General features: G+C 70.0%; 54 protein-coding genes (2 of these 54 cut by a window edge). 23 read left to right on the plus strand and 31 right to left on the minus strand.

Features of this window, described 5'->3' with window-relative positions; genetic code table 11:
- The 7 genes from KBX71_RS03440 to KBX71_RS03470 all read right to left on the minus strand — a co-directional run.
- A protein-coding gene (locus KBX71_RS03440) for an alpha/beta hydrolase-fold protein (protein WP_210816474.1) crosses the window boundary here: on the minus strand, positions 1–241 show its start. 1,334 nt of this gene lie to the left of the window's left edge; 241 of the gene's 1,575 nt are visible here — the first part of the coding sequence; it begins with the start codon at positions 239–241; its stop codon lies beyond the left edge, outside the window.
- Positions 242–570: 329 nt separating this feature from the next.
- A complete protein-coding gene (locus tag KBX71_RS03445; protein WP_210816475.1) occupies positions 571–2,088 on the minus strand; it encodes an aldehyde dehydrogenase family protein in 1,518 nt (505 codons plus the stop codon).
- Positions 2,085–3,293, minus strand: coding sequence for a fumarylacetoacetate hydrolase family protein (locus KBX71_RS03450; protein ID WP_210816476.1), 1,209 nt, complete (start codon positions 3,291–3,293; stop codon positions 2,085–2,087). The genes KBX71_RS03445 and KBX71_RS03450 overlap by 4 nt, the downstream gene beginning before the upstream one ends.
- Positions 3,290–4,471, minus strand: a complete 1,182-nt coding sequence (locus KBX71_RS03455; protein ID WP_210816477.1) for a mandelate racemase/muconate lactonizing enzyme family protein — start codon at positions 4,469–4,471, stop codon at positions 3,290–3,292. The genes KBX71_RS03450 and KBX71_RS03455 overlap by 4 nt, the downstream gene beginning before the upstream one ends.
- A gap of 8 nt (positions 4,472–4,479) precedes the next feature.
- Complete coding sequence (locus KBX71_RS03460; protein ID WP_210816478.1) at positions 4,480–5,310, minus strand: carbohydrate ABC transporter permease; 831 nt, start codon at positions 5,308–5,310, stop codon at positions 4,480–4,482.
- Complete coding sequence (locus tag KBX71_RS03465; protein ID WP_210816479.1) at positions 5,307–6,260, minus strand: carbohydrate ABC transporter permease; 954 nt, start codon at positions 6,258–6,260, stop codon at positions 5,307–5,309. Before KBX71_RS03465 ends, KBX71_RS03460 begins: the two co-directional genes overlap by 4 nt.
- A 77-nt stretch (positions 6,261–6,337) precedes the next feature.
- Positions 6,338–7,585: a sugar ABC transporter substrate-binding protein gene (locus KBX71_RS03470; protein WP_210816480.1), complete on the minus strand. Its 1,248-nt coding sequence runs from the start codon at positions 7,583–7,585 to the stop codon at positions 6,338–6,340.
- Positions 7,586–7,747: 162 nt separating this feature from the next.
- Between KBX71_RS03470 and KBX71_RS03475 the strand changes: the two genes are divergently transcribed.
- On the plus strand, positions 7,748–8,539 hold the full coding sequence (locus KBX71_RS03475; RefSeq protein WP_210816481.1) for an IclR family transcriptional regulator: 792 nt from the start codon (positions 7,748–7,750) through the stop codon (positions 8,537–8,539).
- A gap of 16 nt (positions 8,540–8,555) precedes the next feature.
- Here KBX71_RS03475 and KBX71_RS03480 read toward each other — a convergent pair whose 3' ends face one another.
- Complete coding sequence (locus tag KBX71_RS03480; RefSeq protein WP_210816482.1) at positions 8,556–8,870, minus strand: chorismate mutase; 315 nt, start codon at positions 8,868–8,870, stop codon at positions 8,556–8,558.
- Positions 8,871–8,922: 52 nt separating this feature from the next.
- The gene (locus tag KBX71_RS03485) at positions 8,923–9,540 is read right to left on the minus strand and encodes a TetR/AcrR family transcriptional regulator (protein WP_307846946.1); all 618 of its coding nucleotides are present in this window, start codon (positions 9,538–9,540) and stop codon (positions 8,923–8,925) included.
- 81 nt (positions 9,541–9,621) lie between these two features.
- Between KBX71_RS03485 and KBX71_RS03490 the strand changes: the two genes are divergently transcribed.
- Entirely contained in the window at positions 9,622–10,050 is a 429-nt protein-coding gene (locus KBX71_RS03490) for a hypothetical protein (RefSeq protein WP_210816483.1), read from the plus strand.
- Positions 10,051–10,061: 11 nt separating this feature from the next.
- A complete protein-coding gene (locus KBX71_RS03495; protein ID WP_210816484.1) occupies positions 10,062–10,472 on the plus strand; it encodes a hypothetical protein in 411 nt (136 codons plus the stop codon).
- A 139-nt stretch (positions 10,473–10,611) separates the two neighbouring features.
- On the opposite strand, the gene KBX71_RS03500 is transcribed toward KBX71_RS03495, so the two are convergent.
- The 5 genes from KBX71_RS03500 to KBX71_RS03520 form a co-directional block, all read right to left on the minus strand.
- The gene (locus KBX71_RS03500) at positions 10,612–11,616 is read right to left on the minus strand and encodes a hypothetical protein (RefSeq protein ID WP_210816485.1); all 1,005 of its coding nucleotides are present in this window, start codon (positions 11,614–11,616) and stop codon (positions 10,612–10,614) included.
- A gap of 99 nt (positions 11,617–11,715) precedes the next feature.
- The gene (locus KBX71_RS03505) at positions 11,716–12,603 is read right to left on the minus strand and encodes a helix-turn-helix transcriptional regulator (RefSeq protein ID WP_210816486.1); all 888 of its coding nucleotides are present in this window, start codon (positions 12,601–12,603) and stop codon (positions 11,716–11,718) included.
- 95 nt (positions 12,604–12,698) lie between these two features.
- Positions 12,699–13,289 (minus strand): TetR/AcrR family transcriptional regulator, encoded by a 591-nt coding sequence (locus KBX71_RS03510; RefSeq protein ID WP_210816487.1) that lies wholly within the window; start codon positions 13,287–13,289, stop codon positions 12,699–12,701.
- The gene (locus KBX71_RS03515) at positions 13,282–14,118 is read right to left on the minus strand and encodes an alpha/beta fold hydrolase (protein WP_210816488.1); all 837 of its coding nucleotides are present in this window, start codon (positions 14,116–14,118) and stop codon (positions 13,282–13,284) included. The genes KBX71_RS03510 and KBX71_RS03515 overlap by 8 nt, the downstream gene beginning before the upstream one ends.
- 76 nt (positions 14,119–14,194) lie before the next feature.
- Positions 14,195–14,974 carry a hypothetical protein gene (locus KBX71_RS03520; protein ID WP_124819311.1) on the minus strand — a complete coding sequence of 260 codons (780 nt, stop codon included), beginning with the start codon at positions 14,972–14,974 and terminating at the stop codon, positions 14,195–14,197.
- A gap of 53 nt (positions 14,975–15,027) precedes the next feature.
- Between KBX71_RS03520 and KBX71_RS03525 the strand changes: the two genes are divergently transcribed.
- Positions 15,028–15,630, plus strand: a complete 603-nt coding sequence (locus KBX71_RS03525; RefSeq protein WP_210816489.1) for a bifunctional 2-polyprenyl-6-hydroxyphenol methylase/3-demethylubiquinol 3-O-methyltransferase UbiG — start codon at positions 15,028–15,030, stop codon at positions 15,628–15,630.
- 94 nt (positions 15,631–15,724) lie between these two features.
- Here KBX71_RS03525 and wrbA read toward each other — a convergent pair whose 3' ends face one another.
- From wrbA to KBX71_RS03540, 3 genes are all read right to left on the minus strand, one after another.
- Positions 15,725–16,333, minus strand: coding sequence for an NAD(P)H:quinone oxidoreductase (wrbA, locus tag KBX71_RS03530; protein ID WP_374102571.1), 609 nt, complete (start codon positions 16,331–16,333; stop codon positions 15,725–15,727).
- Positions 16,334–16,537: 204 nt separating this feature from the next.
- Complete coding sequence (locus KBX71_RS03535; RefSeq protein WP_210816491.1) at positions 16,538–16,870, minus strand: carboxymuconolactone decarboxylase family protein; 333 nt, start codon at positions 16,868–16,870, stop codon at positions 16,538–16,540.
- Positions 16,871–16,926: 56 nt separating this feature from the next.
- The gene (locus tag KBX71_RS03540) at positions 16,927–17,319 is read right to left on the minus strand and encodes a nuclear transport factor 2 family protein (protein WP_210816492.1); all 393 of its coding nucleotides are present in this window, start codon (positions 17,317–17,319) and stop codon (positions 16,927–16,929) included.
- Positions 17,320–17,666: 347 nt separating this feature from the next.
- On the opposite strand from KBX71_RS03540, the gene KBX71_RS03545 reads away from it, so the two are divergent.
- Positions 17,667–19,430: an alpha/beta hydrolase-fold protein gene (locus KBX71_RS03545; RefSeq protein WP_210816493.1), complete on the plus strand. Its 1,764-nt coding sequence runs from the start codon at positions 17,667–17,669 to the stop codon at positions 19,428–19,430.
- A 64-nt stretch (positions 19,431–19,494) separates the two neighbouring features.
- Here KBX71_RS03545 and KBX71_RS03550 read toward each other — a convergent pair whose 3' ends face one another.
- Positions 19,495–20,208, minus strand: a complete 714-nt coding sequence (locus KBX71_RS03550; RefSeq protein ID WP_210816494.1) for an alpha/beta fold hydrolase — start codon at positions 20,206–20,208, stop codon at positions 19,495–19,497.
- Between the two features lie 109 nt (positions 20,209–20,317).
- Here KBX71_RS03550 and KBX71_RS03555 point away from each other — a divergent pair, with 109 nt between their 5' ends.
- The 4 genes from KBX71_RS03555 to KBX71_RS03570 all read left to right on the plus strand — a co-directional run bounded on the left by KBX71_RS03555 (position 20,318) and on the right by KBX71_RS03570 (position 23,585).
- The gene (locus KBX71_RS03555; protein WP_210816495.1) at positions 20,318–20,983 is read left to right on the plus strand and encodes a DNA alkylation repair protein; all 666 of its coding nucleotides are present in this window, start codon (positions 20,318–20,320) and stop codon (positions 20,981–20,983) included.
- 73 nt (positions 20,984–21,056) lie between these two features.
- On the plus strand, positions 21,057–22,295 hold the full coding sequence (locus KBX71_RS03560; RefSeq protein ID WP_210816496.1) for an MFS transporter: 1,239 nt from the start codon (positions 21,057–21,059) through the stop codon (positions 22,293–22,295).
- A 227-nt stretch (positions 22,296–22,522) separates the two neighbouring features.
- Positions 22,523–23,254 (plus strand): hypothetical protein, encoded by a 732-nt coding sequence (locus KBX71_RS03565; RefSeq protein WP_210816497.1) that lies wholly within the window; start codon positions 22,523–22,525, stop codon positions 23,252–23,254.
- A gap of 46 nt (positions 23,255–23,300) precedes the next feature.
- Positions 23,301–23,585, plus strand: coding sequence for a hypothetical protein (locus tag KBX71_RS03570; protein WP_210816498.1), 285 nt, complete (start codon positions 23,301–23,303; stop codon positions 23,583–23,585).
- Between the two features lie 100 nt (positions 23,586–23,685).
- Here KBX71_RS03570 and murQ read toward each other — a convergent pair whose 3' ends face one another.
- Positions 23,686–24,579 carry an N-acetylmuramic acid 6-phosphate etherase gene (gene murQ, locus KBX71_RS03575; protein ID WP_210816499.1) on the minus strand — a complete coding sequence of 298 codons (894 nt, stop codon included), beginning with the start codon at positions 24,577–24,579 and terminating at the stop codon, positions 23,686–23,688.
- A gap of 254 nt (positions 24,580–24,833) precedes the next feature.
- On the opposite strand from murQ, the gene KBX71_RS03580 reads away from it, so the two are divergent.
- The 4 genes from KBX71_RS03580 to KBX71_RS34210 all read left to right on the plus strand — a co-directional run bounded on the left by KBX71_RS03580 (position 24,834) and on the right by KBX71_RS34210 (position 30,742).
- Positions 24,834–26,393 carry a sodium:solute symporter gene (locus tag KBX71_RS03580; protein WP_210816500.1) on the plus strand — a complete coding sequence of 520 codons (1,560 nt, stop codon included), beginning with the start codon at positions 24,834–24,836 and terminating at the stop codon, positions 26,391–26,393.
- Positions 26,394–26,404: 11 nt separating this feature from the next.
- Positions 26,405–27,589: an anhydro-N-acetylmuramic acid kinase gene (locus tag KBX71_RS03585; RefSeq protein WP_210816501.1), complete on the plus strand. Its 1,185-nt coding sequence runs from the start codon at positions 26,405–26,407 to the stop codon at positions 27,587–27,589.
- 25 nt (positions 27,590–27,614) lie between these two features.
- Positions 27,615–30,482, plus strand: coding sequence for an FAD-binding and (Fe-S)-binding domain-containing protein (locus tag KBX71_RS03590; RefSeq protein WP_210816502.1), 2,868 nt, complete (start codon positions 27,615–27,617; stop codon positions 30,480–30,482).
- Positions 30,483–30,610: 128 nt separating this feature from the next.
- Complete coding sequence (locus tag KBX71_RS34210; RefSeq protein ID WP_256441944.1) at positions 30,611–30,742, plus strand: hypothetical protein; 132 nt, start codon at positions 30,611–30,613, stop codon at positions 30,740–30,742.
- Positions 30,743–30,964: 222 nt separating this feature from the next.
- Here KBX71_RS34210 and KBX71_RS03595 read toward each other — a convergent pair whose 3' ends face one another.
- Entirely contained in the window at positions 30,965–32,191 is a 1,227-nt protein-coding gene (locus KBX71_RS03595; protein ID WP_247682845.1) for a transposase, read from the minus strand.
- Between the two features lie 138 nt (positions 32,192–32,329).
- Between KBX71_RS03595 and KBX71_RS03600 the strand changes: the two genes are divergently transcribed.
- A complete protein-coding gene (locus KBX71_RS03600) occupies positions 32,330–32,875 on the plus strand; it encodes an ABATE domain-containing protein (RefSeq protein WP_210816503.1) in 546 nt (181 codons plus the stop codon).
- An 88-nt stretch (positions 32,876–32,963) separates the two neighbouring features.
- On the opposite strand, the gene KBX71_RS03605 is transcribed toward KBX71_RS03600, so the two are convergent.
- From KBX71_RS03605 to KBX71_RS03635, 7 genes are all read right to left on the minus strand, one after another.
- A complete protein-coding gene (locus KBX71_RS03605; protein WP_167493109.1) occupies positions 32,964–33,110 on the minus strand; it encodes a hypothetical protein in 147 nt (48 codons plus the stop codon).
- A 132-nt stretch (positions 33,111–33,242) separates the two neighbouring features.
- Positions 33,243–33,884, minus strand: a complete 642-nt coding sequence (locus tag KBX71_RS03610) for a GNAT family N-acetyltransferase (RefSeq protein WP_210816504.1) — start codon at positions 33,882–33,884, stop codon at positions 33,243–33,245.
- Between the two features lie 141 nt (positions 33,885–34,025).
- A complete protein-coding gene (locus tag KBX71_RS03615; RefSeq protein ID WP_210816505.1) occupies positions 34,026–34,877 on the minus strand; it encodes an ABC transporter ATP-binding protein in 852 nt (283 codons plus the stop codon).
- Positions 34,874–35,863: an iron ABC transporter permease gene (locus KBX71_RS03620; protein ID WP_247682846.1), complete on the minus strand. Its 990-nt coding sequence runs from the start codon at positions 35,861–35,863 to the stop codon at positions 34,874–34,876. Before KBX71_RS03620 ends, KBX71_RS03615 begins: the two co-directional genes overlap by 4 nt.
- Before the next feature lie 110 nt (positions 35,864–35,973).
- Complete coding sequence (locus tag KBX71_RS03625) at positions 35,974–36,762, minus strand: trans-aconitate 2-methyltransferase (RefSeq protein WP_210816507.1); 789 nt, start codon at positions 36,760–36,762, stop codon at positions 35,974–35,976.
- Complete coding sequence (locus KBX71_RS03630) at positions 36,759–37,763, minus strand: ABC transporter substrate-binding protein (RefSeq protein ID WP_210816508.1); 1,005 nt, start codon at positions 37,761–37,763, stop codon at positions 36,759–36,761. Before KBX71_RS03630 ends, KBX71_RS03625 begins: the two co-directional genes overlap by 4 nt.
- A gap of 197 nt (positions 37,764–37,960) precedes the next feature.
- On the minus strand, positions 37,961–39,175 hold the full coding sequence (locus KBX71_RS03635; RefSeq protein ID WP_210816509.1) for a cellulose-binding domain-containing protein: 1,215 nt from the start codon (positions 39,173–39,175) through the stop codon (positions 37,961–37,963).
- Positions 39,176–39,617: 442 nt separating this feature from the next.
- On the opposite strand from KBX71_RS03635, the gene KBX71_RS03640 reads away from it, so the two are divergent.
- From KBX71_RS03640 to KBX71_RS03660, 5 genes are all read left to right on the plus strand, one after another.
- Entirely contained in the window at positions 39,618–41,600 is a 1,983-nt protein-coding gene (locus tag KBX71_RS03640; protein ID WP_210816510.1) for a translation factor GTPase family protein, read from the plus strand.
- Positions 41,601–41,758: 158 nt separating this feature from the next.
- Positions 41,759–42,145: a YciI family protein gene (locus KBX71_RS03645; protein WP_210816511.1), complete on the plus strand. Its 387-nt coding sequence runs from the start codon at positions 41,759–41,761 to the stop codon at positions 42,143–42,145.
- Positions 42,145–43,359, plus strand: a complete 1,215-nt coding sequence (locus KBX71_RS03650; RefSeq protein WP_210816512.1) for an RNA polymerase sigma factor — start codon at positions 42,145–42,147, stop codon at positions 43,357–43,359. Before KBX71_RS03645 ends, KBX71_RS03650 begins: the two co-directional genes overlap by 1 nt.
- Before the next feature lie 111 nt (positions 43,360–43,470).
- Positions 43,471–43,824, plus strand: a complete 354-nt coding sequence (locus KBX71_RS03655; RefSeq protein WP_210816513.1) for a VOC family protein — start codon at positions 43,471–43,473, stop codon at positions 43,822–43,824.
- Positions 43,825–44,013: 189 nt separating this feature from the next.
- Positions 44,014–46,143 (plus strand): ThuA domain-containing protein, encoded by a 2,130-nt coding sequence (locus KBX71_RS03660; protein ID WP_210816514.1) that lies wholly within the window; start codon positions 44,014–44,016, stop codon positions 46,141–46,143.
- A gap of 185 nt (positions 46,144–46,328) precedes the next feature.
- Here KBX71_RS03660 and KBX71_RS03665 read toward each other — a convergent pair whose 3' ends face one another.
- Complete coding sequence (locus KBX71_RS03665) at positions 46,329–49,037, minus strand: RICIN domain-containing protein (protein WP_210816515.1); 2,709 nt, start codon at positions 49,035–49,037, stop codon at positions 46,329–46,331.
- Between the two features lie 566 nt (positions 49,038–49,603).
- On the opposite strand from KBX71_RS03665, the gene KBX71_RS03670 reads away from it, so the two are divergent.
- Positions 49,604–50,677: a LacI family DNA-binding transcriptional regulator gene (locus tag KBX71_RS03670; RefSeq protein WP_210816516.1), complete on the plus strand. Its 1,074-nt coding sequence runs from the start codon at positions 49,604–49,606 to the stop codon at positions 50,675–50,677.
- Between the two features lie 17 nt (positions 50,678–50,694).
- On the opposite strand, the gene KBX71_RS03675 is transcribed toward KBX71_RS03670, so the two are convergent.
- On the minus strand, positions 50,695–51,171 hold the full coding sequence (locus KBX71_RS03675) for an Rrf2 family transcriptional regulator (protein ID WP_247682847.1): 477 nt from the start codon (positions 51,169–51,171) through the stop codon (positions 50,695–50,697).
- 110 nt (positions 51,172–51,281) lie between these two features.
- Here KBX71_RS03675 and KBX71_RS03680 point away from each other — a divergent pair, with 110 nt between their 5' ends.
- Entirely contained in the window at positions 51,282–51,749 is a 468-nt protein-coding gene (locus tag KBX71_RS03680; RefSeq protein WP_210816517.1) for a cupin domain-containing protein, read from the plus strand.
- 81 nt (positions 51,750–51,830) lie between these two features.
- Here KBX71_RS03680 and KBX71_RS03685 read toward each other — a convergent pair whose 3' ends face one another.
- Complete coding sequence (locus tag KBX71_RS03685) at positions 51,831–54,305, minus strand: M14 family metallopeptidase (protein WP_210816518.1); 2,475 nt, start codon at positions 54,303–54,305, stop codon at positions 51,831–51,833.
- Positions 54,306–54,670: 365 nt separating this feature from the next.
- On the opposite strand from KBX71_RS03685, the gene KBX71_RS03690 reads away from it, so the two are divergent.
- Both KBX71_RS03690 and KBX71_RS03695 read left to right on the plus strand, forming a co-directional pair.
- Complete coding sequence (locus tag KBX71_RS03690; RefSeq protein ID WP_210816519.1) at positions 54,671–54,814, plus strand: hypothetical protein; 144 nt, start codon at positions 54,671–54,673, stop codon at positions 54,812–54,814.
- On the plus strand, positions 54,811–55,338 hold the full coding sequence (locus KBX71_RS03695) for a hypothetical protein (RefSeq protein ID WP_210816520.1): 528 nt from the start codon (positions 54,811–54,813) through the stop codon (positions 55,336–55,338). The genes KBX71_RS03690 and KBX71_RS03695 overlap by 4 nt, the downstream gene beginning before the upstream one ends.
- Positions 55,339–55,402: 64 nt before the next feature.
- Here KBX71_RS03695 and KBX71_RS03700 read toward each other — a convergent pair whose 3' ends face one another.
- On the minus strand, positions 55,403–56,662 hold the 3' portion of the coding sequence (locus tag KBX71_RS03700) for a glycoside hydrolase family 6 protein (protein ID WP_210816521.1). The gene runs 96 nt beyond the window's last position; the window shows 1,260 of its 1,356 coding nt (coding positions 97–1,356); its start codon lies off the right edge, out of view; the stop codon is at positions 55,403–55,405.

The raw sequence follows: 56,662 nt of genomic DNA on the forward strand, positions 1-56,662 counted from the left end.
ACCAGTCGCCGTAGACGTGGACCTGTTGGACATCCTCGGGCGCCCGGTACCGGAAGGTGACGGTGTAGCCGGTCGGCGGCTTCTCGGTGCGGGTGACTGTCGGGCCCAGGGGTGCGGGCGGTGCGGCCGAGGCCGCCGGCGCGGCGAGCGTCCCGGCCGTGACGGTGATGGCGGCGAGCAGCGCGAGCATCAGCCGGCGTCTGCGTGCCAGCAGCAGGGGACGGGGAGGTGCGACGGGCATGTTCCTGCTCCCTCTTCGGCGTGTGGTCAGACCGCACCGAGCGGCCGACCGACCATTCGATGGTGAGGTGAAGGGATACCAGTAACGAGCGATGCAGCAATGCGAGCGCTAACATCGTTCCCTGTCGAAAACCAAACCACGAATCGCATTGACGGTCAAGGCAGGTCCGTAAGTCGAATCAAATATTGCGTGGAAAACAATTCGGGCGCGCTTCAGCGGCGCCACGACGACTGGCGCGCGAATTCTCTGTCAGGTCAATTTTGTCGAGGAATTCGCGCGCCAGTCGCAGGTGGCCCGGAAACGCACCCGGGAGAGACCGGCAGCCGCGGTTATTCGACCGCTGGCTGCAACCTCCCATCGACTCGCCGGGAAATGGCGGTGTACTCGTCGCGCAACTCCTCGGGAAGGACCCAGGCCGGGGCGTCCTGCCACGCCAGCGGGCGGAGGAACCGGCGGATCGACGTGGCACCCACCGACGTGTGCACGGCGTTTGTCGACGGCCACGGTCCGCCGTGGTGCTGGGCCCACGACACCCGTACGCCCGTGGGATAGCCGTCGAAGACGATGCGACCCGCGCGGGCGGCGAGCACGTCGACAAGCCCGCGTACGACGTCGGCGTCGTCGCCCGGTCCGCGGTGCAGCGAACCGGTCAGCGACGGCGGGACGGTGGCCAGCGCGGCGTCGAGGTCGGCGGCGTCGTCGTAGCGGACCACGATCAGAAGCGGGCCGAAGCACTCGTCGGCGATCTCGGCGGTCAGACCGGCGAGGCCGACCTCCAGGAGAGCCGGAGCCACTGTGAAGCCCGCTCCCTGCTCGACAGCGGGTCGCGCCGAGACCCGAGCGCCGGCCCGCTCGAACTCCGTGGCCCGGCTCTCGTACGCGTCACGGATGCGCTCGTTGAGCAGGACCGTGCCACCCGACGCGTCGACTCTCGCCCGCAGCGCCTCGACCAGGCGGTCACCACCCGGGTCAGACGGAATGAACGCCAGGCCGGGCTTGGTGCACAGCTGGCCGCCCGAGTTCGTGAAGGAGCCGAACAACCCCTCGGCGATCTGGTCTCCCCGGGCGGCGGCCGCGTCGGGCAGTACAACGATCGGGTTCACGCTGCTCAGTTCGGCGTACAGGGGAATCGGGTCGGGCCGTTCGTCGATGGCCGCCTGGATGGCGCGGGCGGCGTTGACCGAGCCGGTCAGGGCGGCCGCGCGGATCGCCGGGTGACGCACCAGCGAGCGACCGGCCTGCTCCCCGTACACGGTCGCGACGACACCCTCGGGCCCGCCGAGGTCGCGGACCGCCGACTCGATCGCGGCGGCGGAGGCGTGCGAGGTCAACGGGTGGGACGGGTGGGCCTTCAGGATCGTCGGACACCCGGCGGCGAGCGCCGCGGCCGTGTCACCGCCGGCGACCGAGAAGGCGAACGGGAAGTTGCTGGCCCCGAAGACGGCGACCGGCCCGAGGGGGACGAGCATCCGCCGCAGGTCCGGGCCGCGACCGAGTGGCGTGTCGGCGGCGTGGTCGATGGTCGCCTCGACGTACGCCCCGTCGCGCAGCACCTCGCCGAACATCCGGAACTGCAGCGCCGCCCGGGTGAGTTCCCCGTCGAGTCGCGCGTGGCTCAGCCCGGTCTCCGCCTCGGCGGCGGCGACCAGGTCCACCCGACGGGACTCCAGCGACGCGGCGATGGCGTCCAGCAGCTCCGCGCGGCCGAACCTCCCGCGCGCGGCCAGCCACTGCGCCGCCGGGGACGTCTGACCGGCGATCACCTCCAGCCGAGACTCGTCGGTCTCGGTAAGCTCCGTCTCGCGACGCTTACCGTCGCGCGGATCGACAGTGATGACCACGTTCACAGCAGTCCTCTCCTCACCAGATTGCCCATGAGATCGCGGACGCCGAAGTGCCAGGGCTCGCACTCCTCCGCGTGCCGCACCCGGTTGGCCAGGGTGCCAAGTGCCGGGCAGCTGATCCGTACCACGTCGTCGACCTTGTGGGTGAAGCCCTCACCGGGGCGGTCCCGGTCCTGGATGGGCGCGAACATCGTGCCGAGCATCAGGGCGGCGCCGTCGGGATAGTGATGGTGCGGCCCGATCAGCTGCCGGACCAGTTCCTCCGGAGCACGCGACATCTGGGTCATCTCCGAGACCGCCTCCAGGTGGAAGCCGTCCACGCCGCGAACCTCCAGGCGCACCTCGAGTTCGCGTACCTGATCCATGCCGAACCGGTCGTCGAAGAGCCGGATCAGGGGGCCGAGGGCGCAGGAGGCGTTGTTGTCCTTCGCCAGGGGAAGCAGGAGCGCCGAGCGGCCCTCGATGTCGCGCAGGTTCACGTCGTTGCCGAGGGTGGCGCCGACGATCCGGCCGCTGGACTGGACGATCAGCGTGACCTCGGGTTCCGGGTTGTTCCAGGTCGACGCGGCGAGCACCCCGACGGGAACGGCGGTGCCGACGGCGGAGAGGATCTGTCCCTTGGTGAAGATCTCGGCGTCCGGGCCGATCCCCACCTCCAGGTACTGACTCCACATGCCCTCGGCGACCAGCAGAACCTTGAGCCGATCCGCCTCGGGCGAGCCCGCCTCCAGGCTGTGCAGGTCGACACCGACGTCGGCGAGCATGCGCTGCCGAATGTCCGCCGCCAGTGCCAGGTCTCCCCGCGCCCGTTCCTCGATAACCCGTTCGATCATCGAGACCGGGAAGGTCACGCCGGCGGCCTTGAGCGCCTGGAGGTCGACCGGGGCGAGCAGCCAGGGGCGACCACGGTCGCGGGTGGCGGCCCCCGTGTTGGCCAGGATCTCCCCGAAGTCGCCCACCCTCGGCCCGTCCAGCCGGGCCACCGTCGCTGCGGGATCGGGCAGCTCACAGATGTCGCGGACGGTCGGGAACCGGTGGCTGATGTCGATGACCTCGCCGTCGCGAACGGTCACCGGCGAGGGGCCGTCGCCGGACGGGTCCCAGATCCGGCCGATGAGGACGCTGTCGGGGTCGTCCGGCAACGCCTCGGCGGCGGTACCGGCCCAGTCCGCACCCGCGGCCGACCCCCGGGGCCGTGGCACCGTCATGAGTCGCTCTCCAGGTTGAAGAAGGACCGCTCGTCGCGGGGACGGATGTCGTACACGGCGTCCTGGAACATCCGCAGCGGGTGCGGTGTGAACGGGTGCCGCTCGATCGCTGTGAGATCCACCTCGATGCCCAGGCCGACCCCGGTCGGGATGAGGATGTCACCGTCGTCGGTCAGCACCAGCCGCTCGTTGGTGATCTCGGGACGCCAGGGCACGTCGGTCGCCATGATCTCCAGGTACCGGAAGTTGGGCAGCGTCGCCCCGAGTTGCAGCGTCGCGGCCGTGCTGAGTGGACCGCTCGGGTTGTGCGGCGCGAAGCCCACGTAGCTGGTCGCGGCGAGCGTGGAGATGAAGGCCAATTCGGCGATCCCGCCGGCGTGCGTGACGTCGGGCTGGACGAAGTCGACGGCCTGGCGGGCCAGTGCCGGCGCGAAGCCCTGCCGGCCGTACCACCGCTCCCCCGCGGCGATCGGCACCGGCGACGCGCGACGGATGTCGACGAGCGCGTCGAGGTTGTCCGGTGGGCAGGGCTCCTCGAACCACACCGGGTCGAACTGGGCGATCTCGTTGGCGACCTTGATGGCGTGGCGGACGTCGAAGCGGCCGTGCCCCTCGACGAACAACTCGACATCGCGGCCCACCGCCTGACGGACGGCGTCGATCTGGGCGAGCACCCGGTCCAACTGTGCGGTGGTGATGGTCAGGTCGTAGTTCTCGAACGGGTCCCACTTGAGGCCCCGGAAGCCCGACTCCACGGTCCGGCGCGCGGCGGCCGCGTAGTCCTCGGGTGTGACGGCGCCGGAGAACCAACCATTCGCGTACGCGCGGACCCGATCGCGGGTCGCGCCGCCGAGAAGCCGGGAGACCGGTACGCCGAGCTCACGCGCCGAGATGTCCCACAGGGCCATCTCCAGCGAGCTCAACGCGGTCATGATGACCGGTCCGCCGCGCCAGTACCAGTCCCGCGCGGTCTCGTAGAGGATCTTCGAGATGCTTGTGGGATCCAGCCCCACCACCGCCTCGGCCAGCTCGGCGATGGCACCCTGGACGGCGCGTTCCTTGCCCTCCAGGGTGGCCTCACCGAGCCCGATGATGCCCTCGTCGGTGTGGACGCGCACGATCACGAGGTTCGTGCGGTAGAAGTCGACGACAAGTGTGTCGACAGAGACGATCTTCATTTTTCGGCTCAACCCTTCACCGCACCGGCGGTCATGCCGGACACCACGTACTTCTGGACCAACAGGTAGAAGGCGACGGCGGGCAGTGTGAACAGGAAGGCGACAGCCATCACCGTCTGGATCGGTGTACCCAGTTCGCCGATGAAGTTCGCGATGCCGACGGAGGCGGGTTGCAGATCGGGGTTGAAGATGAACGTCACAGCGAACACGTACTCGTTCCAGGCGTGGAAGAAGGCGATGACCGCGGTGGCCGCGATCGACGGCGCGATGAGCGGCACGTTGATGCGGGTCAGGGTGGTGAAGGGCCGGGCGCCGTCGGCGCGCGCGGCTTCCTCCAGCTCCTTCGGGATGCCGTCGATGGCGCCCTTGAGGATCAGCGCGACGATCGGCAGGACGAAGGCAGAGTTCACCAGGACGAGGCCGGTGAGCGAGTCGAGCAGTTCGAAACGGCGGAACAGCGCGAACAGCGGGACGACCATGAGCGCCTCGGGGAGCATCTGCGTGAACAGCAGCACGACGGTCAGCACGGCCTTGCCCCAGAACGAGAACCGGGACAGCGCGTAACCGAGCGGGATGCCCAGACCGACGGAGAGGACCATCGTGCCGACGGCGATGATCAGGCTGTTGAACAGCCACCCGGCCGCCTTGCCCTCGGCCAGCGCATCCACGAAGACCCCGAACTGACCGAGGTCCGGCGTGAGCCGGGGCTGATCGGCGAAGAGGTCGCTGTTGCTGGACAGCGCCGTGACGAACATCCAGTACAGCGGGAACACCGCGACACCCAGTACGACGAGCACGGCGACGATCCGTGCGGTGACACCGAAACGGAAGCGCCTCATCGGACGTCCCCCTTCTCCACGGCACGGGCGACCAGGCGGCTGCCGATGATGACGATGAGCGAGATGACGACGCCGACCATTCCGATGGCCGCCGCCGATCCGAGTTCCTTCGAGTCGAACGCCTGCGAGTAGAGGTCGATGACGAGCGTCTCGGTGGCTCCGACCGGCCCGCCCTTGGTCATCAGCCAGATCAGCTCGAACCGCCGCAGCGACCAGATCGTCATCAGCAGCGCCAGCAGGCCCACTGTCGGCCTGATGACCTGCCAGGTGACGGCCCGGAAGGTGGCCCATCGTCCCGCGCCGTCCACTGTCGCGGCCTCGTTGAGATCCTGGGGAACGGACTGCAGTGCGGAGAGCAGCACCACGGACGTGAACGGGAACAGCTGCCAGATGGTCGTCGCGAGCACCGCCGGAAGCGCGTAGCGCGAGCTGTCCAGGATGGCGCCGCCGGGCACACCGAGTCCCACGGCGTCGAGGAAGCGGTTCACGATGCCGTACTGCGCGTTGAGCATCCAGGTGGCGATGAGCGCGACCGCGATGCCCGGAGCGGCCCAGGGGACGGTCACCAGCGCCCGAGCCACGCCACGGCCCCGAAACTTCTTGTTGAGCAGGAGCGCGACGCCGAGTCCGGCGCCGATCGCGACGACCACACAGGTGATCACGTAGACGACGGTGATCAGCAGGGTGCGATGGAATTCCGGGTCGCCGAATATCCGGTTGAAGTTGTCGAGCCCGACCCACTCGCTGCGGGTGGGGTTGAGCAGCCTCGTCCTGGTGAAGCTGAGGTACACCTCCTGGACGAGGGGTACCGCCTGGAAGACGAGGATGAACAGGGCCGCGGGGGCCAGGAACAGGTACGGCGTCCACTTGCTGCCCAACGGGCTGGGCCGACGCCGGGGCCGGCGTGGGGGTGTTGTCTTCGGTACTCCGGTCTGCTCGACCACAGTCATCGGGTTTGATCCTTCCGGGGGGAAGGACGCTGCCGGCGCACGAACCGTCGCGCCGGCAGCGTCGCCGTGTCGAGCTGTCAGCGGACCAGTTCGGTCGCCTGCTGCTGGGCACGATCCAGCGCCGACTTGAGGTCGGCCTTGCCCTGCAGTGCCGCGACCACGTTCTGCACGACCACCTTGCGGATGTCCGGCGTCTTGGCCTCGAATCCCAGCACGATCTGCGGCAGGCTGGTCTCGGTGAGTCCGTCGAAGACGGGGAGGAACGGGGTCGCCTTGAGGGACTCCGCGCTGCGCTGCGTGGTGGTGGCGACGCTGCTCGCGCCGAGGATCTCCTGCAGCTTGACCTGGTTCTGCGGCTCCAGCGCCCACTTGATGAAGGTGCCGGCCTCGTCCTTGCCCTCGCTCGCCTCGTTGATCACGATCGGTGCGAGGATCGCGCCCTGCTTGCGGACCGGGAACGGGATGGGCGCGACGTTGAAGTTGAGCTTCGCGTTCTGGCCGCGCGTGGCGGTCACGTAGCCGCCGTTGTTGAGTTCCATCCCGACCTTGCCCTCGGCGAACATCCGCCGGAACGTCGCCGCGTCGGCGCCGCGCGGGATCACGTTCGCGTCGTACAGGTCCTTGAACGCCTGCAGGCCCTTGAGGTTCTCGGGCGAGTTGATCGTCAGGTTCTTACCGTCGGACCACGCGCCACCGAAGCCGTAGACGTAGTTGAAGATGTCCTGCCAGACGCCGGCCTCCTCGGCCTCCGTCTGGCGGAACGCCAAGCCGAAGACGTCACCCTTGGTCAGCGACTTCGCGGTGGAGGTGAACTGCTCGTAGGTGGTCGGCGGCGTCGGGATCAGGTCCGCGTTGTAGAACATCGCGTAGTTCGACGCCTCGAAGATGACGCCGTGCCGGACACCGTCGTGGACCATGAACTGGTCCGGCTGCTTGAGCAGGTCGTACTTGCCGGCGTCGATCACCTTGTCCAGCGGCGCGACGAGGCCGGCGTCCGAGGCCGCCTCGAACTCGGGCATGTCGAAGCGGACGAGGTCGGGGCCCTTGCCGCTGCCCATCTGAGTGAGCACGGTCTGGCCGAAGGTCGGGTACGGCACCGCGGCGGCGGACACCTGGACCTTGGTCTGGCTCTGATTGAACTCGTCGAGCCACTTCGTCAGAAGGGGCCCGCGGCCCGGGTCGCCGAAGGTCGAGGCGGCGAAGGTCAGTTTGGTGACGCCGTCGCCGGAGTCACCGTCGGAACCGCAACCGGTCAAGAGAGTGGCGACCAGGCCGAGGGCACATGTCGCCCTGGCGATGCCGAAACGAGCGCGCTGATTACCCATCGTTACTCCACTGTTACAAGTTGGTGTCGAGCGGATGAAATTGCAACGATCGTAGCGCCATGTGCAACGGTGTCAAGTGGCGATTGCGTATCGCGTCATCTATATTGCATAATGTGCAATGAGAGCGGCGGCGCTGCCCGTCGCGCGAGGGGAGACACAGCCTTGGCGCAATCGATTCGCCGCGCGATCGACCTCATCCGTCGATCCGCGGAGCACCCGCTGTCCCTTACGGAGGCTGCGGACGTGCTCGGCGTCCACAAGTCCACAGCCCTGCGCATCCTGCAGACACTGGAGTCCGCGCGCTTCGTCCGCCGGACCGGCGCGGGCACCTACGTGCTCGGCAGCGGCCTGATCGAGCTGTCCGAGCTCGCGCTCGGCTCGATGGACCTCCGCCAGCCCGCCGCCGCCCACCTGCGTGCGCTACAACGCGAGACCGGCCACACCGTACACCTGGCGCAGCTGACCGGCGACGAGATCATCTATATCGACAAGGTGGACAGTCCGGCGTTCGACGCGGTCAAGCTTCCGTCCCGGGTGGGACGCGCGGTGTCCATCTACGCGAGCGCCGTGGGCAAGACCATCCTGGCCTACCTTCCCCGGCAGGAACGCGACCGCCTGCTCTCCCACGTCGTCTTCGAGAAATTCACCGACACCACCTTCGCCGACCACGACGCCCTGGAAGCCGAACTCGCCCGCATCCACGACTGCGGCTGGGCCATGGACAACGGCGAGCACGACGCCTACGTGATGTGCGTGGCCGCGCCGATCAGGGATTCCCGAGGACAGGTCATCGCCGCGGCCTCGATAACAGCGATCGAGGTCATCGCCAACCTCGACCAGCTGAAGAGCAACCTTCCGCTGCTCCTGGACACCGCCAACAAGATCTCGTACGAACTCGGCTACGCGCCGCCCGCCCTGGCGAGCCCGGACGGTGCGAGCCGCTCCACGACCTGACCGTGCACGCGGGCGATCACCGCGTTCTCGGCGCCGACCCGCCGGTGACGCGGTGGTGCTCGTCGGTCTCCATGCCGATGAATGCCTGGATCATGCCCCGGTAGATCCGCTCGATCAGGTCCGGGTCGGCGCCGGCCTCGCCAGCCAGCGCGCGGACCCGGGCCACCACCTGCGCCACCCGATCGGGCGCACGGACCGCCTGGGCGTCACTCTTGAGCGGGGCGGCCTGCCGGACCAGCGCCTCCCGCCGGGCAAGCAGCCCGACCAGTTCCCGATCCAGCTCGTCGATCCGAGCGCGGATCTCGGTCAACGTCGCCGCGGTCTCTTCCACGCCGGAAATCGTCGCACGGTGGCAACATGATCAGGCGAACATCCACGCGTGCTCAGCGCAGCAGCGCCATCCGGTCGATGATGGACTCGCGCAGCCCCGGTGGCCACGGGAACAACGGCGTGGCCACCTGGAGTTCGGCGAACCCGTGCAGCCCGACCCAGAGCGCCGTCGCGTCGCCGAAGGGGTCCGCGCTGGCCGATCGTCCCGCCGCGACGCAGTCGGCGAGCGTACGCCGGAAGATCTCGAAGGCTCCCATGCCGAGCACGGCGAGTTCGTCCGCCATGGCCGGCGCCCGCTCAAGGGCCTGTCCGGCATCCCAGACGGCGCCGAACATCACCCGGTACTGATGCGGACGGCGTTCGGCGAAGGTCAGGTAGGCCGCGCAGATCGCGCGCAGGCGCTCGACCGGATCCACGTCATCCGGTGCGCCCAGTGCCTGCTCCAAGATGCCGAACGCGCGTTGCGCGACCGCCAGGAGGATCGAGTCCAGGTCCGGAAAGTGCGGATAGATCGACGGCGCGGAGATGCCGGCCTGGCGGGCGATCCCCCGCAGGGTCACGTTCTGTGGCGTGCCGTCCTCCAGGAGCGTCATCGCGGCGTCGACGATCTCGTCGCGCAGTTGGGCGCCCTCGCCGCGCTTGTTGCGGGCCCGCGTTCTCGGTGTGGTCACCCCTTGACTTTACAGACGTTAGGTCAGCGCGTAAGTTAACGCCTGTAAGTTCACATCCGTTTCCTAGAGATGGGGACCCCCATGACCGCCGCGACCGCTGCCCGAATCGACATCGCCGCCCCCACCAACCGCGCCGACCTCGTCGGCCGTGGGCTGGCGGCCCTCGCCTCCCTCGCCACCGGCGTCGCGTTCGTCAACGGCGTCCTGCTGACCGTCAACGCCAACGACGACCGCCTGTTCATCGAAGGCTGGCGAGTTTCCAGCTTCGGCATCTTCGCCGCGCTCTTCGCCCTGCTCGCGGTCAGGCCGCGTCAAGCGGCCGGCGTCTGGGAGATCGTGCTCGCCGGCAAGGCCGCTCTCGTGGTGTTCGGCGCGCTGATCGGAGACGTCCCGGAGGCACGCCTGTCGGCCATCATCGACTTCGGACTCGTCGCCGTCGTCGCGGCGGCCTACGTGCTGTGCCGCGGCTGGTTGGCCTGGCGTCCCGCGACCACCAACCCGACCCGATGACGGAGACGACAATGCCCTCCACCTCGCATCCCCGCACCCAGGAGGACCGCGCTACCCGGCGCGCGGACCGGACCACCATCATCTCGATCTGGTCGGTCCCGGTCCTGGTCATCGGCCAGTTCGCCATGCTGGCCATCGTCCCGGTCACCCTTGCGCTGATCGTCAGCCTGCGGCACGCCCACCTCCGCGGACTACGCCGCTGGACGGCCGCTCTCGCCGCCGCCTACGCCACACCGCTGATCCTCTGGGCCATCGGGCCCGAACGCGCCCCGAGCCTGTCCAAGGACATGCACCCGGCCTTCGCCGCACTGATCGTCGTAGCCGCGCTGGCCGCGGCCACGGCCTTCCACCTCGGCCGCCGACGCCCGAGCACGACCGAAGGGTCGTCGAGCGAGCGGTCGGACTTCCCGGCCGCGCCGTGACCGAGCCGCTGCTCCCCCGCGCGGGCAGGAGCGTCGGATCGCCCGTCGCCGTCATCCGACGGTGGCGGGCGATCCGAGTGTTCACTATCGAGGGAACGGCCCCACTGCTTGGCGGGCAGACCTCCTGGAGGGTGACGGGTCAGCGGAGCGGCAGGGTGGCCAGCGCCAGGTTGGGGTCGACGCCGGTGGTGTACGCGGCACTGAGCACGTAGACGGTACGGCCGCGCACGGCCACCGCTGTCGGGTTCTGCAACCCGTCGGCGGCCGTCAGCAGCGTTCGGGAACGGCCGGCCGCGTCGATGCTCACCACAGTGTTCGGTCCGTTCAGTGCGGCGATGACCTGTCGGTCACCCGCACCGACGAACGCGAAGTCGTCGATGCCGACCAGGCCGGTCGCCGCCACCCGGACCGGCCCGGGTCGGCCGTGCCGCAGCGGAATGCGCAGCAGCGTGCCGCGGTCGAGGTTGGTCGCCCAGACCGCGTCGGCGCGTACCTTGATGCCGTTGGCGCCCAGGAAGCCGGCCGCGGCCAGCTCGGGTGCCGAGGACCAGACCTCGGCACGGCCGCCTTCCAGCGGAACTGTCGAGATCGTGCCGAGCACGGAGTCGGTGAGGTAGAACCTCTTCGCCTCGGCGTCGAAGGCCAGGCCATTGGGGAGCCCATCGGCTGGCAGAGCCGAGATGCGGTGCGGCGCCCGGCCGGGGCGTAGCCGGTACAGACCCGTGCTGGCGGCATCGCCGCTCGCGTAGAGGAAGTAGAGGGTGCCGTCACTCATGCGGACGATGCCCGTGGCCAGCGCGAACGCGAGCACCGGCGTGTTGACGCCGCCATCGGCGGGGGCCGGCAGGGTCGCCAGGATCCGCGTCCCGCCGGACGGAGTGACCGCGGCGACCTGTCGGGCCGCCGCGAAGGTGACGTAGGCGGTGCCGTCCGGGCCGACCGCGACGTTCTCTGGCATCTGCCCCTTCGTCAGGTCGAAGTGGACAGCGATCCGCGAGGGCACCGGCACGGCCGAAGCCCAGTGTTGCTCGACGGTGCGGGCCGCTGCGGTCGCGGCAGGTGCGGCACTCGACGGCACGACCGCCACGACGCCGATCCCCGCTGCGGCGACAGCGACTGCGAGGGTCATCGTTCTCTTACGCATTTCTGTCCCTACTCACGGTGTTGTCGATGGGCTCGAAAAGGGCGCGACGGGTCCGGCGCTCCTCGCGGAGCACCTCGTGTCGAGCCGATGGGGAAGTTGCTACTCGCGCCTGACGAGGGGCTGCGGAGCGCCGGCACGGGTGGTGACCGCGCCGTGCACGAGCAACGTCATCGCGGCGTGAGATGCCGAGCCGGGTTCGGTGGTGGCGACCACCACGGTCTGGCCGTCCTCGGTACGCAGGGTCTGCTGTGTCACGTCCATCGCGCCGACCAGCGGATGACGCATCTGGTAGACCGCGTCGCCGCCGGCCTTCACCCGGTGGTCGGCCCACATGGCGGCGAACTCCGGACTCCGTACCGTCAGCTCACCGACCAGCGCGGCCATCAGCGGATCGTCCGGGTGCTGCCCGGAAGCCATCCGCAGCGTCGCCACCACCGCGCGGGCCTTGGTGGGCCAGTCCGCGTAGAGGTCACGGGTGTGCGCGTCCAGGAACACCAGCCGTGCCATGTTCGGGTGCTGGTTCGGCCGCTCCGGGATCTCCGGAGTCAGGTGGCCGGCGAACAGGGCATGACCGGCGGTGTTCCAGGCCAGCACGTCGGCGCGGCGACCGAGCACCACCACTGGTACGTCACCAAGCGTCGCGACGAGCTGGCGTACCGCCGGGCTCACCCGCTCCGGGGCAGGGCGACGTACGGCGGGCCGGCGGCGGGTCCCGGCCGCCAGCTCGCCCAGATGGCGGCGCTCCGCGTCGTCGAGCCGCAGCGCTCGGGCAAGCGCGTCGAGCACCCCGGGTGAGGCGTTCACGGCCTGCCCCTGCTCCAACCGCGAGTAGTACGAAACGCTCACCCCGGCCAGCAGGGCCAACTCCTCCCGGCGCAGCCCTCGAACCCGGCGCCGCTCACCGTGTGTCGCCACGCCGGTGTCCTCCGGCCGCAGCTGGGAGCGCCGGGCCTGGAGGAAATCGCCGAGCTGTCCTCTCGCGTTCATGACTCGAAGTATTGCGAGCCCGGCCCGCCCCAACCACTCCCTGCCAGGGGTATGCACCGCATGCCGAGGCAGCCCGTACGCGAGGCGACCCGGCGTCAGCTGGCGGCGGCGCTGCCCGTGATGGCGCCGGCGCGAAGGCCATGGTCGACGAAGTTGATCAGCCAGGTGAAGCTCTCGTCGACGGACGCGTCGATCTGGAACCCGCCGGCCGCCTCCAGGGTCGCGAACCCGTGCAGAACGCTGCGCAGCGTCCGCATGGCGTGGATCTCCTGGTCGGGTTCCAGCCCGTACCCGCTCAGCATGGCCGCCCAGGAGGCGAGCACTCGCTCGCTGGCCGGGACGAACGGGTCGTCGGGGCCGGTCGGACGGGCGGTGTTGGCTGCGGCGTACCGGCCGGGGTGTTCCCGCACGTAGGTTCGCATCGCCCGGGCGCCGGCGGCGAGGGCATCGCTGCCGGACCGGCCCTGGATGGCGTCGCGGATGGCATCGCCGGCCTCGGTCATCGCCAGGATGGCGATCCGGTGCGCCAGGTCGGCCTGGCTGGTGACGTGCTTGTAGAGCGAGGGGGTCTTGATCCCGAGCCGTTCGGCGAGCAGGCCCATGCTGAGGTTGTCGAAGCCGACCTCGTCGACGAGCGCGGCTGCGGCTTCGGTGACCGATGCCGGGGTGAGCCGGGCCTTAGGCACTGGTCAGCGTCCGGGCGAGGAACGGCAGGGCCAGGGTGAGGACCTCGTCGGGCGTCTGGACGTGCGGGTAGTGGCCCGCGCCCTCGATGACAGCCAGCTCGCCGAGCCCTCGCGGCAGGTCGGCGATGACGCGTTCGCCCTCGGCCCGCGGGTCGGCCCAGTCGGGGTCGGCGCTGCCCTGGATCACCAGGACCGGGCAGGTGACGTTGGGCAGTTGCCGACCGGCGTCGGCCGGGCTGGTCTTGGCCATGGCCTGGAGAACCTTCATCCGGCCGGGCTCACTCATCTTGGCCTCGATGCGGGCCAGCTCGCTGTCCCAGTCGGCGGGCTTGGTGGGGATCGCCACGTCGAGGTACTTGCGCCAGTTCGCCAGGCTGCCCCGCATGAGCACCTGCGCCAGTTGGAGATAGCCGGCCCGGAAGCGCTTCACCCGCATCAGCCCAGCCAGGTCGAAGGACTGTGCTCGGGTGAACGGCGCCAGCTCGATGACGCCGGCGATCAGCTCGGGTGCGGTGGCCGCCGCGACGGTCGCGGCACCGCCGCTGATCGACTGGCCGATGATCACGGCCGGGCCGCCGAGGTGGCGCACGACGGCGACGAGGTCACCCGCGATATCGGTGCGGCTGTAGCCGTCCCAGCCGAGGCTGGAGTCGCCGCAGCCGCGGATGTCGACGTTGGCGACCCGGTATCCGGCCGCTACCAGGGCCGGAGCGACGAACCGGTAGGAGTGCCGGCTGTCGCCCATGCCGTGCGCCAGGACGACAAGCGGGCCCTGCCCGGTGACCTCGTAGGCGATGGTGTTGCCGGCAATGCCCAGGTTTTCGATCATGACGCCCTCCAGTGCGGCTAACAGAATTAGCTAAAGGCTAACCGCATTAGCCTGAAAAGGGCAAGCGCCGCCGCCGCTAATTGCCCCCACCTAGGCCGAGCTGGGGATAGAGGGCGTCGGGGGCGGCGACCGCTCCGGGCGGCCGAGCGACAGTGACTGTCGCACCGAAGTCGCTGTAGCGCAGGGACGCGTTCGGCAGCCCGCTGGCCTCCGGCATCAGGAAGCTGACCAGCCGCCCCTCGGCGTCCAGCGATGCGCGGAAGGCGTGCCTGCGCGCGCTGTCCGGAAAGACGCCACCGGGACCGGGGCGGAAGCTGATCCCGTTACCGGGGACAATCCGGGTCGCGTCGATCGTCCCGGAGATCTGCTGGCCGTCCGCTCGTGCGGTGACGATCGCGTCGATGAGGCGGGCCGAGCCGCCGGAGTCGTTCTTGCCCGGTGCGAAGCTCAGGGCGAAGTCTGACGGCATCCGGGCCGGGTCGAGGACCATCCAGCCGTCGCCGACGCCGCGCAGCAGCCCGGTCTTCAGGTAGACCTCATCATCGATCATCCGGATCTCGATGACCCCACCCGGCGCCGAAACCCTTGCGGTCAAACGCCTGTGGACGCTGTCGGTGTGCGACAGCGTCGTGATCTGGCTGGCGATGTCGACGTCGCTGCGATAGCTCGTCTGATTGACGAACGCGGTGCCCGCCCGCAGCAGGCCGACCGCCTCGGCCGTCGTGGTGGCATCGGCGCTGGCGGCCGACACCGGGGCAGATTCCGGTCTGGGTTCGCGCTTCGTTGGCGCACCAACCGAGCAGCCCAGCAGGAGCAGGCCCGCAGAAATGCCGGCCAGCGTGGCTCGACGTGTCATGGCCGTCACGGTAGGCCGCCCGAGCAAGGTCTGATGACCCATATAGTGCCGCGATGGAAACGGACACTGTGCGACAGGCTTACACGTCCGTCGCGAAGCTCTACATCGAGCTGTTCGGCACGAGCCAGCAGGTGGACACCGACGACCTCGCCCTCATCAGACGACACCTGGGCAGCCGGCCCGGCCGGGTGCTCGATCTGGGGTGCGGGCCCGGCCACCTCACCGGCTACCTTCGTGAGCTGGGTGTCGACGCCGTGGGGATCGACCTGGTCCCCGAGTTCATCGCGCACGCGCGGGCGTCCCACCCGGGCGTCGAGTTCCACCTCGGTTCGATGGAACACCTCGACGTCGCCGAAGGCTCCATCGACGGCATCCTGGCCTGGTACTCGTTGATCCATCTTCCGCCGCCGGAGCTCGACGGCATGCTCAAGGAGTTCCGGCGAGTGCTGGTCCCGGCCGGGCGGCTGGTCCTGGGCGTCTTCGACGCCGAGGAGGTCGGCGCCTTCGACCACAAGGTCCTGACCGCCTACCGCTGGCCGCCCGACGAGATCTCCGAACGGCTCGGCCGGGCCGGCTTCCGGGAGGTCGAACGCCTGCGGCGGCCCGGCACCGACGAGCATCGGCCACTTGCCGCCATCGCGGCGATCGCGGTGTGAGGACGCCGAGGGCCGGCCTCCCGCGGCGGGAGGCCGGCCCTCGGCCAGCTGAACACCCGCGTCGACGCGGGCGTCCGCTACGGCGGCAGCGCGCTCAGGCGCTGAGCTTCCCGGCGATCTTGACGACCCGCTCGGCCATGTGGTCGAGGGCGGCGAACTGGGCGTCACCCAGCGGGGCGTCGTTGCCTCCGCCGGTCACGTGCGAGACGCCGTACGGGTTGCCGTCGGCGAACTTCAGCGGGTCGGTGTAACCCGGGGCGACGACCAGACCGCCGAAGTGGTGGACGGTGTTGTAGAGCGCCAGAAGGGTCGACTCCTGGCCGCCGTGCGCGGTCATCGATGCGGTGAAGCCGGCGTACACCTTGTCGGCGAGCAGCCCCTGCGCCCACTGCGGGCCGAGCGTGTCGATGAACTGCTTGAGCTGGCTGGCCACGTTGCCGTACCGGGTGGGCGTGCCGAACAGCACAGCGTCCGCCCAGACGACGTCGTCGGCGGTCGCCTTCGGCTCGCTCTTCGTGGCGTCGAAGTGCTGACTCCAGGCGGCGTTGGAGGCGATGGCCTCCGCCGGGGCGAGCTCCGGAACCTGACGCAGCCGCACCTCGGCGCCGGCCTTCTCGCCAGCCTCGGCGAGGCGCTTGGCCATGGCGTGGAGGGTTCCGGTGGACGAGTAGTAGATGACGGAGAGCTTGGTCATCGGAGGCATCCTTCCCAAAGTAGTTGCCGCTGATAAATTTGCGGTCGCAACAATCTCGACAGTAGCAGCCACCTCGCGGCACCCCAACATCCTGACCACGCCCACCCGCGTGACGGCGCACACCAGGAGACGGGCGCGCGGCTGCGGTCGGTCAGGTCTCCTACCCCGCTGGCTGGGGCGTCGCCGCTCGCTCGGCAGTGCACCGACCGGTGGTCAGTCCTCCTGGTTGGGGAAGACCTGCTTGGCCACAGTCATCGCGGACACCGCCCTGGGCCAGCCGCTGTAGAAGGCCAGGTGGGTGATCACCTCGATCAGCTCCGCCTCGGTGAGGCCGTTGCGCTTGGCGAAGGCGAGGTGGAAGGCGAGCTGTTCGGTGTTGCCGCTGCTCACCAGGGCGGCGACGGTGACCAGGCTTCGGTCCCGCTTCGCCAGCTCGGCGCGCTCCCAGATCTGCCCGAACAACACGTTGTCGGTGTAGTCGACGAGAGTGGGCGCGAAGTCGCCGAACATCTTCTGCGCGTTGGATGGTTCCTTCTTCTCGGCCATGGGTTCTCCTTGGTGGGTCATCCGGAGCGATGCGAGTCGTCGGCGGGTTCCTCGGGTCACGATCCGTCGGGCGAATCGGCCGGCTGCTGTCCCGGCCAGAACGGCCACTCCTCGAATGACCGGCACCGTCCGTCGTCGGCGAACCGCATGACCCACAGGTCGCGGTACTCCTGGTCGACCGGGTCGCCGTAGCGGACCTCCTGGCGCGACACGGCGGTGTCGCCGTCGACCGCGACGATCTCCGTGGTCAACTGGAACACCTCGTCGGGACCCTTGCGCTGCTTCTCCCACATCCGAGCGATGGCCGGCAGGCCGACGACAGGCGTCCAGTACGGCCCCTGCTGGTAGCTCGCGTCCTCGGTGAAGAGCGTGACCAGCGCGTCAGTGCCCGGGGTCCGCCACAGCCGCTCGTAGGTGGCGAGCCACTCCTCGACGTGCTTCCTGTCCATGGCCCTCACCTTGCCATCCGAGCGGCGGCCAGCTGGGAAATCCCGCAGGCTGCGGGTGGCACACCCAGCGCGGCGCTTGCCGGCCTCGGCTCCGGGCACCCTTGACATCGAAAGCCGTGGCCAGCCACACTCCCGGTGCTAATTCGATTTAGCCGCCATCGAAGCCCCCAACCCCCCGCACCGAACCAGACCCGCGACGAGCTACCACCACTAAGGAGTCTTCGCGCATGAGGGAAACGACCGGAAGACGCAGGCTCCGGCTTGCGATCTCGATTCTCGCGTTCACGGCGCTCGGTGCGGGGGCTGTCGTCCCCGCGCCGGCTGCCGCAGCCGGCAGGCCCCCGATCGTGCAGGGCGCGACCGTCAAGGCGGACCGCCACTCACCGACCGGGTACACAGTCACGTTCACCTACCGCAATCCGCACGCCACCCAGGTCCGCCTGGCCGGGGACCTGACCCTGCTCGACGTCGACACCGGCACCACGCGCTATCAGCCGGAAGAGTGGCAGCCGGGGCGCTACCACGCCGGAGGCACCGAGTTCCTCCGGGACATGACCAGGGACCCGAAGGGAACCTGGTCGGTCTCACTCCCGCTGCACGCCGGAGGTCTCAGCTACTGGTACCGCGTCTGGGACCCGACCCAGGGCTGGGAGAACAAGCGCATCTGGGACCCCGCCTCGACGAACCCTCGGCCCCCGGGCGAGTCCTCGTTCCGGGTCAGGAACAACGACGTTCTCGATGCCGTGCACGTGCCGTACGCCAAGAAGCAGAACGACCCGGTGCTGAAGGAGCGTGCGGAGTACGAGTTGCCGATGGCCGACCGCGCGAAGCGGGGAACCGTCAGGTACGTCCCGTACACCACGATCCTGGGCGACAGCGGCCACTACCTCGGCGTCTACCTGCCGGCCAACTACGACGCCAACCGCGCGGAGCCGTACAAGGTCGCGTATCTCGCCCACGGCATCTTCGGCGACGAGACCGACTTCATGATCCCCGCGAACGTCCCGAACATCCTGGACAACATGACGGCGAAGGGCGAGATCGAGCCCACTGTGGTCGTCACCATGGGCAACCATTTCACGGGTACCAGCCTCGGCTTCGCCTCCTACAACCAGACCAACGCGGCCAACAACCTGGTCCAGACGATCCTTCCTCTCATCGAGCGCAGCTACAACGTCTCGACCGAGCGCGCGGGGCGCGCTTACGCCGGCTTCTCGTACGGCGGCATGACGGGCGGCGTCGTCATCAAGAACTACCCGACCACGTTCGCGTTCTACGGACACTTCTCCGGCAACCCGTCGCTCACCACCCAGGACTACGACACCATCGCGAACGCGGTCGGGGACGACGACCTGTCCGTCTTCCTCGGCAATGGCATCTTCGAGGGCAACCTCAACGCCCAGAACGCCATCGCTGACAACTTCCGGGCCCGGGGATACGCCGCCGCGACGACCCAGGTTCCGGGCGCGCACGACGGAATGACGGCGGGCCAGCTGTTCACGATCTTCGCCCGGGATCACCTCTGGTCGGGCGTCGACTCCGTGTCCGTGACGCCAGCGACGGTGAACCTGACGAAGGGCTGGAACTGGGAAAGACAGTTCACCGCCCAGGTCACGACCAACGAGGGTGTGAGCCCGGCGGTGACGTGGTCGGTCCAGGGAGCAACCTCTTCGGGCACCACCATCTCCGCCGACGGCCTGCTCTCGGTCGCCGCCGCGGAGACCGCGTCGTCGCTCACCGTCGTGGCGGCGTCGGTGGTCGATCCGGCCAGGTCAGGCTCGGCTCAGGTCACAGTGACGCCTCCAGGCCCGGCACGGGTCGCGGTGAAGGCGAAGGCCACGCCCGCCTCGGTCGTCAGCGGTGGCACGTTCACGCTGACCGTCGACGTACGGGCACAGTCTGCGCACCGGAAGGCTCCGAAGGTGACGGGCGAGGTCGCCGTCACCTTCGGCGGCACGACCCAGGTGGTTCCGCTCCGTGGCGGCTCGGCCGTCGTCGAACTGCCGACCGGCGGGCTGCCCGCAGGGGTGTACCCAGTGCACGTCGCCTACTCGGGTGACAGGGTCCACGCTCCCTCCGCAGCGGTCCACCAGCAGCTACGGGTTCGGTAGGCGACAGGCAGGTGGGCCGGCGACCTCTCGTCGTCGGCCCACCGCCAGCTGTCCGTCCGGACCGTCAGCTCACGCCCCGGACCGCCTCGATGATCGTCTCGGCGACCTCGCCCGGCCGGGCCACCACCATCGCGTGCGAGCCGCCGACGAGCTCGCGCTGCCCCCGGGGGTTGGCCCGCTCGGCCATGAAGCGGTGCGCGTCGGGAGGGATGTTCTTGTCAGCGTCCCCGAACACGAACCAACTGGCCAGCGATCGCCAGGCGGGGTCGCCGGTGAGCTTGTCCGCCAGGCCCTGTTCGGTGATCGGCCGCTGGGTCCGGGCCATCAGCGCGGCCAGGTTCCCAGACACGTCCGCGCAGAACTGCGCGTGGTACTGGTCCTGGCCGATCGCCACCTCGTTCCCACCGGTCGACACCGGGTACTGCACAAGCGTGTCGGCGAGGGTGCTGCCGGGGAACTTCGCGGACAGCGTCATCGCCGACTCGCCCGTGTCCGGGGCGAAGGCGTTCACGTACACGAGGGCCCGCACCGAAGTGTCGCCGGCGGCGGCCTGCGTGATCACCATGCCGCCGTACGAGTGGCCGACGAGGACGACAGGACCGCCGATCCCGCGGACCACATCCCGCACGTACGCGGCGTCGCCGGCGAGGCTCCGCAGCGGGTTCGCGACGGCCACCGAGTCGTACGCGGCGCCCAGCCGCTCGAGCACACCGTTCCAGCTCGCCGACTCGGCGAACGCGCCGTGCACGAGCACGATGGTGGGCTGTGGATCAGGCATGACAGGTGCCCCCTCACTCCGTGAAGCTGTTCACCGCCGGTCGCACTGGTACGCCTGGATACCCGTTACGCGAGTGTGAAACGTCCGACCCGATGAGCAGGAGGTTGCGATGGCTACGACGACGCTGGCCGAGGTGATGACCGAACTGGCCGCGCTGGACGACCCGAAGGCACGGGAGGTGAACGCCAGACACGGAGACGATCATGGCGTGCACCTCGGCGCGCTTCGGGCGCTCGCGAAGCGGCTGAAGACACAGCAGGACCTCGCGCGCCAGCTCTGGGCGACGGGCGATGCCTCGGCGCGGCTGCTGGCAATCCTCATCTGCCGTCCCAGGGCGTTCGAGCGGGACGAGTTGGACGTCATGGTGCGCGAGGCGCGCACCCCGAAGGTGCACGACTGGCTCGTGAACTACGTGGTGAAGAAGAGCCCGCACTCCGAAGAGTTGCGGCTGGCCTGGTTCGCCGACCCGGATCCCGTGGTCGCGAGTGCCGGCTGGGCCCTGACCACCGAACGCGTGACGAAGAGGCCCGAGGGTCTCGACCTCCCGGGGCTGCTCGATGTGATCGGGGCCGAGATGAAGGACGCGCCGGATCGCCTGCAGTGGGCGATGAACCACTGCCTGGCGCAGATCGGCATCGAGCACGCCGAGCACCGCGAACGGGCGATCGACATCGGCGAACGCCTCGAGGTGCTCAAGGACTACCCCACCTCCCCCGGCTGCACGTCTCCGTTCGCGCCCACCTGGATCGGCGAAATGGTGCGCCGAGCGGGATAGGTAGCGGGTTCTTGGTCCATCCCGTTCGGCGGGTCGACGCCGTCTGCCACACGCCCCTATAGTGAGTTCCATTATGGGACTTACTACATTCTGGCGGTGGTGGGTCGCCGGCACGACCAGCCACCTCGGCTCGGCGGTCGGCGCGCTGGCCCTACCGCTGACCGCGCTGACAGTGCTCCACGCGTCGGCCTTCGAGATGGGTCTGGTCACGGCGGCGGGCTATCTGGCGTACCTTCTGATCAGCCTGCCGGCGGGCGTGATCGTGCAGCGCCTGCCGCTGCGCGGCATGCAGGTCACCCTGGATCTGGTCCGGGCCCTCGTCATCGCGTCGGTCCCGCTGGCCTGGTGGTTCGACATGCTGACGGTGGCCCAGTTGATCGCGGTCGCCCTGGTGGTGAGCTTCGCCAATGTGCTGTTCGACGTGGCGAACCAGACGTTCCTGCCGGAGATCGTGCCAGCCGCGCAGTTGCAGGCCCGCAACAGCCTTACCTCCGGCACACATGCCGCCACCGCGCTGGGCGGGCCCTCCCTGGGTGGTTTCGCGGTGCAGGTGCTGGGTGCGGTGCCGACGCTGTTCGTGGACGCGGTCAGCTACCTGATCTCCGCCGTGTTGCTGCGGACCCTTCCGGCCCGGCGGGTGCAGCGACCGGCCGAGCGGCCACCGATGGTCACGATGATCCGTGAGGGCTGGCACTTCGTGCTCCGACACCCGATCATCAGGCCGGCCATGTGGGACGCCACCGCGACGAATTTCGTCAACGGCGCAATGCTCGCCCTGTTCCCGTTCTACCTGGTGCGCGAGCTGCACGCATCGCCGTTCATGGTTGGGCTGCTGATTGCCACCGACGGCCTCGGCACGCTCATGGGCGCGGCGTTGACGACCCGGTTCACCGATCGGTTCGGCACCGCGCGCGGCCTGATCATCGCGGCCTTCGTCGGTGTGGCCGGCGCGCTCGTCATCCCGCTGGGAACCGGCATCGCCGCGTTCCTGGCCTTCACCGTCGGAAACCTCATCTTCGCCGGCTCCACTGTGGTGCTCAGCGTGACCACCCGCACGTACCGGATGCTCGCCAGCCCACCGGAACTGCTGTCCCGGGTTATCGCCACTGTCAAGTTCGTCTCTTGGGGCGCCATCCCGGTCGGCGGCCTGCTTGCCGGGATCCTGGCCGGGCCACTCGGTGCCCGCACCACCCTGCTGATCTTCGGGGCGCTCACCGTGCTGTCCCCGATCATCTACCTGTCGACGCCGATCCGCCGGATGCGTGACCTGCCGCTCGACGCCCCGCTGAGACCCGCCGAGGCGCGGGTGTAGACCGGCCAGTCGCGCTTGTGGTCGGTCCACATCGCTCAACCGAGACATCGACAGAAGGTGTAGCCCGCGGTTTCGCGGGGCAAGAAGTCGCACATGGAGGGAACGGCAGGGTGCGAGGGGCAACAGCTCGGCCGGCGGCACCGCACCGGTGAGTCGGACCGGGCAGGCCTGGCGTCCGCGCTGCCGGCGGCCTCCCTCTGATGCGGCTGAGGCACAGCCTCCCCCCGGTGGCGCTCGGCGCGGTGGCGCTCGGCGCGGCCCTGGGTGCCAACCCCGCCCACGCCGACACGCCGTCACCGTCGCGTCTCCCACTGGTGGAGGTCGCCGCCTCGCCGGAGTCCATCAAGGTTTCGGTGGCCGACGTGGTCGATGTGCAGCTGACCGTCCCCCTGCCCCTGCCGACCGCTGTCGTCTCCCTGCCCGTGCCCCTGCCGTCGGCGGACCCGCTGCCCCTACCGTCGACGGACCCCCTGCCGTCGGCCGTTCCGCTGCCGACGCCGTCGGCCAAGCCCTCCACCGCCCGGCCACGTCGGCCGGCCGGCACCCCGTCGTCGTCGCATGCCACACCGGCACCAACCGCGTCGGCATCCCCGGACGGGCGGGGGGTCGCCTCGCGGCCATCGCTGGCACCGTCGGCGCCCGTGTCGGCGACAGTGTCCAGGAGCGGCACCCACGGCACGTCCGGCAGCCGGGCGTCGGATCAGGCGCGGGCGACGATGACCGCCGTCACCGGACAGCGGCCCAAGCCGCCCGCCCGTCCCGCACCGGGGCCACCGGCGTTCGTGCTGGCACTTGCGTCCGCACCGACCGGCGTCGGCGCCGGCGGAGCTGATCCACAGACGTCAACGGCCGAAGCGCCGCCGCCCACCACGTTGCTGCGGCCAGGGCTCACCGTCACCGCCGTCGACAGGCGCGCAACCAGCCGTCCCGTCGAGCGGGGTCCTCCCCCGCCCCAATGACTCCTGATCACCCACTCGCGTCCACGACGTTGATCAGGAGAGGTTCATGGAACTCGCAGTTATCTGGATTCCCGCCTACATCGAGCCCTCGGAGCCCGCCGTCGCGAGGTGCCTCAGCCACCTTCGCGAACACTCCTACCGATTCTCCGGAATCATGCGGGCACCATGGGAGACCGTCGAGCAGACGATGATCGACGGAGAGGTGGATGTCGTCGTCATCGCCGACTTCGCACACCTCCCGCCGGATCGGTCCCCCCGGATCGAGCTGGCCAGCTCCCCCGACGGCGACGCGGACGAGGACCGAAAGGTTCCGGACACGCAGCTCGACTGACACCACGAAGCGCCCCGTCCGCAACGGACGGGGCGCTTCGTCGATCTGGTTCCACCGTGGCCAGGCGGAAGATCATCCGGCCGAGGGCCGCCATGGTGGGTCAGGCCGCGACGGCCGCCCGGACGTCGTCGTCGGCGGCGCGCAGCCGGGCCGCGGCCTCCTCGGCGGTGCAGTTCGCCAGGAGCAGCACGATGGCCGTCTTGGCGTGCCCGTGGGCGGCCGCGAGAGCCCGCGCGGCCGTGTCGAGATCGGTGTCGGCGGCCTCGGCGACGATCCGACGCGCCCGGTCGACGAGCTTCTCGTTTGTGGCGTTCATGTCCACCATCAGGTTGCCGTAGACCTTGCCGAGCCGGGCCATCGCGGCGGTGGAGAGCATGTTGCAGACCAGCTTCTCGGCGGTGCCGGCCTTGAGCCGGGTGGAGCCGGTGAGCACCTCGGGGCCGGTGGGCACCTCGATGGCGACGTCGGCGTGCCGGCTGGTCACCGCGTTGGTGTTGCAGGCCACGGAGACGGTCGCCGCGCCGCGCGCGCGGGCGTGATCCAACCCACCGACCACGTACGGGGTACGGCCGCTGGCGGCGAGCCCGACCACCGTGTCGCGGGCGGTCAGACCGACCTCGTCGAGGTCGGCGACGGCGCGGGTCGGGTCGTCCTCCGCACCCTCGACGGCAACGCCGAAGGCTCGCGCCCCGCCGGCGAGCAGACCGACGACCCGGTCGGGCGTCGTACCGAAGGTGGGTGGGATCTCGACGGCGTCGAGCATGCCGATCCGGCCGCTGGTGCCGGCGCCCAGGTAGATCAGCCGTCCGCCCTGGCGGAGCGACGCCACGACGACGTCGACGGCGGCGGCGATGTCCGGCACGGCCCGGCGGACGGCGGCGGCGACTGTCTGGTCCTCGTCGTTCATCGCGAGAAGCAACTCGGTGGGAGACATCCGGTCGAGCTCGCTGGTCTTGTCGTTGCGGGTCTCGGTGCCGAGGGTGCTGAGGTCCACGGGGTGCTCGTTCCTCTCGCTGGTGTGCAGTCGCCGGCCAGCGGGGAGAGATGCTCCGGTCGCCCGGCGGCGGCTCGCCGTCGAGCGCGTACTCGCGGCCCGCTGCCGCAGCCAGGCCGAGGCGTAGCTGCGAACAGTCCCCGTATCAGCAGGCTGAAACCACAGCGTAACCAGCCCGGAGGGGCGGTGGCAAAAAGTTTCGCGTTACTCTCGGCTAACGTCACTTATTGACAACCCCTGGTAGGGAGCGAGCCGTGCGTCAACTCGACCTCGTCGTGATCGTGCTGTACCTCGTGGTGATCGCCTTCGTCGGACTACGCCTGTCCGGTAAACAGAAGTCCGCGAAGGACTACTTCGTGGGCGAGGGGCGACTGCCCTGGTGGACCGTCTCGTTCTCGGTGGTGGCCACCGAAACCAGCGTCCTGACCGTGATCAGCGTGCCCGGCGGCGCCTACAGCGGTCAGGGCTTCGGAAACGTCGAGCTGGCCCTGGGCTACGTCATCGGTCGGGTCGTCGTGGCCGCGGTGCTCATCCCGCTCTACAAGCGGGGTGGGTTCGTCAGCGCCTACCAGTACCTCGGTGAGCGGTTTGGCCTGAAACTGCAGGGTTTGGCGTCGGTGACGTTCGTCTTCACCCGCCTGCTCGCCGAGGGCGTACGGCTGTTCGCCTCGGCCATCCCCATCAAGCTTCTCCTCGACGAGTTCGGGCTGAATGTCGGCTACCAGGCCATCATCGTCGTTCTGACGCTCATCACTGTGGTCTACACCTACCTCGGTGGCATCAAGGCGGTCATCTGGACCGACGCCATCCAGATGGGGCTGTACCTGGGCGGGGCGATCCTGGCGATCGCGGTGCTCAGCCACGCCGTCGGCTTCGACGGCTACTCGCAGGCGCTCGACGCCGGCAAGTTCCAGCTCTTCGACACCAACTTCGCGCTCGCGCACGTCCTCACCAGCCCGTTCGCCCTGCCGACAGCGATCATCGGTGGCGCGATCTTCGCGATGGCCAGCCACGGGTCGGACCAGCTGATCGTCCAGCGCATCCTGTCCACCCGCACGCTGCGCGAGGGGCAGAAGGCGATGATCTCCTCGGGCATCTTCGTGGTGATCCAGTTCGCGGCGTTCTCCCTGGTCGGCGCGCTGCTGTGGTCGTACAACAAGGGTCAGACCTTCAAGGAACTCGGCCTGGCCAGTAGCGACAACCTCTACCCGAGCTTCATCCTGCACGCCCTGCCGGTGGGCATCTCGGGTCTGCTGGTGGCCGGCATCCTCGGCGCCGCGATGGGTTCGTTGTCCTCGGCGCTGAACTCGATGTCGAACTCCACGGTCGCCGACTTCATCCACAGCTTCTTCCGCAAGGTCCCGTCCGACGACGCGATGCTCCGGCTCGCCCGGGTGATGACCCTGGTCTGGGCGGTGCTGATGGCGATCTTCGCCTGCGCGTTCAGCTCCAGCACCGGAAACGTCTACCTGACCGGTTTGACCATTGCCGGCTACACCTACGGGGCGCTGCTCGGGGCCTTCCTGCTCGGCCGTCTCGTCAAGCGGGCCAACCAGGTCGACGCGGTGATCGCCTTCCTCGTCACCGTGGCGGTGATGACCTACATCGTCCGGTACGTCAAGATCGACGTGACGACGGCCGGGACCACCACCGCCACCGCCATCGCCGCGCAGTGGCTGGTCCCGATCGGCGTCCTGATCACCCTGGTCGTCGGCGCGGTGTCCAGCCGGTTCCACCCGGCCCCGGAAACGCCGTACGACCATGGACGCACCGACGAGGTCGACGACGCGGCGGCGCCCGCCGGCCGGGCCTGAAGGAGGACCTGATGCGCGTGATCGGCCTGATGTCCGGAACCTCCTACGACGGCATCGAAGCCGCCGCCGCCGAACTCGACCTGAGCGGCGACACAGTGCGGCTGCGACCGCTGGGGCGGCTCAGCCACCCGTACTCCGACGAGCTGCGCACGCAGATCGCCGCCGCCCTGCCGCCCGCGCCGACCACCACCGAGGCGATCTGCGTGCTGGACACCGGCATCGGCCGGGCCTTCGCCGAGGCCGGCGTGCGGGCCCTCGCCCAGCTGTGCGACGGCAACGCCGACCTGGTCGTCTCGCACGGGCAGACCATGCACCACTGGGTCGAGGCTGGCACGGTTCGGGGCACTCTCCAGCTGGGCCAGCCCGCCTGGATAGCGGAGGCCACCAGCCTTCCGGTCGTGTCCGACCTGCGCAGCCGCGACGTCGCCGCCGGCGGTCAGGGCGCTCCCCTGGTCGCCCTCTTCGACGCACTGCTGCTGGGTGGCCTACCCGGCGTCCCGGCCGCCCTGAACCTGGGCGGCATCGCCAACATCACAGTCGTCGCGCCGGACGCCGACCCGCTCGCGTTCGACACCGGCCCGGCCAACGCGCTCCTCGACGTCGCCGCGCGCCACTTCAGCGGGGGCACCGAGGAGTACGACCGGGACGGGCGCGGGGCGGCCGCCGGGCAGGTGAACCCCGACCTGCTGCGGCGGCTGCTCGACGAGCCGTACTACCGGCTGCCCGGCCCGAAGAGCACCGGGAAGGAGCTGTTCCATCTTCCCTACCTGCTCGCCGCTCTCGCCGACGCGCCCACACCGGACCCGCAGGACGTGTTGGCCACGCTCACCCGGCTGACGGCGGCCACGGTGGCCGGGGCCTGCCGCGACCACGGCGTCACCCGGCTCGTCGTCTCCGGCGGCGGGGCGCACAACCCGACGCTGATGCGCATGATCGCCGACGATCTGCCCGGCGTCCACCTGTCGTCCAGCGATGATCTGGGCGTCGCGTCGGACGCCAAGGAGGCGCTGGCCTTCGCGCTGCTGGGTTACCTGACCGTGCACGGGCTGCCCGGCGCACTGCCGTCGGGCACCGGCGCCCGGCACGCCTCCGTGCTCGGCAGCATCACCCCCGGTCGGCAGCCGCTGCGGCTGCCCGCCCCGGTCAGCACCGCTCCTGCCCGGTTGCTGGTCGTCGCGTCCCCGGTGGCCGACTGATCACCCCTCCCAGGAGGATCCGCCCATGAGCACAGTCGTACCCACACCGACCGCGGCCGGCGCTCGCGCCCGCGAGGTCGCCGCGCTGCTGCGCTCGCGCCTCGATGATCCGAGCCGGGCCAGCGCCGAGCTGCCCCGGAGGCTGGCGGCGGCACACGACGCCTCGCCGTACCTGTTCGAGCCGCAGGCAGTGGTTCGCGCCGCCTCGGCGGCCGAGGTGGGGGCGTTGATGGCCAGCGCCCGGGAGGCCGGCGTGCCGCTGACCCTGCGCGGCGGCGGCACCAGCCTCGCCGGGCAGGCCGGCGGCGCGGGAGTGCTTGTCGACGTCCGCACCGACTGGCGGCACGCCGAGGTCCTCGACGACGGCCGGCGCATCCGGCTCCAGCCGGGCCTGACGATCCGGCAGGCCAACGCTCGGCTGGCCCGCTACCGACGCCGGCTCGGCCCGGACCCGGCCAGCGAGGCCGCCTGCACGGTCGGTGGCATGGTGGCCAACAACTCCAGCGGGATGACCTGCGGCACCACCGACAACGCGTACCGCACCATGGAGTCGCTGCGCTTCGTGCTGCCGTCCGGCACCGTCGTCGACTCCGGCGCCCGCGACGCCGACGACCGGCTGCGGGCCGACGAGCCCGAGCTGCACGCCGGGCTGCTGCGGCTTCGCGACCGGGTGCGCTCGGCGCCGGGGTCACGCGCCACCATCGAGCGGCTGTTCGCGATGAAGAACACCATGGGGTACGGGCTGAACTCACTGCTCGACCACAGCACCCCGGTCGAGATGCTCGCCCACCTGATGATCGGCAGCGAGGGCACGCTCGGCTTCGTGGCCGAGGCCGTCTTCCGTACCGTCGAGATCCACGACCACGCCGCCACCGGCCTGCTGATCCTGCCCGGTCTCACCGACGCCACCGACGCGCTGCCGGCCCTGCTCGCCGCCGGCGCCCGTACCGCCGAACTGCTCGACGCCGCCGCGCTGCGGGTCAGCCAGCGTGACCCGGGCGCCAGCCCGGCCCTGCGCGGGCTGACCGTCACCGGCCACGCCGCGCTGCTTGTGGAGTTCGGCGAGGACAGCGCGGAGCGGCTCGCCGCGACGCTTGCCGACGCCCGGCCGGTGCTGGACCGGCTGCCGGCCGTCACCGGCACCGAGCTGACCCGCGACCCGCGCGAACGGGCCAACCTCTGGCACCTGCGCAAGGGCCTCTACACCGCCGTCGCCGGGGCCCGCCCGCCCGGCACCACGGCCCTGCTGGAGGACGTCGCGGTGCCGATGCCACGCCTGACCGGCACGTGCGACGGGCTGATCCGCCTGTTCGACAGGCATGGCTACCCGGACGCGGTGATCTTCGGACACGCCCGCGACGGCAACCTGCACTTCATGCTGACCCAGTCCTTCGACACCCCGGCCGAGATCGACCGCTACGCCCGGTTCACCGACGACATGGTCGACCTGGTGCTGGCGGAAGGGGGAACACTCAAGGCGGAGCACGGCACCGGCCGGGCCATGGCGCCCTTCGTCCGCCGGCAGTACGGCGACGAGTTGTACGACGTGATGCGCGAACTCAAGCGGTTGTGCGACCCGAGCGGCCTGCTCAACCCCGGTGTGCTGCTCAACGACGACCCGACAGTGCACCTGCGGCAGCTCAAGGCCGTTCCGACTGTCGACCCCGAGTTGGACGCCTGCGTCGAGTGTGGCTACTGCGAGCCGGTCTGCCCCACCGCCGACGTCACCACCACCCCCCGCCAGCGCATCGTCCTGCAACGGCAGATCGCCCTCGCCACCGCCGCCGGCGACGAGGAGCGCCGCCGGGAGCTGACCGCCGACTACGCGTACGCCGCGGTGGACAGCTGCGCCGCGGACAGCCTCTGCGTCACCGCCTGCCCGGTCGGCATCGACACCGGGGCGGCGATGAAGCGACTACGCGCCGAGCGGCACTCCCCTCGCGCCCAGCGCACCGCCCGCACCGCCGCGCGGCACTGGCAGGCCGCCGTGACGGGCGTCCGGGTGGGGCTGACCGCCGCGCACGCCGTACCGACGCCGGTGACCCGAGCCGCCACCGGGATGATCCGTGGGCTCGGCGCCACCGAACTCGTGCCAGCGTGGAGCGACGACATGCCGCGCGCCGGCGCGCCCCGCCCGGCACCCCGCAACACGCCGGACGCCCAGGCGGTGTTCTTCGCGGCCTGCGTCGGCAGCCTCTTCGCACCCGAGGACGGCTCGTCCGGCGGTTCGGCGGCGGCGTTCCTGCGCCTCTGCGAACTGGCGGGGGTGCCGCTCGTCGTACCGACCGGCACGGCGGGGCTGTGCTGCGGAACGCCGTGGCAGTCCAAGGGCTACCCCGCCGGCCACCGCGAGATGGCCGAGCGGACCCTGGCCGCGCTCTGGTCCGCCAGCGACGAGGGTCGCCTGCCCGTCGTTTGCGACGCGTCGTCGTGCACGCACGGGCTGACGCAGCTCACCGCCGCGCTGGCCGAGGAGGACCGGGCACGGTACGCCGCGTTGCGCTTCGTCGACAGCGTGACCTTCACCGCCGAGCACCTCCTGTCGGCGCTGCCGCAGCCCCGGCGACTGGGCTCGCTGGCCCTGCACCCCACCTGCTCCACAGTGCACCTGGGCGGCATCGACGACCTGCGCACGGTGGCCCAGGCGGTCGCCGACACCGTCACCGTGCCGGACAGCTGGGGGTGCTGCGCCTTCGCCGGCGACCGGGGGCTGCTGCACCCCGAGGTCACGGCCGGCGCCACCGCCGTGCAGGCCGCCGAGATCAATCAGCGCGACCACGACGCGTACGCCTCCTGCAACCGCACCTGCGAGATGGGCATGAGCCGGGCCACCGGCCAGCCGTACCGGCATGTGCTCGAGGTGCTCGTCGAGACGATCGTGCCGCCCGCGTAGCCGGTGCCGTACCCATGGTCACCCACTCGTTCGGGAGGACGTTCTTGACGTACGTCTTGAAGTCGACCCGGTCGACACGCCCGAGACTGACCCGGTAGACGAGGATGGTGCTCGGCAGCTTGCTGTTGGTGCCGTCTGTGGTACAACCCGTCGGCCCGCTCACCAACTCGTGCGAGGCGTTGTTGTTCTTCAGCGTGGCGTTGAGGTTTGCCATCGCCCCGGCCGCGAAGACCTGGCTCGCACCGGCGAAGTTGCTGTGAAGTAGACCCGCACGCTCTTGCTGGTGCGGTTCCAGACCGACGCGGCGTTGTTCTTCACGCACAGGCCCTTGCCGCTGCCCGCGCCCGTGAAGTCGTAGCAGGTCGGCTGGGTCGTACCGTAGTCGTCCGGTGAGTCGGTGAAGTCGGAGACCGAGCCCGCCTGGTGGTCGCTGTTGTAGTATTGACGTCCTCTCCGCCCTGAGAGGCGAAGATTCCGGTCTGCTATACCCCTGAAGGGGCTAGCTTCCGGTGGGTTACCGCTTCGCTGCGCGGTGCCGGCACGGATGCTGGTCTTATCTGCGCTCGACGGTCGTTGAGGTCCGCCCGTCCGGCGGCCCTGATGTTCTTGGCGGCGTTCACGTCCCGGTCGTGGTGACTGCCACACGGGCAGATCCACGTACGAACGTTCAGCGTCATCTTGTCGGTGATCCGGCCGCAGTCCGAGCACATCCGGGTGGACGGGAAGAACCTGTCCACCCGAGCGAAGATGCGCCCGTACCGGGCAGCCTTGTATTCCAGCATGGTCGTGAACTGTGTCCACCCGGCGTCGTGCACCGACTTCGCCAGCCGCGTGCGGCCAAGCCCGCTCACGCACAGGTCCTCGACGTACACCGCTTGGTTGTCGCGGATGATCGCCGTGGACAGCTTGTGCTGCCAGTCCCGCCGGGTGTCGGCCACCCGCGCATGGGCGCGGGCAACCTTCACCACGGCCTTCTTACGGCGGTTGCTGCCCTTGGTCTTGCGGGACAGGTCCTGCTGCAACCGCTTCAGCTTGCGTGCCGCGCGACGCAGGAACTTCGGCGCGGTCACCTTCGTACCGTCGGACATGACCGCGAAGTGCGTCAGGCCCAGGTCGATACCCACCTCGGACGCGGCCGACGGCAGCGGCTCGTCGGTGCTCTGCACGACAAACGACGCGAAGTACCGACCCGCCGCGTCCCGGATCACCGTCACCGACGTCGGTACAGCGGGCAGCGTCCGCGACCAGCGCACCTGCACGTCGCCGATCTTCGGCAGCCTGAGCCGTCCGTTGTCCAGCACCTTGAACCGGGCGTTGGCCGTGAACCGGATGGCCTGCCGGTTGTCCTTCCGCGACCGGAACCGAGGCGCAGCCACCGTGCGGCCCTTACGCTTGCCGGAAATTGAGGCGAAGAAGTTGCGGTACGCCGTATTCAGGTCCGCGAGGGCCTGCTGCAACACCACCGACGACACCTCACCCAGCCACGCACGCTCCGGAGTGAGTTTCGCCGCCGTGACCCGTCGGGACAGTTCCGCGTCCGTCACATACGCCAGGCCAGCCTCCCGCGCCTGCTGACGTACGCGCAGCCCATCATTGAACACCACCCGCGCACACCCGAACGCCCGCGCCAACGCCTGCTGCTGGCCAGACGTCGGATAGACGCGGAAGTTGAACCGAAGCAGCACGACCACAGTCTGCCATTGGCTCATGGCCGATCCGGGAGACATTCCGGGGCACGCTCGGGCCTTGGCGAGCCTCCGCGCGGGCTTTCAATCCGTCACCTGCTTGACCGGTGATGACATCGCTTCACTCTTGCACCGCGTCGCGTCACCGGTCAAGATGGTGACGTGACGTTCGAGTTCATCGCCGATCGGCCGGTACTGGACTTCCTTCCCACGCTCGCCGAGCGCGGCCACGCTGACGTCGAGCAGCTGATCGCGCCGAGAGATGTGGCGGACTGGGCCGTCCAAGCCGGCATCGTCGAGCGAACGCCCGCTGTGGACGACGCCGGCCTGAGGCACGCCAAGGCGCTCCGAGAGGCGATGTTCCGCCTGGTCCAAGCCCTGATCAACGGCGCCGAGGCGGCCACGTCAGACCGCGAGCTGGTCAATGGGGCAGCAGCGGGGCCGCTACCTACGCTGCGCCTTGACGTCGACGGAGTGCACCGCTGCGGCGACCTGGACGCCATCCTGACGGTCCTCGCCCGCGACTGCCTGGAGTTGCACGCCAGCGACGACCGTCTGGCCCTCCGCTGGTGCGCCGACGAGCACTGCACCCGAGCATTCGTCGACCGGTCGCGCGGCGCACGGCGGCGCTGGTGCGGCATGCGCGGCTGTGGAGACCGCGCCAAGGCCGCCGCGTACCGCCGGCGACAGCGAACCCCCGCCCCTTGAAGGCGACAGACTCACGGCCGGTGGCCGGCGGCCCGGGCGTGCTCAGGCTGCCGGCCCCCGGCCGGACCAACGACGACGTACGGAGACGTCAGGCGGTGATCACCGGCCAGGCGTAGGCGAGCAGGGCGCAGGCGGCACCCAGAAGCGCGAGCGAGACACCCCTCGTGGGCAGCGGCAGGGCAGCGAGCACGATCAGGATGACGGCGACGACGTAGAGAAATGCCTGGACCGACATGGTGCTCTCCTCGATCAGGGGTAGCGAGCGGGTGACTTCATCCGCCGAGATGCCCCCAGGCGTGATCTCGGAAACCTCCTGCTGATCACGGTTCGGCCCACAGTGGTACGTGCGGCTCGCCCGGTGCGGTGCCTAGGTCTGAAGGAGAACCGCTTCCGCGCCCACCGGTCGAAAGCCCGCCGCCTGGAAAGCGCGCACGCTGCGCGCATTGCCGGCGGCCTGCTGGGACCAGACCGGCTGGCCGTCGGGCACCAGATGTCGGGCGGCCGTCGCCAGCGCCCGTCCCAGGCCCCGGTGGCGACGCTCGTCGTCGACCTCGATCGCCGCCTCCCAACGGCCGGCCACCCCTCGCCCGAGTACGACCACCCCGCCCTCGGCGGCCCAGACGCGGACGTCGTCACGGCGTCGACGTGCCCTGACCTCGCGGGGATGATCGGCGTCGGCAAGCTCACCCAGTTGCACTGGCGGAGGCCCGGCAAGGCTGCTCGCCACGGTCAGCAGGTCGATCGTGTCCATGGCGCGCCGGGTGCGGTCGAGCAGCGCGCCCAGGAAACGCGGATTCATCGTGGCCGCCAGGGGGTCGCAGTCGACAGTGGCCAGCGTGCGACGTACCCACTGGGGGTCCTCGTCGGTGAACACCACCGAGTGCCCCGTGAAGGCGATGACCCCGGCGTCACGGCGGCTGGGCTGCGGAACCACCGTGGTCCCGCCGTCCGGCGGCGGGAAGCGCCCGTGCGCCGCCGCGTCCAGGATGTCGGCCAACGTGCGGTCCATTGTCGCCCTCTCCTCGGTCCCCGACCGCACGGCTGCCGAGAGGGACGCGCCCCCTTGCCGCCGCGCGGACCAAACAGTGTTCGGACATCCTCCCGCGTGCGGTACGGCGCTGGGCGCCCCGGTGTCCCAGCCCGCGCTTCGTCAGCCCGTCGGCGCCTGAATCGCGTGGCTGCGGTACCAGATCCGCGGTCGGCCGTCGGCGGCGATGTCGACGTCCGTACGCACCTGGTAGACCTGCTCGATCCGGCTCGTGGTGAGAACCTCGACGGGCGTGCCCGCCGCGACCACCCGGCCGCCGCACAGAAGCACCAAGCGGTCGCAGTACTGGGCGGCCAGATTGAGGTCGTGCAGGGTCACCACGACCGTGCTGGCCGACTCGGCGAGAAACCGCAGCAACTCCAGTTGATGCCGGATGTCCAGATGGTTGGTCGGCTCGTCGAGCAGCAGCAGGTCCGGTTCCTGCACCAGAGCGCGGGCCAGGTCCACCCGCTGCCGCTCACCGCCGGAGAGGCTGGACCAGCGCCGCTGCTCGAAGCCGGCCAGGCCGGCCTCGGCGAGGGCGCGCCGCGCCAGGTCCAGATCGGCGGCGCCGACCCCGGCGAGGCGTGGCCGGTACGGGGTCCGGCCCAGCAGAACCACCTCCAGTGCGGACATCTCCACATCGGTGGCCACCTGTTGGGTGACCACCGCGATCCGCCGAGCCAGCGCCCGCCGGGGTATCGCGCCCAACGCGACATCGTCGAGCAGCACCCGCCCGGAATCGGGACGGGCCAGTCCTGCCAGCAGCCGCAGCAGGCTCGACTTGCCGGAGCCGTTCGGCCCGAGCAGCCCGACCGTGACGCCCGGTTCGGCGGTGAGCGCCACCCCGGCCAGGATCCGTACGCCGGCCACGCCCCACCCGACGCCGTCCGCGAGCAGCCGCGCCGGGTACGGATCGTCTGTCGCCCGACCGCTGCCTCCCCCGCCCCGACCGGCGGCTTCCGGCCCGATCATGGCGTGCCGGTCCGGCGTCGCATGACCAGCGCGAACACCGGCACCCCGAGCAGCGCGGTGAGCACACCCACCGGCAGTTCCTGTGGCGCGAAGACGGTCCTCGCCACCGTGTCCGCCCAGATCAGGAAGATCGCCCCGATCACCGCGCAGGTGGGCAGCAACGTCCGATGCCGGGAGCCGAAAAGGAACCGAACGGCGTGTGGCACGGTCAACCCGACGAAACCGATGGCGCCGCTCGCCGCGACCAGTGCGGCCGCCACCAGGGCGGTGACGCTGAACAGCAGCAGCCGGGTACGCCCGGGAGAGAAGCCGAGCGAGCGAGCCGTATCGGTGCCGAACGCGAACGCGTCAAGCGCCGTCGCACTGGCCCAGCAGACCAGCAGGCCGACGCCGACAACCACGGCGCTGAGCGCCACCGACGGCCAGGAGGCCGCCGTCAGCGAGCCGAGCAGCCAGAACGTCACGCTGCGGGTGTCCTGGGTGTGCGCGTCGGAGATCACGATCAGGCTGGTCACCGCGCTGAAGAGCTGCGAGACGGCCACCCCGGCGAGAACGATCCGGGTCGGCTCGCCGGCCCGCCGGCCGGCCAGCAGCAGCACCGCGCCGAACGCCGCCATGCTGCCGACGAACGCGCCGGTGGTCAGGTCGACCGGGCCGGCGCCGATCTGGACTCCGAGTACCAGCACCGCCACCGCGCCGGTGGAGGCGCCGGACGAGACACCGAGCAGGAACGGGTCGGCCAGCGGGTTACGCGTGAGCGCCTGGAGCACCGCCCCGCACACCGCCAGACCGGCGCCGACCAACCCGGCCAACAGCACCCGGGGCAGCCGGAGATCCCACACGATGCTGTCCGGCAGGGCCGGTAGCGGGTGGACCGGCAGGCCCACGTGGCTGGCCACCGCGCGCAGGACGCTGTCGACCGGTAGATCGGCCGAGCCCACGCTGACCGCCGCCGCAATGGTGACCAGCAGCAGGAGCAGGGTCAACGGCAGGAGGTACCGACCGGTTCTCGGAATGCCGGTAGCGGGTGGTGACTCCCGTCCCGTCGGCGCGGGCGGACCGCCCGCCGAGGCGAGGGATCGTGCGGCTCGCAGGTTCATCGGCGGGCGAACACCACGTAGTCGTCGAGGTACTGCCAGACCGTGCCGACCTCGGCGAAGCCGGCCGTGCGAAGGGCCGCCAGGTGGAATTCCAGTGAGGCCGGGGCCTGCGGCGGTCGGTCGGCGAACCGCTGTACCCGCTGGGCGGCCAACCCGGCCAGTTCTGGGTGTCGGGCCGCCTCGGCGTACCAGCCGGAATAGGTGAGCGCTCCGGCGGCGAATGTCTCCTGCTGCACCTGCGCGTCGTGCCGACCGGCGATGTCGCGCAGGGTGGGCGCCGACTCGTCGTAGCGGAGGTGGTCGGCGTTGAGCAGCACACCACCGGCGGGCAGCAGCCGCGCCGCGGTGGTGTAGACCCGCAGTAGTTGCTCCGGCGCGAGCCAGTGCAGTGCCGTCGAGGTGAGCACGGCGTCGACTCGCCGTCCGGCCAGCGCGTCCTCCCAACCGTCGGCCACCAGGTCGACGTCGTGCACCTCGACCCGTGCGGTGTAGCGGTCCAGGGCACGCCGCGCGACCTGTAGCAGGATCGGGTCGTAGTCGACCGCGACGGCGGTGGCACGTGGGAACTCGGCAAGCATCCGGTCGCTGATCGCACCGGGACCGCAGGCCAGATCCAGGATGGTCGGGTCGTCCGGACAGTGCAGCCGCAGCACGTCGGCCATCGCGTCGAACCGCAGGTCGCGGTGGGCCACGTACGCGGACTGCTGGTCGTTCCACAGTTCGAGCAGGCGCCGGGCGGCCGACTGATCCAGTGCCGCGACCGAGGTGCCGGCCGGCGGGGTCATCGTGCGGTCCCGTGCAGGTTGGCGCCGACCAGTTCCGCCGCCTGGACGCTGCGGATCGACGGATCCATCGACGAGCCGGGCACGGTGACGAACCGTCCGGCGACCACCGCGTCCAACTTCGACGTCACCGGGTTGCGGCGCAGGAAGTCGATCTTCGACTGGGCGCTGTCGCCGTCGCCGCCCCTGGTCAGATCGGCCAACACGATGACGTCCGGATTGCGCTTGGCGATCTCCTCCCAGTTGCCGGCGGGCCACTTCTGGCTGGCGTCGGTGAACGCGTTGCGGACGCCCAGCAGCGAGCTGATCGCGTCCGGAACCCCACCGTGCCCGGCCACGTACGGGGTGTGCGTTCCCGAGTAGTACCAGAGGAGTGACGGGTCGGCGCTCGGCGTGGCCGTCGGTACCGAACCCCGCGCGGCGTCCAACCGACCCTGCTGGTCGTGGATCAGCTTGTCGGCCCGCTCCGGGACGCCGAAGACACCGGCGATGTCGCGGATCTCATCGAAGATCCCGTCGAAGGTGACCGTCTGGGTGGTGTCCGCCGGCTTCTCGCAGGCGAACTCGGACAGGTACGCCGGTACGCCGAGCGTGGCCAGGTCAGCGCGCGGGCCTGCGGCGTCCGGAGCGTACGCGGAGGTGTAGGTCGAGTAGACGAAGTCCGGGTTCGCGGCCCGGACCGCCTCCCGCGACGGGTAGAGCTTGGCCAGCACCGGCACCTTCTCGTACGCCGGGCGCAGCTCGGGCAGCACCGGGTCGGTCTGGTAGCTGGTGCCGACCATCCGGTCGGCGAGACCGAGGCTGAGCATGATCTCGGTGGCGTTCTGTTCCAGCGCGATCGCCCGCTGGGGTGGCGCGCTGATGTCGACGGGCAGTCCGCAGTTGGTCAGGTGGACCGGGGCGGCGAGGTGGCCCTGCGCGGCCGGTGTGGCGGCTCCACCGTCGGAGCATCCGGCGGCGGCCAGCACCAGACACAGGCCAGCCTTAACGAAAACGGTTTTCATAAGCGGGAACATATCAACAGCGCCTCAGCGGCCCGGCAGGCGGGGGTGCGGTGCGTCAACCAGCGCGGACCATGCCGGGCGCTCCGGCCACAGCCCGGTCAGGTCGACCCGACGCAGTCAAGGGTGTGACCCAGCTTCCGGGTCACACCCTTGACTCATCCACCGGCCGGACGACGCACCGCTGACGGCTCGACGGGTCAGCAGCCGATCCGGCTGGACCCCACCGCGACGTCGTCGTACCAGAGGGTGTCGGCTCCGCCGCCGTAGCTCTCCCAGCCCAGCTTCAGGTCGGTGAGCTGCGGCCGCCAGGTGCGGTTGTACCACTGGCCGTCGATGTCGTGCGTCGGCGAGCCGTCAGCGGTCAGCCCGGGAATGGCGGCGCCGTCCACCCAGGTACGCAGCTGACCGGCCGCACCGTCCACCATGAACTCGACGCAGGTCCACCGGTTGGTGGGTAACGGCAGGCTCTGCGCCACCCCGGCCGGGCTCTGCTCGGGCAGGGTCGCGTCGTCGGAGGCGCGGTTCCACTGCAACGCGCCGTTCTGGCCACCCAACCGCAGGTCCTTGTTGCTGTCGGCGGCGTCGGCCATCGCCATCATCGTGGTGTGTTCGGTGGGCTGGGCGGTGGTGTGCCGGACCCAGATCCGGCCGTAGCGGACGTTGCCCACACCACTGAGGTTCTTGGTGGACCTGATGAAGACGTGGTTGCAGTACCCGGCGGCACCGTTGATCCGGACCGACCGGCTGCCGCTGTGCGTGGTCGCCGTGTCGATGGTGGCGGTACCGGCGCCGGAACAGTCCGGGCTCACCACGGTCCAGTCGCCGGACGGCGTCGAACCGCTCTGACCCTCGAAGCCGTCGCAGAGCACCGCGCCGGCACACCCGGTCGGCGGCTCGGTGGTGGGCGGCGGGTCGGTCGGCGGAGGCGTCGTCGGCGGAGGGTCGGTCGGCGGCGGGGTGGTCGGCGGTGGGGTCGTCGGCGGCGGGGTGGCGCCGTTGCACGGGACGCCGTTCAGGCTGAACCCGGTCGGCGCGCCAGCACTGGAGGCGTACGTGCCCTGCAACCCGAACTCGGTGGAGCCGCCGGCCGGGATGCTGCCGTTGTACGACGCGTTGCGGGCGGTCACCGTCGATCCGGACTGGCTGACGGTGGCGTTCCAGCCGCTGGTGACACGCTGGTCCCCGGCGTACGTCCAGGTGACGGTCCAACTGGAGACGGCGGTGTCCCCCGGGGAGACCTTGACGGTGGCGGTGAATCCGCCGGGCCACTGGTTCGGCGTGTAGTCGACCCGGCAACCCTGGGCGGCTGCGGCCGGGCCGGTGAGCACTGCCGCTCCGGTGGTGGTCGCGGCGGTGGCCAGCGCGGCGACGACCAGCAGGGTCGCGGCGGGGCGGGCACGGAAAATCGTCATGAAGGGTCCTTCTGCCATCGAGCTGAGCGGAGGCGGTGCGGCGGCGCGTCCTGGACGGACGCGGTGCGGCAACGTGCCCTGGATGCGGCGCGGCGGTGCGCCACAGCGAAAGGTCGCGCGTACGACCGAAATGCCCGGCTCGGGGTGGACCTGTCAGTCGCCGACGGCCCGGTCCCCCGGACCCCGGCGGCGCCCACCCTCAATCTATTGATGCACGACGATCTAATCAAGCGTCGGCGCGTCGGATGCGAGCAGGTGACGACCGAGGGAGCGCTAATTCGATGGCAGGGCAGGTCCCCGCTGTGTCAGCCTGACCCGACGACGGACCCGGGCCACCAGGGACCTGGTGCCACGACGGAACCGAACGACGGGAGCACAGCGATGCGAGGACTCGAAACCTTCCCGCCCATCCGGACGCGAGCTTTCGAGGACCCGTCAGCCTATGCAGACCGTCAATCTTGGCATTCTCGCCCACGTCGACGCCGGTAAAACCAGCCTGACCGAGCGCCTGCTGCACGCCACAGGCGTCATCGACCAACTCGGCAGCGTCGACGCGGGCACCACCCAGACCGACACCGGCGAGATCGAGCGCCGCCGGGGCATCACCATCCGTAGCGCGGTCGCCGCGTTCGGCATCCGTGATCGCCAGGTCAACCTGCTCGACACCCCGGGGCACGGCGACTTCGTGGCGGAGGTCGAACGCGCGCTCGGGGTCCTCGACGCGGCGATCCTGGTGCTGTCGGCCGTCGAGGGAGTCCAGCCGCACAGTCGGCGGATCATGCGAATTCTCCGGTCGCTCCGGCTACCCACGCTGATCTTCGTGAACAAGATCGACCGGGTGGGCGCCCGCACCGAGGACCTGGTCGCGGACGTGCGCCGGCTCCTGACCCCGGCCGTCTTCCCGCTGGGGACGGTTCGCGCACCCGGTACACCCGGGGCCACCTTCCGGCTCTACGACCCGCGCGACGACGGCGAAAACGCCCACCGGCTCGCCGAGACCCTCGCCGAACACGACGACGAGTTGCTGGTCGCCCTGGTGGACGACCTGCCGTCCGACCCGGACCAGTTCGACAGGGCGCTACGGGTACAGGCCGCCGCCGGCCAGGTCCACCCGCTGCTGTTCGGTTCGGCGCTGTCCGGAGCCGGCATACCCGAGCTGCTGGACAGCATCGCGGCCCTGCTGCCCGCGTCCCCGCCTGCGGAGCCCGAGCCGCGGGCACGGGTCTTCGCCGTCGAACGCGACGCCGCCGGGGGACGGGTGGCGTACCTGCGTTCCTACGGCGGGCAGTTGCGGGCACGGCAGCGGGTCATCGCGTACCGCCGGGAGCCGGACGGCCGGATCACCGCGACCCGCGCCCGGATCACCCGGCTCGACGTGGTCGACGCGACCCCCGACCAGGCCGAGCCGACCGGGCGGGAGCACGAGACGAACGTGCTGACCGCCGGGTACATCGCGCGCCTCGCCGGCCTGACCGGAGTACGGCTCGGCGACCAACTCGGCAGCCCGGTCGGCCTCGACGGTCGGGCGCACTTTCCGGCGCCGACCCTGGAGGTGGTGGTTCGACCCCGCGACCCGGCGCGGGTGCTGGCACTGCACGCCGCGCTGCTGGACATCGCGGACGCCGACTCGTTCCTCCAGGCCCGGGTGACCCCGGACGGCGACACGAGCGTGCTGCTCTACGGCGAGGTGCAGCGCGAGGTGCTGACCGCCACGCTGGCCGAGGCATACGGGATCGAGACGGAGTGTGGGCCGGGTCGGCTCATGCACATCGAGCGGCCGACCGGCGTCGGCACGGCGGTGGAGATCATCGGGCAGGGCTTCTACGGCACGGTCGGCTTCCGGGTCGAGCCCGGCACCGGGGTGGACTACCGACTGGAAGTCGAACTCGGCTCCCTGCCGCTGTCGTTCCACAAGGCCATCGAGGACGCCACCCGGGCCGCACTCGACCAGGGACGTCACGGTTGGCCGGTCACCGACATCCGGATCACCCTCACCCACAGCGGCTACTGGTCACCGATCACCACGGCCGGACATTTCCGGGACCTGGCCCCGTACGTCCTCATGCAGGCCCTCGCCCAGGCCGGCACACGGGTATTCGAGCCGTGCCGCCGGTTCGAGGCCGAGGTTCCGGCCGACCGGCTCGGCGCGGTCACCTCGTACCTGGTCCGGCTCGGTGCCCGCATCGACGGCACCGACCACGTCGCGGCTGGATGGCGGATCGGCGGGCTGCTGCCGGTGCGGTTCGAGCCGGAGGCGCAGCGGCGGCTATTGGACGTGTCCAGCGGGGAAGGGCTCTGGTCCTCGGTACCCGGCGGCGACCGCCCGATGTCCGGTGACCCGCCGTGTCGGCCCCGCACCGACGGTGACCCGTTCGACCGGACGGAGTATCTGCGATTCCTCGCCCAGCCGAGAACCCGATCGTGAAGCTTCGCCGTCTGAAGCGGTGTGACGGTGAGGACGCGGCTCGGGGAATCGGCTGCGTCGCAGGAAGAGAATTTTCGGGCGATGTCGATTTCGCGGGCCGCCCATTCGACGAGTGCGTGCAAGGGTCGAGAGGCGGCCTGTCGGACGAGGAGAACACGATGTCGAAGTACCTGTTGATCATGCGGGGCAGCGATGAGACGAACGCCGCCATGATGGCCAACCTCGACGAGATGATGGCCACCACCCGCCAGTTCATCGAGGACATGATGAAGGCCGACGTTCTCGTCGCGGCCGAAGGGCTGGACGATCCACGTCAGGGCGTGGTGGTCGACTTCGCCGGCGAGGCACCGGTGGTCACGGACGGGCCGTACGGCGAGACCAGGGAGTTGTTCGGGGGCTACTTCCTGCTCGACGTCGCCACGAAACAGGAGGCGGTCGAGTGGGCCAAGCGGGTCCCGGCGGTCCGGGGGTCCAAGATCGAGGTCCGGCGGGTGGCCGAGGCCGACGAGGTCCCGCAGGGCGGCGAGAGCAACGGCCAGATCTGATGGGTACGGCCGATCTTGAGGCCGTCTGGCGGATCGAGTCGGCGCGGATCGTCGCCGCGCTGACCCGGTTCACCGGCGACTTCGGGCTGGCCGAGGACGCCGCCCAGGAGGCGGTGGCCGAGGCGCTGGTGTCCTGGCGGCGTGCGCCTCCGGCCAATCCGGCCGGCTGGCTGATGGCCACGGCCCGACGGCGGGCGATCGACACGATCCGCCGTCGGGCCGCCCTCCAGGACCGATACGCCCTGTTGGCGGCCGATCCCGCACGCGACCAGGAGATCGACACTGACCGGATCGACGACGACGTCCTGGCGCTGATGTTCGTCAGCTGCCACCCGGTGCTCTCCCCCGAGGCGCGGGTGGCGCTGACCCTGCGCGTGGTCGGCGGCCTGTCCAGCGAGGAGATCGCCCGCGCGTTCCTGGTGCCGGTGCCGACCGTGCAGGCCCGCATCACCCGGGGCAAGAAGACGATCGCGGCGGCCGGGGTGCCGTTCGAGCTGCCTCTGCCCGGCGAGCGCCGGAAGCGGCTGGGCGGCGTGCTCAGTGTCCTCTACGTGATCTTCGCGGAGGGGTCGACGGCCACGTCGGGCGACCGACTGCTGCGCCCCGACGTCGCGTACGAGGCGATCCGGCTGGCCCGCACACTGGCCGCGCTACAGCCGGACGAGCCGGAGGTGCACGGCCTGCTCGCCCTGTGCGAGCTGACGGCCGCGCGCTTCCCGGCCCGGACCGCCCCGGACGGCACGCCGATCCTCCTCACGGACCAGGACCGTCGGTTGTGGGACCTGCCGGCGATCCGCCGTGGACTGGCCGCGCTGGCCAGGGCATCGCGGCGCGGCCTCGGCCCGTACGGCCTGCAGGCAGCGATCGCGGCCACGCACGCGTCGGCACCCTCGGCCGAGGAGACCGACTGGGCCCGGATCGTCATGCTCTACGAGGCGCTCGGCCGGGTCGCGCCCTCGCCGGTGGTCGACCTCAACCGAGCCGTCGCCGTCGCCATGGCCTCGGGTCCGGCGCCAGCCCTGGCCATCGTGGACGAGCTGATCGCCGCGAATCGCCTCCCCGGCTCGCACCTCGTCCCGACCGTACGCGGTGAGCTGCTGACCCGCCTCGGCCGGCTTCCGGAGGCGCGCGCCGAACTGGAGTCGGCCGCGCGGCTCTGCGCCAATCAGCGCGAACGCTCGGTGCTGCTGGGCAAGGCGGCCGCGCTCAGCTGACTGCTCCAGCCCGGCCGGCGGGACCGGAGCGCCGCTGGTCTGTCGCCGAGCGGATCAGAGCCTGACGTCGGAATAATCAGGAGGTATCGATCGTCCGAGTTGGAGGTGCGCATGCGCGTCATCCGCATTCTGCCCAACCTTCCGGTGGCTGACGTCAGCGCCGCGAAGGGCTTCTACACCGACTTTCTTGGTTTGAGCACCGAGGCGTTCAGCCTGGGCTGGGTGGCCCGCTACACCTCGTCCGACCCCGACGTGGCGGTGCAGCTCGTCTCCGGCGACGCGACAGCACCCGAGGACTCGGTGATCAGTGTGCAGGTGGACGACGTGGACGCCGCCTATGCCGAGGCACAGCGGCTCGGCCACGAGATCGTGCACCCGCTCACCACCGAGCCGTGGGGCGTGCGACGGTTCTTCGTCCGCGACCCGGACGGCAACGTCATCAACGTGGCGGCGCACCGCTCCTGAGGCGATCCGGACAATCCTGAGGGATTGACCCTTACCGACGGCCGATGTTAACTGCATATCACCGATGTAGATCGATGTTCATCCGGTTGGTGTCAAGCCAGCCTGGTGGCATCGCTCCGCGTCGTCTCGACATCGCCCTCGTTTCGGCGGACGCGGGCACACCGGGCACTTCCTCACAAGGAGCCCTGCATGCGCAGACGCGCCATCAGCACGCTCGCCGCCGCCGTCGCCACCGGACTCACCCTCGCCGCCGGGGCGGTGACGGTGGCCTCGACCCCGGCCGAGGCCGCACCGCTGGGCAAGGTCCTGGTCTTCTCCAAGACCGCCGGCTTCCGGCACTCCTCCATCCCGAACGGCATCGCCGCCATCCAACAACTCGGCGCGGCGAACGGCTTCACCGTCACCGCCACCGAGGACGCCGCCACCTTCACCACTGCCAACCTCGCCCAGTACCAGGCGGTGATCTTCCTCAGCACCACAGGTGACGTGCTCGACGCCGGCCAGCAGGGCGCGTTCGAGGCGTACGTGGCCGCCGGCGGCGGCTTCGTCGGAGTGCACGCCGCCGCCGACACCGAGTACGACTGGCAGTGGTACGGCGGACTGGTCGGCGCGTACTTCGCCTCGCACCCGGCCACCCAACAGGCGACGGTACGCGTCGAGGACCGCTCCAACGCCTCCACCGCGCACCTGCCGTCGACCTGGACCCGCACCGACGAGTGGTACAACTACCGGGCCAACCCCCGCTCCGCGGTGAAGGTGCTGGCCACCCTCGACGAGTCGTCGTACACCGGTGGGTCGATGGGTGGTGACCACCCGATCACCTGGTGCCACAGCTATGGCGGCGGACGCTCCTGGTACACCGGACTCGGCCACACCGAGCAGAGCTACACCGACCCGAACTTCACCCGGATGCTGCTCGGCGGCATCCAGGTGGCGGCCGGGGCGGTGGCGGCCGACTGCCGGCCGGAGCCCGGCTACACCCCGCTGTTCGACGGCACCCAGGCCAGCCTCGGGCAGTGGCGGCAGGCGGGTCCGGGCGGTTTCACAGTGGCCGACGGCACCCTCACGTCGAACGGTGGCATGGGGTTGCTCTGGTACCCGGTGCGCACCTTCGCCAACTACTCGCTCAAGGTCGACTGGATGATGCCGGGCGACGACAACGGCGGGGTCTTCATCGGGTTCCCCGATCCGCAGGGCGACCCGTGGGGCCCGGTCGCCGCCGGTCACGAGATCCAGATCGACGCCACCGACGGCGACCCGACACGCACCACCGGCAGCGTCTACAGCTTGCAGGCACCCAACCAGGCCGCCCGTGCGGCGGCGCTCAACCCGCCCGGCTCCTGGAACACCTACGAGATCGGGGTGCACGGCCAGCGGGTCGAGATCTGGCTCAACGGCGTCAAGATCAACGATTACGTCAGCAGCCGGGCCATCGCCAACGGCTACATCGGGTTGCAGAACGACGGCGCCGGAATGGACATCAACTACCGCAACGTGCGGATCAAGACCGACGGCCCGAGCGAACCACCCGCCACCGACCTGGCCCAGGGCCGGCCGGTTACGGCGTCAAGCGTCGAGCCGGGCAGCGCGCACGCGGCGGCCAACGCCGTGGACGGCAACACGACCACCCGCTGGGGCAGCGCGTACGCCGACCCGCAGTGGATCACCGTCGACCTGGGGGCCACGTACGCGATAAACCGGGTGCGGCTGGCCTGGGAGACGGCCCACGCGCGGGCGTACCAGGTCCAGGTGTCGCCGGACAACGTGACCTGGTCGACGCTGCACAGCACGACCACCGGAGACGGCGGCGTCGACGACCTCACTGTCACCGGCACCGGCCGCTACCTGCGGGTGTACGGCACCCAGCGCGCCACCCAGTGGGGCTACTCGCTGTGGGACCTCAACGTCTACGGCACCGCCGCCGGCGGCAGCCTGCTCTCCCGTGGTCGGCCGGTCACCACGTCGAGCGTGGAGCCGGGCAGCGCGCACGTGGCGGGCAACGCCGTGGACGGCAACGCCACCACCCGCTGGGGCAGCGCGTACGCCGACCCGCAGTGGATCTCGGTGGACCTCGGGGCGTCCCGCACCCTCGACCGGGTACGGCTGACCTGGGAGGCGGCGTACGCGCGGGCGTACCAGATCCAGGTCTCCCCGGACAACGTCACCTGGTCGCCCGTGCACACCACCACCACTGGCGACGGCGGCGTCGACGACATCGCCATCTCGGCCACCGGCCGCTACCTGCGCGTCCAGGGCACCCAGCGGGCCCTGCCCGCGTACGGCTACTCACTCTGGGAGCTGGAGGTGCACGGCAGCTGAGCGCGAGCCCTGGCTCACGTACAAGTAGCGAGCGGACCGGGCCCGTGTCTGTTCGGATCGGTAGCTCGTGTCGCACTGTGATTGGATCGCGGCCGACTCGGGGGCACAAACCGTGCCCCCGAGTCGGCGCGACAATCGGCAGCCCGTTACCGGCGGCCGAACGTGACACTCACCTCTGCTACTGGTCAGGCGGGTACGAACTGCCACTGCTGGTTGGTCCCGCCGTTGGCGGTCCACTGCACGACCTGCGCCCCGTCGCTGGTCGATGCGGCGTAGACGTCGGCTGCCAGTCCGCTGCTGCGGGCGACGATGGTGTAGTAGCCGTTACCGGTGGGCCGCAGGTACCACATCTGATTGGTGCCGCCATTGGCCGACCACTGCTGCAGTTGCAGGCCCTGCGTGGTGCTGCCGGCGTTGACGTCGAGCATCTTTCCGGAGGCGGTGTAGCGCAGGGTGTAGGCGTCCTGCGTGGTGCTGATCGTCCAGGTGGGGGTGCCGCTCTGCTGGACCGCCTTGGCACCGTCGGCGGTGGAGTTACCGGCGATGGCGAGGGGCTTGCCGCTGTTGCGGTTGACGATGCGGTAGGTGCCTGCTGCGGGCCCGGTTCCGCCGCTTCCACCGAGGTTGAGGTACTCGACCGCATCGGTGAAGACGGTGCTGCCGGACTTCGTGGTAGACAGCTGCAGGTACACGCGGTTACCGGTGGCGGGGGCGGTGAAGGACACCGGTTGGGTGACCCGTGAGCCGAGCGGGATGGTCAGGTTGCTGCTGCCGGACGCGACGACCGCGCCGGTCGGGCTGTCGAGCCGGGCGGTCCAGGCGAAGTTCACCGAGGTGTTGGTGAAGTCGTCGTTGAACACCGTGATGTTGCGGGTCACCGTGGCGTTGCGGGCGTAGGTGGGTACCGCCTGCGCCAGCGGGAAGCTGCCGTTCGAGTCCGAATTGCCGGAGGCGGACCAGTACGGGAGGTCGACCGCGGCCACCGGGTTGAACGCCGCCTGCACGCGCTGGATCTGCGGGTTGCTCCACGGGTCGGGCAGGTTGTCGACGCCGTAGATGGGGTGACCACCCTCCTCCGGGGTGAAGTCGGTGCTCCGCACGCCCGGCACGACGCTGGCCCAGGCGGACAGCAGCGTGTACGGGCGCAGGTCGGTGGCGCCCTTGCCGCGCTTGGCCAGGGTTGCCGTGGCGAACCACTCGAAGCCCTGCTTGTTGTTGCATGCCGGCCAGATGTACTCGCCCTCGCCGTCGGGCCGCCCATTCACGGTGATCAGGCCCTCGCCGTACCTGCCGAAGCCGTCGACGTAGTGCGGGATCACCGCGAAGTTGGCGTACGTCATCCCGGGATACAGGCTGACATTCCCGCCGACGCCCACCTCGACAATGATCGGCCGGGTGCCGTCGGCGCCGTTCATCGCCGCGTACAGGTCCTTCTCGAACTGTTCGGAATCCTGGCCGCTCTGGTTCGGCTCGTTGTTCTGACTCCAGCGGATGATCGCGGGGTGGTTGCGGTCGCGCAGGACCAGCGCACGGGCGTGGTTGATCATGTTGTCGCGCCCGACGGAGTTCTGCCACTCCTGCGAGGACTGGGAGCCGCGAATCGCGACCTCGTCGATGATCATCAGGCCCATCTCGTCGGCGACATCCAACATGTACGGGCTCCCGGGCTCCTGGTGGATGCGCACCACGTTGTAGTTCAGCCGCTGGTAGTTGTCCACCGCCTGCGGCCAGCCGCCGTTGCCGGACGACGGGGGCAGGAAGCCGGGCAGGGTGTGGTACGCGTCGCCCTTGCCGCCGTTGTTGATCCGGTCGTAGTCGGCACCCTGGAGGTTGTCGCCGCGGAAGTTCACGCGCACGCCGTTGAGGTAGTAGTAGTCACCGTTCTGGGTGGCCTCCCGGAATCCGAACCGGTACTCGGCGTCGCTCGTCCGGCCGTCGTCGGTGACGGCATGCACCGTCAGCCCGTGCAGCTGCGCCCGGTACCCCGACCGGTACGGCACGTTGGGCCACCAGTACGAGGTGCTGTCGAGGTTCCACGCGACCGGCCCGACGGTCACGGTCACGGTCGAGCGGGCCGCCACGGTGACCGTGCGGCTGGGCAGTGCCGGGTAGCTGAAAGCCGTTCCGTTGTTGGACGACAGCGACCCGGTCAACGTCACCGACCGGGAACTGCCCGACGTGTTCCGCACCGTCACGTCGTAGGTCAGCGTCTTGTTCGCCACCGACGTACGCACGAATGTGTCGCTGACGTACACCGCCGGGTACACCCGCAGGAACGCGGACCCGAAGATCCCCTGCGGTATCGCCTCGGACCACGTGGCGGCGTCGGGCACCAGGTACCGGCCGTTGGATGCCTTCAACGCGCCGCGGCCCTTCACGTTCACGGTGATCGTGTGGGTGGTGCCGGGCGCCGCGTATGCGCTGATGTCGAAGTTCGACGGGGTGAACGCGGTCGTCTGGGTGGCGACCACGCGGCCGTCGACCGACAGTGTCGCCTGGTGGTTGACGGCGCCGAACTCGATCCAGGTCGACTGCGGCTGCCCCGAGTCCGGCACCGTGATGCTGCGCGAGTACACCGCCTCGTTCACGTCGGTGAAGCCCTGCTTGTACCAGCCGCCACCGGGTACCGCGATCGTGGTCGCCCCCCGACCCGCGGGCGTGAAGTTCCAGGTCCCGGCCAGGTCGACCGAGGTGATCGCGGCGTTACCGGCCGCCACACCGTCAAGTCCGGCGGCCGTGACGCTCTGCGTCGCGACCGGCGCGGCCAGGGTCGACCCGGGGGGCGCCAGGGTCAGGCCACCCAGCGTCAGGGGCAGGGCGAGCGCCACGGTCGCGGCCAGCCCTCTGGCCAACGCCGACAATCGGCCACCCCAGCGGACGTTCGTACGATGCACGGTTACCTCCTGTGACTCATCCGCCAGCTCCGCAACACCGGTTCAGGGCACAGCCTCAAGGCCGAGACTCGAATCGATTCGACGAATGCGCCGGCGTCGCCGACCACCCGGGAAGGATGGTTGCGGCCCAAATACATAGATATATGTATTAATAGGTGTATCGAGCGTGAAGTCAAGGTTTCAAGGCGGTTACTTCCTGCTCCTGACGCCTCGCAGGCTTCGAGTGGCCGCCGATGAGTACGCCACTTCCGGGGTGCTAGGACATCGCTCTCAGGCATTTGGTGTCGCCGACCCACGGAAGGGGCACCGATCGAGTAGCGAATCGATTCGCCTCCGCGCGGCGCCTGGCAGCGTGACACGCTGAAGGCGTGAACAGCACTGTGGTCCTCGGTGAAGTCGGCGGGCGGCCCGACCTGACTCGTTCGTTCCAAAATGGAGTTAGGGTGCTGCTAAGGAACGTGCTTCGCCAGCGTCACGGGCGGGTCACGGCTCTTGATGGCGAGTGTCTGATTGCGTAGACATGACTGCGCAATCATACAAGACTATGGCCGGCGATGGGAGGTGCCGTGACGCGACTGGCGAGGCCGGGTGGAAGCCCTCCGACGCCGCGCAGCGTGGACGTCGCGCGGCTGGCCGGCGTCTCCCAGAAGACGGTGTCCAGGGTCCTCAACGACGAGCCGTATGTCTCGGCCGACGTGCGCCGGCGGGTCCTGGACGCCGCCGCGGAGCTCGGCTACCGGCGCAACCAGGCGGCCCGGGCGCTGGCCTCCGGGCGGACCCGGTCGATCGGCGTGGTGACGCTCGGCAGTGCCTTGTACGGGCCGGCGTCGTGGCTCATGGGCATCGAGCGGGCGGTCAAAAAGGTGGGCTACACGCTGCGGGTGGCCACCACGATCGAGGGTGACCCGGGCGGCATCGCGAGCGCCCTGGCGTCGCTGCTGGACCAGGGCGTGGACGCCGTCGTCATCTCCGAGCCGATCGACGAGGGCGTCGGCGTCATCAGCGTGGACGTGCCGGTCCTGGTCCTCGGCGCGCCGCCCACCTTCACCGCGCCGCAGGTGGTGACCGCCAGGGTCGGCGCGGGCCGGCTCGCGCGGGCCGCGACCGAGCACCTGCTGGAGCTGGGGCACACGACCGTCCATCACCTGGCCGGCCCGCAGCGGTGGTATTCGGCACGGGACCGTCTCGCCGGCTGGCGCGAGGCGCTGCGAGCCCACGGCGCGGACGAGCCGCCGGTCGTCGAGGGCGACTGGTCGGCCGCGTCCGGCTACGCGGCGGGCCGGGAACTGGCCCGCGACGGCACCGTGACCGCGGTGTTCGCCGCGAACGACGACATGGCGATCGGTCTCATCCGCGCGCAGCTCGAGGCCGGGCGCCGCGTGCCCGAGGACATCAGCGTCGTGGGGTTCGACGACATCCCGGTCGCCGCCTACGTCACTCCCCCGCTCACCACCGTGCGGCAACCGTTCGACGAGGTCGCGCGGCAGGGCCTCGCGCTGCTGGTACAGGTCATCGAAAAGCCGGACGTCGAGCTTCCACCGGCGGCCGACCAACCGGTCGAGCTCGTCGTCCGCGCCTCGACGGCGCCACCACGACCCCGGCCGATCCCGGAACGTGGCCGCCGAGCGAGCCGTCGCTGAACCTTCTGAAACACGCCTTAGCGCAGTTCCACGATCCTGGCCCGGGTGTTGTCTGGCGCTTGGGGGTGCCCGCGCTCGACGTCGGCCCGGACGTCGGCGACGGTCTTGCCGGCCAACTCCCGCCGCCAGGCCAGGTCGGCGCCCCGCATGGCTTGGGCGAACGCGCAGGAGTGTCGATAGTCGACGCCCGCGTGCTCGCCCGGCCCCCTGCTGAGGATCTGGTCGCACTGGAACAGCTCCTCCGGGCCCTCGATCGCGGCCACGATGTCCAGGAGAGAGATCGCCGCCGGAGCCCGGGCCAGTCGGAAGCCGCCGCGCGGCCCCGAGGTAGACGTCAGGATCCCGGCCCGGACCAGGGCCTGGAGCTGCTTGTTCAGGTACGCCGGCGGCAGCTCGTAGAACGCGGCGAGGGTGCTGGTCGGCACCGGGGCGTCCAGCCAGCTCAGGTTCAGGCACGTGTGGAGGGCCCATTCGACGCCCTGACTCATCCGCATGGTCCTGGACTCTACCTGTCCAGAATCTGGGACACCGGTCATGATCCCTGGCGCCGACGGATTCTGGATATCTAGTGTCTAGATATCCACGAACGATCAAGGAGCCGACAATGACTTTGGTACGCGCAGCCCAGGCCGAGGTTCTCGGCAGCGACCCGGCCAGCGTGATCACGCTGCTCCTCGACCCTGAGCACACCGGCGGCGCCCTGACCAGCAACCGCACAGTGCTCAAGCACGGCACCGACGGTGCGCCACCGCACCTGCACACCCGCTCCGGCGAGCTGTTCTTCGTGCTCGACGGTGCCCTCGAGATGCTCGTCGGCGACGAACTGCACACCCTGCACCAGGGAGACGTGGTCTTCGTCCCGGCGAACACCCCGCACGCCTTCGCCCCCGCCGACGGCCGGAACGCCGACTTCCTCGTCGTGATCACCCCCGGCAAGCCCCGGTTCGACTACTACCGACTGCTCGACAAGGTGCATCGGGGCGAAGCCACCTGGCAGGACGTCGGCGAGACCCAGGACCGCTTCGACAACCACTACGTGGAGAGCCCGTTGTGGGCTGGCCGACACGGCTGACCGCCCCGACCTGTTCGTGCAGAAGTTGCCCCGTCGGCGCGGGTGGTCCGCACCGACGGGGCAACGACTGTCGGAGTGGCGCTACCTCTTGGCGATCCTGATCGTCGCGGTGCGGTAGTTGTTGCGCCTATCGCTCTTCGTCGGGTCGTAGTTCTTCTCGATGTTGCCGGCGCTGTCGACCGAGAACCAGTTGAACGTCGTCGTCTCGGTCACGTGGAACACCTGCCCCGGCTCGCGGAACTCGGTAGCCGCGTAGCGGGGCGACTCGAGGGTGGGCCGGCTGCCGTCGGTCGTGTAGTAGATGGTCGCCGGCTCGCTGGTCTCGAAGCGCACGTCGACGGGCCCGGAGTAGCGCCCCGCTCCGGGGACCAGCTGGGACGTCGGGTTCTTGTTGTCCCTGCCCCAGTCCGCCGCGACCCGGAACATCTCCATGATCCCGTTGGCGTACTCCATCGTCTCCGCGTGACCACTGACGAGCTCGGGGTTCCCGTCCCACTCCGGCTGGAACGAACCGCCCTGCCAGTCGCCAGTGACCGGGTTGTAGACGGAGCCGCCGACCTCCCAGCCGAACGCGTAGATCCCGTAGGTGTGGTACAGATCCTCGCGTACGTTGCCCGCCGAGGAGTAGAGGACGTCGGACGAGCCGCCGACGTTCTCCGGCGTGACGACGGTTTCCCGGTGCGCCTTGACCTGCGACAGGATCCGGGCCGCGGACTGCCAGTAGAACGCCTCGTCACCCAGCGGCGGACGCGGCGTGGTGATCCGGCCGCCCGCGATGTAGGCGCCCGGCTGCCAGAAGAGCTGACCGCCGTTGGAGTGCACCGACATCATGAACTTGATGTTCTTGTACTTCTCGACCAGCCAGATGATGTTCTTCGACTCGGGCTCGGACAGCTCCTCCGGCCCCTGGTAGGTGTCGCTGACGCAACTTGTCGACGCGCCCGCGTAGCCGTCGTGCCCCGACCCGACCCGGTAGTTCCGGTTCAGGTCCACGCCCCAGGAGTTGCGTCGACCCGGATCGGCGTTCGCGTCCGGGCAGTGGTTGGTCAGGTTCCGGCGCTGGGAGGCGAAGTTGTAGAAGCTGTAGTTCGCCCCGTCGGGGTTGTTCGACAGGATGAAGAAGACGTCGGTGTTCTCGACGATCTTCCTCGTCTCCCGATCGGACCGGTAGTTGTGCACCAGACGTTCGGCGGACTCCAGGCTCGTCGTCGCCGGCACCCACTCCCGGGCGTGGTCCTGCGCCTGGATGAGGACACCGGGTTTCTTCCCGTCACGGTGCTTGCCGATCCGCAGGACCGGAATCGTCACCGGCCCTCGCGGCACCTCCCCCGCCGGCGCGCCGACACGCTTCTGGTCGAGGAAGTCGGTCAGCGCGACCGGCCCAGCCGTCGACGCGACAACCCCGGTGCCCGCGTTGGCGCGGTACGGGTGCGACCGGTCGATGAGCCCCGCGGAGCGGGTCCGCAACGCCTCGGCCACCTCGGCGGCCGTACTCGCCGGCGCGCCGGAGGCGTCCGTGCCGAGCAGGACACGGACCGCCTTGCCACTGACCTCCACCTCCAACGGAAGGTCCGGGTCGGGCCGGCCGACGAAGTCCACAGTGATGTCGTTGCCGCCCTCGTGACCCCACGCCGCCGAGGTGACGACGACCGCCGCCTGCCCCGTACCGCCGATCTGGGCCTGCGCCTTGCGTTGGTACCCGTTGGTCTGGTTCGGCAGGTAGACGATCTCGGCGATGTCCGGGTACTGGCGGGCGATCTCCTTGGCGCGGCTGTAGAGCTGCTGCGGGTGCCGGTAGCCGTCCACGAAGTCCGACTTGTAGGACGGGTTCGCCGTCAGCGGCGGCGGGGCGTCCTCCAACCAGTTGGAGACGACACCTGTCGCGACGCCACCTGTGGAACTCGTCAGCCTGATCTTGTTCGGGCGTACGTCTAGCTTGAACAGGTTCCGGTGGAACATGTACTGCCCGGAGTCGACGAACCGGCTCATCGTCCGGGCGAAGCCGAACGGCGTGCCCCTGCCCGAGTCGTTCTCCAGCTGCATCCCGACGATCGGGTCCGCTTGCTGCCCTTCGGTGGTCCGCGCCTCGACGTAGAGGAAGCCCTGCCCCTTTGTGGTGAACCAGTCGGCGCGCACGACGCGTACCGTCGCCTCGTGGTTCGCCGGCTGGGCCGCCCGCGCGCTGGCCGCGCCGATGCCGCCGTCGGCCTCGTCGCTCCAGGCGAAGCCGGCGTCGTCGTCGAGCACCTCGACGCCCATCGCCGTGAGTTCGGTGACCTGCTCGGCGGTCACCACCGCCTCGCCCTCGATGCCGTTCGGCACGCGCCGGAGGCCGTGTTCGAGGTCGAAGCCGGCCGCGGCCACCCGGTCGAGCATGTCGGCGCCGGTCAGCCTGAGGTGTACGAGGCGTACCGACTCACGATCCTCGGGCTGTGACTGGCTGGCGGCGGCTGACGGCCCCGTGGGATCCGCGCCCGCGGGGCCGGTCGTCACGAGGATGCTACCCACCAGGGTGGACAGCGCGAGCAGCGCGATGCGCCGTTGTGATCGCCGCATTCCCCCTCCTTCTGCCTACGACGGGTGATTGCCGGCGGACCGGTCCGGTGAGCGTAATCGCGTTCGCGGATTCAGTGGTTCACGTCGATCGAATTTGAGCATTCCTTGAGCCCTGGGCCGCCGGTCCCCCAGCAGAGGGAGTGCTACCCCATCCGTCGGGGAGGAGAGCTGATCCGCAGCCAACGATCGTTGGTCCATGGCTGTCGTTGAAGTACCGACCCGCACCAGACCGTGGGCGCTGGCGTGCGTCGTGTTCGTCGTCGCCGCGGTGGCTCAGCGGCTCTACTGGATCGCGGGCGGCCGGTGGGGATATACCGCCTGCGATCGCACCGATCTGGTCGATCCGGGACACGCCCTGGTCCGACGTGTGGGACGGATGGGCCGTCACCGCGACGCTGCTGGTGTTCCTCGGCTGGGGAGTGTCGTTGGCCGTCACCACCACCGGCTACGCCCTCACCACCTCGGCCGACACCTCGATGACCAACCTCGCAGGATCGGAGCGTCGATGAGCCCCACCGACTCGACCCACGTCTCGACCGCCGCCCCGCCGCCCTGGGCGATCTGGGCCGCCTACGCCGTACCGCTCTGCGTCCTGCCGTCCGCACTGTGGCGACTGTCGTTGGTGTTCACCGACGATTCCACCACGCGCTGGTACATGATCTTCCTGTCCGCCGTGTCGATGGCGCTGGCCCTGTTGACACTCGGGCTGGTGCACCGGTGGGGACAACGACTTCCAGACTGGGTGCCCCGCCTCGGGGGCCGTCACATCCCGGCGCGTCCGATCGTGCGCGTCGCGCGGATCGGCGGCTGGTCGCTCGTCGCCATCTGCGTGTACTTCCTCCTGAACCAGAGGTTCCACCTCGTGCAGAGCGGATGGGTAGGCATCGGCGACGACGAACCGGTGCATCCGACTCCCGGTTGGGAGGTGCTCCGCTACTACGCCCCGATGCTCGCGTGGGGCCCGCTGGTCATCGCCGTGGCCGTCGACTACCGCCGGCGCGCAGCCATGATTCGAAGACTGGAGAAGCCATGAGAATCCGCAGGTTACTTGTCGCCATGCTCGCCGGGGCCGTGCCGGCGTCGGTGTGGAACCACTGTCACAGGGGCGGCCAGGCGTTGGCCAGCAACTGATGGAAGTGCGCCGGGAACCACTCCCCCAGCGGCGGGGCACCCGGCATCGCGCCGGTGTCGTACGCGGAACCGCGAGGCGGCAGGTAGTACGGATCGCACATCGGCTCGTACGGCTGGCCGGCATTCGGGCTGCCGCTGGTGCCGTCGGACTCGCCGGGCGGCTTGACCCAGACGTAGGCGTCGATGCCTGGCTCCGGTTCGGCGACCGGACGCGGACCGAGACCGGCGCCCCTCTGGTTGCACCAGTTTCCGACCGCCGCCCGCCTGTCGATCCGGCTGCCGTCGACGTAACTGTTCAGATTGCCCGAGGACGCCGGGCCGGCGGGTCGGTTCGGACCACCCCAGCCGTTGCGCGAGGTGTCGACGACGACACCCGCGTCCGGCGAGAAGCCCGCCTGCATCAACAATCCCCGCAGGTGTCGCGCGTAGGGCACCTCGTCGATGAACGGGTTCCAGTCGACCCACTTCGACTGGTACACCGGCTGGCCGTTGATGACACCGTCGACGCGGAAGTACTCCTCGTGCAGGACCGAGTAGTTCGCAGTGTTGGCCACGAAGCCATGGACGTCGGCCATCGTGCTGCCGGCGGTGGTCGCGGCCTGCGACAGCAGCGCCGTCAGCGGACCGGAGTCCTCCGGCCAGCCGACTTCGGCGTGATGACTGATGTCGAGGTACGAGTAGACGTTGGACAGAGCGCCGAGCCGGGCCAGGGCGTACCCGATCCCGTGCTGATAGGTGCCGCGCGCCAGCGCCTCGTCACAGGCCGGGGTGGCCGCGTACCGGTTGCCGGTGTTGACGACGAGGTCGGGCAGCGAGTTCGGCTCGACGAAGGCGACGATCCGCAGGTCGGCGTACTGAGGCGCAGCGAGGATCTCGACAATCGGATCGATGAACTCTGCCCGGTACCGGGCCAGGTCCCCGATCGACAGCTCACCCTGCGGGGCCCGCCGGCCGCAGTCGCGGGCCGGCAGGTTGTACAGGGTCAACTGGACGAGGTCGGCGTGCTGTTCCACGGCTGCGTCCAGGTGCGCACGCAGGCCCATCGTCCCGTCGGCCCCCTCGATCCTGGCGATCCGGTCCAGCCAGACCGCGGTCGGCTCGCCGGCGACCGCGTCGCCGCCGGGCTCCGCGACGGCGCGGTCGACCCACTCGGGATTGACGTAGACCTGGGCTCCGACGTAGGGGTTGGCCAGCCGGTGCGGCGGATCGGCCGCGTTGGCCGGACC

Origin of the sequence: Micromonospora sp. D93, from assembly GCF_018070365.1 — a bacterium.
Taxonomy (GTDB): domain Bacteria; phylum Actinomycetota; class Actinomycetes; order Mycobacteriales; family Micromonosporaceae; genus Micromonospora; species Micromonospora ureilytica.

Bases quoted from the DNA above. Each gene is read 5' to 3' on its own strand.
- KBX71_RS03520 (WP_124819311.1), bottom strand. From the start codon at position 14,974: ATGACACGTCGAGCCACGCTGGCCGGCATTTCTGCGGGCCTGCTCCTG.
- KBX71_RS03540 (WP_210816492.1), bottom strand. From the start codon at position 17,319: ATGGACAGGAAGCACGTCGAGGAGTGGCTCGCCACCTACGAGCGGCTG.
- KBX71_RS03625 (WP_210816507.1), bottom strand. From the start codon at position 36,762: ATGACCCCGCCGGCCGGCACCTCGGTCGCGGCACTGGATCAGTCGGCC.
- KBX71_RS03635 (WP_210816509.1), bottom strand. From the start codon at position 39,175: ATGACGATTTTCCGTGCCCGCCCCGCCGCGACCCTGCTGGTCGTCGCC.
- KBX71_RS03630 (WP_210816508.1), bottom strand. From the start codon at position 37,763: ATGAAAACCGTTTTCGTTAAGGCTGGCCTGTGTCTGGTGCTGGCCGCC.
- wrbA (WP_374102571.1), bottom strand. From the start codon at position 16,333: ATGCCTCCGATGACCAAGCTCTCCGTCATCTACTACTCGTCCACCGGA.
- KBX71_RS03605 (WP_167493109.1), bottom strand. From the start codon at position 33,110: ATGTCGGTCCAGGCATTTCTCTACGTCGTCGCCGTCATCCTGATCGTG.
- KBX71_RS03695 (WP_210816520.1), top strand. From the start codon at position 54,811: ATGAGCCCCACCGACTCGACCCACGTCTCGACCGCCGCCCCGCCGCCC.
- KBX71_RS03595 (WP_247682845.1), bottom strand. From the start codon at position 32,191: ATGAGCCAATGGCAGACTGTGGTCGTGCTGCTTCGGTTCAACTTCCGC.
- KBX71_RS03650 (WP_210816512.1), top strand. From the start codon at position 42,145: ATGGGTACGGCCGATCTTGAGGCCGTCTGGCGGATCGAGTCGGCGCGG.
- KBX71_RS03505 (WP_210816486.1), bottom strand. From the start codon at position 12,603: ATGAACGCGAGAGGACAGCTCGGCGATTTCCTCCAGGCCCGGCGCTCC.
- KBX71_RS03555 (WP_210816495.1), top strand. From the start codon at position 20,318: ATGGCTACGACGACGCTGGCCGAGGTGATGACCGAACTGGCCGCGCTG.
- KBX71_RS03585 (WP_210816501.1), top strand. From the start codon at position 26,405: ATGCGCGTGATCGGCCTGATGTCCGGAACCTCCTACGACGGCATCGAA.
- KBX71_RS03680 (WP_210816517.1), top strand. From the start codon at position 51,282: ATGACTTTGGTACGCGCAGCCCAGGCCGAGGTTCTCGGCAGCGACCCG.
- KBX71_RS03590 (WP_210816502.1), top strand. From the start codon at position 27,615: ATGAGCACAGTCGTACCCACACCGACCGCGGCCGGCGCTCGCGCCCGC.
- KBX71_RS03515 (WP_210816488.1), bottom strand. From the start codon at position 14,118: ATGATCGAAAACCTGGGCATTGCCGGCAACACCATCGCCTACGAGGTC.
- KBX71_RS03645 (WP_210816511.1), top strand. From the start codon at position 41,759: ATGTCGAAGTACCTGTTGATCATGCGGGGCAGCGATGAGACGAACGCC.
- KBX71_RS03460 (WP_210816478.1), bottom strand. From the start codon at position 5,310: ATGAGGCGCTTCCGTTTCGGTGTCACCGCACGGATCGTCGCCGTGCTC.
- KBX71_RS03615 (WP_210816505.1), bottom strand. From the start codon at position 34,877: ATGATCGGGCCGGAAGCCGCCGGTCGGGGCGGGGGAGGCAGCGGTCGG.
- KBX71_RS03535 (WP_210816491.1), bottom strand. From the start codon at position 16,870: ATGGCCGAGAAGAAGGAACCATCCAACGCGCAGAAGATGTTCGGCGAC.
- KBX71_RS03450 (WP_210816476.1), bottom strand. From the start codon at position 3,293: ATGACGGTGCCACGGCCCCGGGGGTCGGCCGCGGGTGCGGACTGGGCC.
- KBX71_RS03655 (WP_210816513.1), top strand. From the start codon at position 43,471: ATGCGCGTCATCCGCATTCTGCCCAACCTTCCGGTGGCTGACGTCAGC.
- KBX71_RS03570 (WP_210816498.1), top strand. From the start codon at position 23,301: ATGGAACTCGCAGTTATCTGGATTCCCGCCTACATCGAGCCCTCGGAG.
- KBX71_RS03560 (WP_210816496.1), top strand. From the start codon at position 21,057: ATGGGACTTACTACATTCTGGCGGTGGTGGGTCGCCGGCACGACCAGC.
- KBX71_RS03465 (WP_210816479.1), bottom strand. From the start codon at position 6,260: ATGACTGTGGTCGAGCAGACCGGAGTACCGAAGACAACACCCCCACGC.
- KBX71_RS03500 (WP_210816485.1), bottom strand. From the start codon at position 11,616: ATGCGTAAGAGAACGATGACCCTCGCAGTCGCTGTCGCCGCAGCGGGG.
- KBX71_RS03640 (WP_210816510.1), top strand. From the start codon at position 39,618: ATGCAGACCGTCAATCTTGGCATTCTCGCCCACGTCGACGCCGGTAAA.
- KBX71_RS03685 (WP_210816518.1), bottom strand. From the start codon at position 54,305: ATGCGGCGATCACAACGGCGCATCGCGCTGCTCGCGCTGTCCACCCTG.
- KBX71_RS03525 (WP_210816489.1), top strand. From the start codon at position 15,028: ATGGAAACGGACACTGTGCGACAGGCTTACACGTCCGTCGCGAAGCTC.
- KBX71_RS03470 (WP_210816480.1), bottom strand. From the start codon at position 7,585: ATGGGTAATCAGCGCGCTCGTTTCGGCATCGCCAGGGCGACATGTGCC.
- KBX71_RS03675 (WP_247682847.1), bottom strand. From the start codon at position 51,171: ATGCGGATGAGTCAGGGCGTCGAATGGGCCCTCCACACGTGCCTGAAC.
- KBX71_RS03660 (WP_210816514.1), top strand. From the start codon at position 44,014: ATGCGCAGACGCGCCATCAGCACGCTCGCCGCCGCCGTCGCCACCGGA.
- KBX71_RS03455 (WP_210816477.1), bottom strand. From the start codon at position 4,471: ATGAAGATCGTCTCTGTCGACACACTTGTCGTCGACTTCTACCGCACG.
- KBX71_RS03495 (WP_210816484.1), top strand. From the start codon at position 10,062: ATGCCCTCCACCTCGCATCCCCGCACCCAGGAGGACCGCGCTACCCGG.
- KBX71_RS03610 (WP_210816504.1), bottom strand. From the start codon at position 33,884: ATGGACCGCACGTTGGCCGACATCCTGGACGCGGCGGCGCACGGGCGC.
- KBX71_RS03550 (WP_210816494.1), bottom strand. From the start codon at position 20,208: ATGCCTGATCCACAGCCCACCATCGTGCTCGTGCACGGCGCGTTCGCC.
- KBX71_RS03490 (WP_210816483.1), top strand. From the start codon at position 9,622: ATGACCGCCGCGACCGCTGCCCGAATCGACATCGCCGCCCCCACCAAC.